Below are 55,184 nucleotides of genomic sequence, written 5' to 3'. Positions count from 1 at the left end.
CAACTGGGCACGGTTGATGGCGCAGGTGGTCTATTATTTCTACGCCGCGGTCCGGCTCGGCGCGCCTGAGCGCGCGGTCGCGTTCAGCGTGCCGACGGGCAATTTCGGTGACGTGTTCGCCGGCTATGTCGCGGCGAAGATGGGGCTGCCGGTCGCCCGGCTGATCGTCGCCACCAACGTCAACGACATCCTCGCGCGCGCGCTCACCACCGGCGACTATTCGAGCCGCGAGGTGGTGCAGACGCCGACGCCGTCGATGGACATCCAGGTGTCGAGCAATTTCGAGCGATTGCTGTTCGATCTCGGCAACCGCGACGGAGCGGCGATCGCGGCGCAGATGCGCGGGTTCGAAGGAAGCCGCGCGATGCGGCTGACCAACGCGCAATCGCAAGGCGCGGCGGGGCTGTTCACCGCCGAGCGCGTCGACCTTGACGAGATGGCATTGGCGATGCGCTGGGCGCACGAACATGCGTGCCAGACGCTCGATCCGCACACCGCGATCGCACTCGCCGCGGCGCAGCGCCACGCAAGCGACGTGCCGATGGTGACGCTCGCCACCGCGCACCCGGCGAAGTTCCGCGACGCGGTGGAGCGCGCGACCGGCACGCGTCCCGGCCTGCCCGCGCGTGTCGGCGACCTGTTCGAGCGCGAGGAGCGCTTCGACGTGCTCGACGCCAGCTACGCCGCAGTCAGCGCCTATATCGCCGAGCGGGCGGTAGCGCGATGAAGCTCGAGACGCTGATCGGCGAGCCCTGGAGCGATTACGGGCTGATCGACTCGGGCCACGGCCGCAAGCTGGAACGCTACGGGCGCTACCGCTTCATCCGGCCCGAACCGCAGGCATTGTGGGCACCCGCCAGCACCGACTGGGACGCACACGGCGAGTTCGTTCCCGGCAGCGACGAGGACGGCGGCGGGCAGTGGCGCTTTACCAAGCGCGTGCCCGCGGACGGATGGACGCTGGAGTGGCACGAGGCGCGCTTCAACGCGCAGAACACGCCGTTTCGCCACCTGGGATTTTTCCCCGACATGGCACCGGTATGGGTGTGGATGCGCCAGCAGCTCGAAGGCGCGGATAACCCCGAATGCCTCAATCTGTTCGGCTACACCGGAGTCGGCACGCTCGCCCTGTCGTCGATCGGCGCCAAGATGGTCCACGTCGATGCGTCCAAGAAGTCGGTCGAGGCGGCGCGCCACAATGCGGCGCTCTCGGGGCTGTCCGACGCGCCGACGCGCTGGATCATCGACGATGCGTCGAAGTTCATCGCGCGCGAGGTCCGGCGCGGGCGCCGTTACGACGGTATCCTGCTCGATCCACCCAAATACGGGCGCGGGCCGACGGGCGAGGTGTGGCGGCTGGAAGAGGATCTGCCGCGGCTGATCGCCGACTGCCGGCAACTGCTCGACGCGAACTCGCGCTACCTGTTCCTGACCGTCTACGCGGTGCGGATGTCGGCGCTGGCGATCGGCGAGATGCTGCGCCAGGCGTTCGCGGACCTGCCGGGCACGGTCGAGGCGGGGGAACTGGCGGTACGCGAGGAAGCGCGCGGGCTGACGCTGCCGACCGCGATCTGGGCGCGCTGGAGCCGCTAAGGCGCCAGCTTATTCCATCGCCGCGCGGATCGCCGCACCCGCGACGAAGGGCGCGCCGGCGACGAGCAGCAGGCTGGTCGCGGCGAGCAGCTTCAGACCGCCTGCCCCGCCGGTGATTGAACCCGCGCCGAAGATCAGCAGCGGCACCGCGAGCGGTAGCATGACGAGCCCGGCGACCGCCCCCGCCCCGCGTGCGCCCGCCAGCAGCGCGGCGGTCGCGACCGCGAGCGCGGCGAGCCCCGGCGTGCCGAGCAGCAGCCCCGCCTCGACCAGCAGCAGCGTGTCGCTGGACAGGTCGAGCAATCCGCCCGCGATCACCGCGGCGAGCATCAGCGGCGGCGCGAAGGCGAGCCAGTGCGCGAGCATCTTTGCCGCGGCGACCGCCGCCAGCGATTGCTCGCGCACCGCCAGTTGATCGAGCACCCCCGCTTCGAGATCGGGCGCGACCAGCCGCTCGACCGGCATCAGCGCGGCGAGCAGGGCCGCCGCCCAGATCACCCCGCCGCCAATGCGCGACAGGAGCGCGGTGTCGGGGCCGATCGCGAAGGGGAACAGGATCGCGACGAGCAGGAAGAAGGCGACCACCAACGTCGCGCCACCGCCCGCATAGCCGTGCCGCAGGTCGCGCCAGACGAGCGCGATCACAGCCGCACCTGCTGAGCGCCCGGCCATGCGAGCGGCTGGTGCGTCGCGGCGACGACGATCCCGCCTCGCGCCCGGTGTCGCCCGATCAGCGTCGACAGCCGATCGAGCGCGGCGGCATCGAGTGCATTGCCCGGCTCGTCGAGCAGCCACAAGCTCGCGCCGCTCGCCACCACGCGCGCGAGCGCGGCGCGGCGGCGCTGCCCGGCAGAGAGCAGCCGCACCGGCACGTCGGCGAGATCGGCGAGCGCGGCGTCCGCCAGCGCGGCGGCGACGCGGGTCGCCGGCTCGGGCTGATCGTGCAGGAAGGGGGCATCGAGTCTCGCCCAGAAACGCAGCGCGGCGGCAAGCGGCAGTGCGCGGTCGAGTGCGTGCGCCTCGTCCATCAGCGCGACACCGCCCGCGGGTCGCACGACGTTCCCCTCGCCGACGCGCCCGAGACCGGCGAGCACGCGCAGCAGGCTCGACTTGCCGACGCCATTGGGTCCGGTGACGAGCACCGCGTCGCCTGCACGCGCGGTGAACGTGACGGGCGCGAACCGCCGCTCGCCGCGCGCGACGACGAGGCGGTCGACGACCAGCGCGTCGCTCAATCCGCCACCGCGTCTTCGAGCGCGTGCATGTCATCGTCGCTCAAGCCGAAATGATGTCCGATCTCGTGCACCGTGACGTGCGCGACGAGATCATCGAGCCGCACCCCCGACTCGCACCATTCGGCGAGGATCGCCTGACGATAGAGGTGGATGCGGTCGGGCAACGCGCCGCTGTCGAGCGACGACTTCTCCCCGACCGGCCGCCCGACATAGACGCCGGTCAGGTCGAGTGGATGATCGAGCCCGACGCTCGCCAGCATCTCGGCGTCGGCTTCCTCCTCGACCAGCAGCACCACGTCGCGCAGATGCTGCCGAAAGGCGGCGGGCAGTCGCGCGATCACGCCCAGCGCATAAGCCTCGATCACCTCGGCGGTGGGTGCCGCGCCCAAGACCTCTTGCCGCTCCATCGCGCTCGCCATAGGCGGGGGGAGGTTCGGCCGGCAAGCAGGGAGACGAGGGCATGATCGAGCAACTGAGCGAGGCCGAGCGCGCCGACGCGCTGGATGCGCTGCCCGAGTGGGATTTCGAGGAATCGCGCGACGCGATCACGCGCACGATCGTGTTCACCGACTTCGCCGAAGCATTCGGATTCATGACGCAGGTCGCGCTGCTTGCCGAACGCGCCGACCACCATCCCGAGTGGAAGAACGTCTACAACCGGGTCGAAATCCTGCTGACGACGCACGACGCGGGCGGGCTGTCGTCGCGCGACATCGAACTGGCGGGCGCGATCGACGACATCCTGGGCGGCTGAAACTCGGGTCAAGCGCGCCGCACGCGCCCGGTTGACGGGGGCGTACAGTTTCCCGACCATCGTTAACGAATCATCAACGCTCGCGCGCGGCACGGGGCAGCGCGCGAGGGGAGCGGGGGTGTACGATGATCGGCTCCACTTCGAGGCGCGCCACGCGGCGTGCCGCCGCGCACGTGATCGGCGGTTTCGCGCTGATATGCGCGACGTCGGCGGGTGAGGCGCGGGATCGTCCGGTCGCTCCTGCCCCGACCCCGCCGGTTGCGCTCGTACCGGTGGCGACGCTGCTGAACGAAGTGAAGTGCGATTACCTCGACTTCGCTTATTCCGATTATGCGCGACAGCAGCGGCTGGCGGTGGGCAAGGTGAGCGGTGAGCTGCGGCTGACACTGTCCCGGATCGGGACCGCGGCGACGCTCGGCGTGCCGGTCGCGCCGGGCGACCTGCGGCTGGACGACACCGCTTCGACCATCGCGCCGGGCGGCAACGGGCTGACGGTCCCGTTCGCGCTCGATCCCAGGCTCGCGCTCAATCCCGGCGCGTCGGGGCTCGACTGCGCGGCGTCCAAGCGGTTGTCGCGCACGATCCTCGATTTCACGCAATTGGCGGCCGAGTTCGGGCAGGCGCGACGGCTGGAGCCCGCGGTCAAGCTACGCTCGCCGATCCGCTATCGCGGGCAGTTCATGCTGCGGCGCAGTCCGGGCGGCGTCGACGTCGTGCTGCTGACGCTCGACCCGGCGCGGGTCGGCCGTGATGCGGGCTATCTGCAGACGTTCGATCTCGCGATCGAGACCGACGCACCGTCCTGGTTCGCCGATGTCGGCCCGGCCACCGCCGAGCCGCGCCCGGCCGTCGCGGCCGCACCCGCGCCTGCGCCGATGCCGTCACCGATTTCACCTTCGGCGCCGCGAATCGAGTTGCAGCGCATCGATCCGCCGCTGCCTGGCCCACGTCCGCGCGTGCGGGTACCGACTGCACCCCGCCCCGCCGGCGCGCCGCCGATACGCCGCTGCGTCGCGGATGCGAGCGGCGAGCTCGCCTGCTACTAGCCGAGCGCGCGCGCGGTCATCATGCGGCGGACGCGGCCCGGCATCCAGCGCGCGCCGAACGACAGCCGTCGCGCGGTCGGGCCGATCACCGCGTGCAGCTTGTCGCCGTGCACCGCGTCCCATGCCGCCTCGGCCACCGTCTCTACGGGTGTGAACTCCAGCTTGGCCGCGACCACCGCTTCGCGCACGCTGCGGTTGGTGCCGGGCAGTCCGGTGTTGAGAAGCGCGGTGTCGACGAAGCCGGGCATCAGGTCACGCACCTTGATGCCATCCGCCGCCCATTCGGCATCGAGCGCCTCGGTCAACCCGCGCACGGCGAACTTGGTCGCCGAATAGGCCGCGAGCCCGGCCGAGCCGTAGATCGCCGACGCCGAGGCGGTGTTGAGCAGGCACGAGCCCGGTGTCACCTTGAGATAGGGATAGGCCATGCGCGCGCCGTAAGCGACGCCGCGGAAATTGATGTCGATCACGCGGTCGAGCGCGTCGAGCGACAGCTCGCCGAACGGCCCGCCGAGCGCGATGCCGGCATTGTTGAACAAGACGTCGAGCCGACCGCCGCTCATGCTCGCGAACTCGTCGAGCACATGCTCCCACTCGCTGGGGTCGCGCACGTCCATCTGGTGCGTGCTGGTGCGCTCAGGCGGCAGCAGCGCGGCGGTGTCGCGCAGGCCGCCGCGGTCGACATCGGCCAATCCGACGCGCCAGCCCTTGTTCGCGAACAACTGCGCCACCGCCCGCCCAATCCCTGAACCGCCGCCGGTGATCAGGATCGCCTTCATGCCCTCTCCACTCTTGTTCCGCGCGCATCCTTCCCGCATCGTCGCGGGCGATGCCAGAGAAATCCGGGCAACCGCCATCCGGACCTGCGGTGACGTTCGAGCGCGTGAGCAAGCGCTACGCCGACGGCACGGTCGCGGTCGACGCGGTGTCGTGCGAGATCGCGGCGGGCAGCTTCGTCGCGCTGGTGGGCGCGTCGGGATCGGGCAAGTCGACGCTGCTGAAAACGGTCAATCGGCTGATCGAGCCGAGCGACGGCCGCGTGCTGATCGACGGCGCGGACGTGAGCGAGGGGCCAGCGTGGCAGGTCAGGCGTCGGATCGGCTACGTGTTCCAGAACGTCGGGTTGTTCCCACATCTGTCGGTGGCGGAGAATATCGCGCTCCCGCTGAAGCTCGAGCGTCGGCGCGATCCCGCGCGCGTCGACGCCTTGCTCGACACGGTCGAGCTGCCGCGTGCGCTCGGTCGGCGGATGCCGGCGGAACTGTCGGGTGGGCAGCGCCAGCGCGTCGGCGTCGCGCGCGCACTGGCGACCGATCCCGGGTTGCTGCTGATGGACGAACCGTTCGGTGCGCTCGATCCGGTCACGCGTGATACGCTGGGGCAGACGATCGCGCGGTTACAGCGCGCGCGCGGGCTCACCGTGCTGATGGTGACGCACGACATGGCCGAGGCGCTGCTCGACGCGGAGCGCGTGCTGGTGATGGAGCACGGGCGCATCGCCGCCGACACCACGCCCGCGGCGCTGATGCGCGGTGAAGGCGGCGACACGGCGCAGGCGCTGGTCGCGGTGCCGCGCGCACAGGCGGAGCGGATCGCGGCGCTCGCGCAAGGGGGGCCGCGCTGATGGGCGACGCCTTCGCCCGCGTGCCCGCGCTCGCCGCGCAGCACCTGCTGCTTGGCGTCAGCGCGCTGGTGCTGGCACTCGGGCTCGCACTGCCGCTCGGCTGGTGGTCGGCCAGGCGCCCGCGCGTGGCGCGGGTGACGCTGGGGTTCGCGAGCCTGGTGCAGACGATCCCCAGCCTCGCGCTGCTGGCGCTGTTCTACCCCGTCTTGCTGTGGGTGTCGGGCGTGGTCGGCGGCGGCGTGCCCGCGCTCGGCTTCCTGCCCGCGCTGCTCGCGCTGACGCTCTACGCGCTGCTGCCGATCATCCGCAATCTGGTGACCGGGCTGACGGGGATCGACCCGGCGGTGCTGGAGGCGGCGGACGGCGTAGGAATGACGCCGGCGCAGAAGCTCAGGCTGGTCGAGATACCGCTCGTCCTGCCGGTTGCGATGGCGGGCATCCGCACCGCGGCCGTGTGGACGATCGGCGCGGCGACGCTGTCGACCACGGTCGGCCAGCCAAGTCTCGGCGACCTGATCTTCGCGGGGTTGCAGACGCAGGCGTGGACGCTGGTGATTGCGGGGTGCGTGTCGGCGGCGGCACTCGCGCTCGGCGTCGATGCGTTGCTGGGACTGGCCGAACATGGTGCGCGGACGCGGCGCGGCTGGCTGACCTGGGGTGCGGTGGCAGCGCTGGCGGCGGCGACCGTCGCGGCGAGTACACCGCTGTGGGCGCGCGGCGGCGACCGCGTGGTGGTGATCGGCGCCAAGAATTTTTCCGAGCAGTACATCCTCGCGCGGTTGATCGGCGATCGGCTCAGCAAAGCAGGCTACACCGTCCAGTACCGCGACGGGCTCGGCTCCGCGGTCGCGTTCGGCGCGGTGGCGGGGGGTGAGATCGACGCCTACGTCGATTATGCCGGCACGATCTGGGCGGGCGAGATGAAGCGTACCGACGTGCCGCCACGGGCTGAGCAGGTGCGCGCGATCGCCGCATGGGCGGGCCGCACGCGCGGCGTCGGGCTGGTCGGATCGCTCGGGTTCGAGAACGCCTATGCCTTTGCGATGCGCGGCGACGACGCGCGCCAGCGCGGCATCGCGTCGCTCACCGACCTTGCCACCGCCTCGCCGCAGTTGAAGCTCGGCGCCGACCTCGAATTTCTCGACCGTGCCGAATGGGCCGCGATCCAGCGCGCCTATCCGATGCGGTTCGCCGCTGCCACGCCGTACAGCCCGACCTTCATGTACCGCGCGCTGGAGAGCGGGCGCGCCGACGTGATCAGCGCCTTCTCCTCCGACGGTCGGATCGCCGCCGACCGACTGGTGACGCTCACCGACCCTCGCCGCGCGATCCCCGGCTACGACGCGATCCTGCTCGTCGCGCCCAAGCGTACGAGGGATCAGCGCTTCCTCGCCGCGCTGCGCCCACTCATCGGCCGTATCAACGTCGCCGCGATGCGTGAGGCGAACTACATGGTCGATCGTGACGCGAACAAGGCGACGCCCGAGGCGGCGGCGCGCTGGCTCGCCGCCAAGGTCGGACTTTAGAAGAACAGCTTTCTGATCGACAGCCGCACCGTCCGGCCCAATGGGTCGAGGTAGCCCGGCTGGAAGCCAATCGGCACGGTGCCGGTCTGGTCGGTGACGCGCTGGCGCTGGTTGAACGCGTTGTTGAGCGACAAGGTGACGCGCGTGCCGCGCAGCCACGGATGCGCGCGGATCAGGTCGATCCGCTGCCCGAAGTCGGCGAACAGCCGCAGGTTGACCGTTGTCAGGCTGCCGAAATCGAGTGTTTGTGGGCTGGTGGGCGTCCCGCCGTTGATCCGCGTCGCGCTCTGGAAGTTGAGCGACGCGCGCGCGCCCAGGCCGTTGTTCGAGTAACCCGCTTGGCCCTCGAGCTCGTGCCGCGATTGTCCGCCCGATCCGCCGATCGCGTCGCCGTTCAACAGGTCGAGGACCGGGCCGCCGTCGGCGATCGTCACGCGGTCGGTGAAGTGCCAGGTGTGATAGAGCGCGAACTGCACGCGGCCCCCGGCGGCCGCCCCGCCGCCGCCGCCGAAGCGCCCGCCGCCGAAACCACCGCGACCACCACCGAAGCCGCCGCCGGGCCCGCGTCCGCCACCCGGCGCGTCGCCGCTGCGGGGTTGCTCGCCGCCGTTCGCCGCCGCGCGCGCGCCGCTGCCGTCGGGGCGGGTCGCATCGGGCGGCGCACCCTCACCGTCGCGACGGCGCCCGCCGGGCGGGCGCAGCCCTGCGAACGGGTTGGGCCCGGTTCCGGCGCGAAACGCCTCCAGCTCCTTTTGTATCTTGGACTTCAACTTGAACGAGACGTTGAAGCCGTAGCGAAGCTCCGACCGCTCGCTGCGGGCGAAATTGACCGGCCGGGTGTCGAGCCGCACCAATTCGCCGTTCACGCGCGTGAAGCGATCGCGAAACGCCGCCTCGATCGCGGCGCTGGCGGCAGGAAAGCTCGCGATCGGATCGTCGACGCGTTCGGTGACGTAATTGGCGATGAAATTGATGTCGCGATCTGACCAGGGCTGGAGCGTCGCGCCCAGCTTGGTCACGTGGCGCTCGTCGGCGCGCAGGAACGGGTTGCCGCCGGTCACCGTGGTGACGGTCGCGGTCGTCCCGCGGACGTAATCGAACACGCGCACACCCGCGGTCGGCACCTGCGGATTGCCGAGCTGCTGCGCGGAGGGTGCCTCGTCCTCGTTGGTGACCGAGTAGATCAGCCGCACACCCCGTAGCGGCGACCAGTTGGCGCCGTAGCCGAGCGTCCAGAGCGTGCCGAAGTCCGACAGATGATCCGCCGCCACATTGGCGTTCAACGAGAAATCGCCGATAGCGCTCAGCACCCCGCGCGTGCGGCTGGCGATCGGCAGGTCGAGATTGACCTGCGCGTTGCCGATGTCGCGCGAGATGTCGGCGGGCTGCGTCACGCCCGCGCGCGTCGAGCGGCTGGTGAAATCGGCGCTCGACGCGCCGATACGGATGCTGGTGTTGGCATCACCCGCGGGCAGCGAGAACACCGGCCCGGTCACCAGCGTGTCGAACGCGAGGTTGGTCGACCGCGAGCGGCCGAGATTGTCGGGCGCCCGCACCAGATCAAACGCGCCGAACGGATTGGCGCCGGGGTCGCTCGCGGTCAGCAGCGCCTGGAACGCGGTGGTGTCGAGCCCGGTCTGGCTGCGCGTATTGCTGGCGCTGTAATCGGCGTTGGCGTTGACGGTCCAGCGCCAGCGCCCCTGATCGCCGTTGGCACTCGCTCCCAGATGCGCGTCGGTGCTCTCGACATGCTGGCCGAGCACGCCGAGATCGGGAAACGCGCGGCTGACCCGCGCTTCGCTGTCGAAAGGCGAGAAAGGATTGCCGACGGGCAGCAGGAAGTTTCCCGTCACCAGTCCGCGGTCCGCATCGCTCACGTCATGCTGGACGCGCGCGTTGAAGGTCGCGCCGATCCGCTCGCTCAGGCTGGTCGCATAGACGCCGTTCGCCTGAAAGCTCCTGGTTTCGGGCAGCAAGGTGCGGAAGCGCGACTGATCGACCGGGCTGACGGTTGTGAGGAAATCACCCGCGGCCACCGCGCCGTTCGCCGCCGAGGCGGGTGCGCCGAGCGTGGTGCCATCGGCCAAGGTGACGGTGCCCGCGCTCGACGCCCCGCTCTGCGCCTGGACGATGCTGCGCTCCGCCTCGGTCAGTGCGCTCGCTTGATCATATTCCAGGTGGACGCTGGTGCGCCCGGTGCGCTGGATGCGCAGCCAGTCGGCCTTGGCACCGGGCTGGTTGCGCCCGCCGTCGGTCGCAAGCGTGTCGATCAACTCGCCGGTATAGGCGCGGAAACGCGGGCGCAGCACGAAGTTCACGACGCGCTGGTCGGCGCGGTAGCCGTATTTGAGCGCGACCTCCTCGGGCAGGATCTCGACCCGCAGGATCGCCTCGGTCGGCAGGTCGCGGATTTCGGAGAAGCCGCCGATCCGCCGGCCGTTGAGCAGCACCACCGGCGCGCCGCCCGATCCACGGCCCGAGCGCGTCTGCGGGCTGAGCTCGGTCAGCAGGTCGGCAACCGAGCTGACGCCGTAGCTGCGGATATCGGCGGGGGACAATGTCTGTTCGGGGGGAATGTCGCCGACGACGCTGCCGACCGGCTTGCGCCCGGTGACGACGATGTCCTCGCCCTCGCCCGCCTCACCCTGCGCGTCGGGTGAAGCGGCGCCGGCTTCGCTGGGGGAGCCGGCGGGCGGTGTCGCGGCGGGGACGGCAGGCGCCTGTTCCGCCGTTGTCGCGGGCGTCGGCGCATCCGCGGGTGCCGGCTGCGCCGGTGCGGGAGCAGGAGAAAGCTGCGGCGCCGTTTGCGCAAATGCGGGAACAGCGGCGGTACTCGCCAGCAACAGGAACAATCGCAACGCCACACTCCCTTGCCCGATCGGCGGGTGCGTCGGCGCTAGCGGTGAAATGTCGCGTAATTATGCCCGCATGGGCGTCAGCGCCCGGCGGGCAGATCGCGGAACGCGGCCTCCTTGTCGGTGCGGATTTCGCCCGGCAGGCCGAGCACGCGTTCGGCGATGATGTTTTTCAATATCTCGTCGGTGCCCCCCGCGATGCGTAGGCCCGGCGCGTTCATCACCGCCGACTGGAACAAAGCGCGCATCGGCGACACCGCGGCGTCGTTGATGATCCCGAACTGATCCTCCGCTTCGACCGCGCTGTTGCCGATGTCCTGCAACTGGTTGGCGGCGATGATCTTGCCGATCGAGCTTTCGGGACCGGGCGTCTGCCCGCGGCTGAGCGCGGTGATCGTGCGCATCCGCGTGTTGCGCAGCCCCTCGGCCTGGACGTACCAGTCGGCGAGCTTCTGCCGGAACGCCTTGTCCTGCAGCAGCGTCCCCTCGCCCGCGTCGAGGTCGCGCGCGAGCTTCAGAATTTCCTTCGGGCCCGCGCCGCCGCCACCGCCGACCGCGAGCCGTTCGTTCATCAGCGTGACGAGCGCGACGCGCCAGCCGTCGTCGACCTTCCCCAGCCGCTGCGCGTCGGGGATGCGCACGTCGGTGAAATAGACCTCGTTGAAGTTCGACCCGCCCGACATCTGGTGAATCGGCCTGATCTCGACGCCGGCGCTGCGCAGGTCGAGCCAGAACATCGTCAGTCCCTTGTGCTTGGGCACGTCGGGATTGGTGCGCACCAGCACGATGCCGAAGTCGGAATAATGCGCGCCCGAGGTCCACACCTTCTGCCCGCTGACGACCCAGTCGTCGCCGTCGCGCACCGCGCGCGTGCGGATCGCCGCCACGTCCGATCCGCCGGCGGGTTCGGAGAAAAGCTGCGACCAAATCTCCTCGCCGCGCAGCGCCGGGCCGACGAAGCGCTGCTTGGTGGCATCGTCGGCGAACGCCATCACGGTCGGCACGCACATGCCGAGCCCGATAGTGAAGTAACCGTATTGCACCGGGTAGCGCGCCTCCTCCTGCCCGAAGATCACGCTCTGGATCGGGGTGCCGCCACCGCCGCCCCATTCCTTGGGCCAGGTGATCTGCGCGTAGCCTGCCGCGGCCTTGCGCGCCTGCCACGCGCGCGCCGCCGCTAGGTCATCGTCGTGCGGCATCGCCTTGTGTTCGGGCACGTTGGTGTCGAGCCAGGCGCGCGCGGCGGCGCGATACTCGGCTTCCTCGGGCGTGTCGTTGAAGTCCATCGTCGCTTTTCCCTTCAGGCCGCGTTCTTCATCTCGAGCTGCGCCACCAACCGCTCGCGCCACTGCGCCGGCGCGCCCGCGACCAGGCTCAACTGGCGTGAGCGGCGGTAATAGAGCTGCGGGTCGGCCTCCCACGTAAAGCCGATGCCGCCGTGCGTTTGGATGTTCTCTTTCGATGCGAACCAGAACGCCTCGCTCGCCGCGACACGCGCGGTGGCGGCGGCGAGCGGGAGTTCGGCGGCGCGCGCGTTCAATGCCCAGGCGCCGTAATAAGCGTTCGAGCGCGCGATCTCGTTCTTCACGTACACGTCGGCCAGCTTGTGCTTGATTGCCTGATAGCCGCCGATCGGCCGCCCGAAGGCATAGCGATCGAGCGCATAGCCCTTCGCCATCTCCAGCGCCTTGTCCGCGCCGCCGATCTGCTCGAACGCGAGCAGCACCGCGGCGCGGTCGAGCACCCGCTCGGTCGCGGTGAAGCCGTCCTCGTCGCCCAGCCGCTCGGCCGGGGCATCGGTGAAGGTCAGCCGCGCCGCGGAGCGCGTCGGGTCGAGCGTCGTCAGCACCTCGGCGGCAACGCCCTCGCCGCGCTCGACCAGGTAGAGCCCGTCCCCCGCCAGCACGACGATCAGGTCGGCGACGTCGCCGTCGGTGACCGGGATCTTCACCCCCGACAAACGCCCGCCCGACACGCTGGTGCGGACCGATCGCGGTGTCGTCGGCCCCGGTCCCTCGCTCGTTGCGAACGCGCCGATCACCGCGCCCGCGGCGATGCGCGGCAGCCATTTCGTCTGTTGCGCCTCGGAGCCGAACAGCATCAGCGCCTCGGCGACGAAATAGACGGTCGAGGCGAACGGGATCGGCGCGCAGGCGCGTCCCAGTTCCTCCGCTAGCGCGCACAGTTCGACATGGCCGAGCCCGAGCCCGCCATGCGCCTCGGGGATCGCCGCGCCGAGCCAGCCCTGTTCGGCGACTCCGCGCCACAAGGCCTCGTCATAGGCGCGATCGGCGTGGTTGAGCACGCCGCGTACGACCGCGGGCGGGCATTTGGCGTCGAGGAACTTTCGTGCCTCGTCCTTCAGCATCTTCTGCTCGTCGGAATAATCGAAGTTCATGTCATCCCCCGTCGATCAGCGCGGCTGCATGCGGATCGCGCCGTCAAGCCGGACGTCCTCGCCGTTGAAATAGCCGTTGCGGATCATCTCGAGTGCGAGGCGCGCATATTCCTCCGCCTGCCCCAGCCGTTTGGGAAAGGGGACCATCGCCGACAGCGCCGCCTTCACCTGCGGTTTGGCACGACCGAGCAGCGGCGTGTCGAAGATACCGGGCAGGATCGTGTTGCAGCGAATGTGCTCGGCCGCGAGATCGCGCGCGACGACCAGCGTCATGCCGATCACCCCCGCCTTCGCGCTGGCATAGGCGACTTGGCCGACCTGCCCCTCCTCGCCCGCGACGCTGGCGGTGTTGACGATCGCGCCGCGATCACCATCGGGCAAAGGATCGAGCGTCATCATCCCCGCAGCGGCACCGACGATGCAGCGGAACGAGCCGACGAGGTTGAGCTCGATCGTCTTTTGATAATTCTCGATCGGATAGGGCGTGATCGCGCCGTCGTCGCGCGCACGCGCCACCGTCTTGTTCGGGCCGCCGAAGCCGCCGCCGGCGCAATTGACGAGGATACGCTCCTGCCCGTTCGCGGCGCGTGCGGCGGCGAAGCCCGCGTCGACCGACGCCTGATCCATCACGTCGACCGCGCAAAAGGTCGCGCCGATCTCGTCCGCGATCGCGGGACCGATCTCGGCATTCTTGTCGAACAAGGCGACGCGAACGCCGTGATCGCGCAGCGCGCGTGCGGTGGCGAGCCCCAGCCCCGAGGTACCGCCGGTGATGATCGCCGCGATTTCCGGCCCTAGCTCCATATCGCTCTCCCGCATGCGGACGCTGCGCGCCCGTCATGCAGGATAACATCTGTTATGCTAGTGCAGGCGTCAAGCGCCGATCGGTTCCACCTCGATGCGTACCGGCACCGACTTGGCGGCGGGGACGTGGCTTTCCTCGGCATGGTGTTCGAGCGCGATCAGCGGATTGCACTCGGGATAATAGGTCGCGATGCAACCCTTGGGCACGTCGCGCGCGACGACCATCAGCCCCTCGACGCGGCGCGATACATTGTCCTCGGCGTCGCCCACCAGCGTGACCTTCTGCCCTTCGGACAGACCACGCTCGGCGATGTCGGCGGGGCTCATCATCACCACCTGCCGCGTGCCGTTGATGCCGCGGAAGCGATCCGAATAGCCGTAGATCGTGGTGTTGAACTGGTCGTTCGAGCGTACCGTCAACATGCGATAGCGGCCGTCGGTATCGGTGAAGCCGGTGGCGTTGAGCACGTCGGGCACGATGAACTCGGCCTTTTTCGACGGCGTGTCCCATTCGCGCCCAGCCGCCTTGTTGCCTTTCCAGAACCCGCCGGGCTCCTTCAACCGCTCGTTGAAGCGTTCGAAGAAATTGGGAAAAGCCTCGGCGATCTCGTCGCGCACCAGCGCATAATCGCCGACCCACTTGTCCCACGGCACGCGCGGATTGGGTTCGAGCGTTTCCTTGGCGATCCCGGCGACGATCGCGGGTTCGGACAGCAGATGCGGGCTGGCGGGGTCGACCTTGCCGAACGACGGGTGGATGACGCTGGTCGAATCCTCCATCGTCACGTGCTGCGCGCCCGTTTCCTGCAGATCGCGCTCGATCCGGCCCAGGCACGGCAGCAGCCAGGTGTCGCCCTTCGCGGGGATCAGGTGGCTGCGGTTGAGCTTGGTCGCGATCTGCACGGACAGGTCGAGCTGGCGCCAGCCTTCCTCCATCAATCGCGTCTCGGGTGTCGCACGGACGAAATTGCCGCCGAGCGAGACGAAGCCGCGCACGCTGCCGTCGATCACCCCGCGGCACGCCTCGACCGTGTCCAACCCCTTCTCGCGCGGCGGCTCGAAGCCGTACATTTCCTTCAACTTGTCGAGCGGGGCGAGCTCGGGCTTCTCGGTGATGCCGACGGTGCGCTGCCCCTGCACGTTGGAATGGCCGCGCACCGGAGTCGGGCCCGCGCCAGGCTTCCCGATATTGCCGCGCATCAGCAGCAGGTTGACGAGCATGCGGACGTTGTCGACGCCCTTGACGTGCTGCGTCAGCCCCATGCCGTAGATCGCGATCGTTGCATTAGCGCGGCCGTATACCTCGGCCGCCATCGACAGCGCGTCGCGCGTCAGCCCCGATTCGCGCTCGATCTCGTCCCAAGTCGTCGCGCGCGCCTTCGCGGCGAAGGCGTCGAAATCGTGCGTATTCTCGGCGATGAAGTCGTGATCGAGCCGGTCATGCTCGATCAGCCACTTCGCCATCCCCATCATGGCCGCGAGGTCGCCGCCCGCGCGCACCTGGTGATATTGCGTCGCGATCCGCGTCTTGCCGCCGGTCGCCATCTCGATCGGGTTCTGCGGATCGGTGAAGCGCTCGAGCCCGCGTTCGCGAAGCGGATTGAACACGATGATCGGCACGCCGCGCTTGCGCGCCGAGCGGAGCTGGTGGAGCATCCGCGGGCTGTTGGTGGCGACATTCTGCCCGAAATGCAGGATGCAGTCGGTGGTGTCGAAATCCTCCAGCCGCGTCGTCCCGACCGGCACGCCGATCGCCGCCTTCAATCCGACAGAGGTCGATTCGTGGCACATGTTGGACGAATCGGGCAGGTTCTGGTTGCCGTACATCCGCGCGAGCAACTGATACATGTACGAGGTTTCGAGGCTGGCGCGGCCCGAGGCGTAGAAGACGACCGACTTGGGCGCGAGGCTCTTGAGCTTCGCGCCGATCTCCTTGAACGCCATCTCCCACGGCACGACGATATATTTGTCGCTGGCCGCGTCATACTTCATCGGATGCGTCAGCCGCCCGGCTTCCTCCAGCCGGTAATCGCTCCATTCACGCAGGCTCGTCAGCGTGTTGGCACGAAAGAACTCTGGCGTGACGCGCTGGCTGGTGATCTCCCACGCGGTCGCCTTGGCACCGTTCTCGCAGAATTCGGCCGGGTTGGGCGGGTAGGGCTTCGACCAGGCGCAACTAACGCACATGAAGCCGTCATGCTTGTTCTGCCGCAGCAGCTCGGCCGAGGTCTCGACCGGGTTCTTCTCGCGCGGGACGATGTCGGCGAGCGATCGCATCGATCCCCATCCGCCCGAAGGCCCGGTGTAGGGCGTGAAATCGGGGCGGTCTTCGTGTTGCTTGGCCATGTGATCCTAACTCACGACGCGGAGAAAAGTACCGGCTGGCACGGGCGACGGGAACAAAACCGCGTCCGATCGCGCGAGGCTGACGAGTGTCAGCCCCGCCTGCGCCGCGCGTGCCAGCGCCAGATCGGTCGCCGCCGACACGGTGACCAGCGCCGGGCATCGCGACAGCGCCGCTTTCTCGACCAGCTCGTACGAGCAGCGCGACGACAGCAAGGCAAAGCCGCCGTCCCATTCCAGCCCGCCGCGCGCCATCGCGCCGATCAGCTTGTCGAACGCATTGTGGCGCCCGACATCCTCGCGGGCGAGGCGGACCTGACCATCCGGCGAACACAGCATCGCCGCGTGCGCCGCGCCGGTGGCCGCATTGAGCGGCTGGTGCGCGCGCATCGCACCCAGTGCGCGAAAGATCGCGGGCGGATCGATCTTGGTCGCGGGCACGTGCGGCAGGTCACGGTGGACCGCCTCGAGATTGTCCATCCCGCACAATCCGCACGAACTGTCGCTCGCGCGCGCACGGACGCGCGCGGCGACCGCGGCGGCACGCGCGGGCGGGACCGACAGCCGCGCGATCCAGCCGAGCGGCGTCTCGAACAGGTCGAGCTCGGCGATCTCATCGTGATCGGGGACGATCCGCTCCGACAGCGCGAAACCGGTGACGAAATCATCCAGGTCGGCGGGGGTCGCCATCATCACCGCATAGCCGACCCCGTTGACCTCGATCGCGATCGGGCATTCGGGCACCGCCGGGCGCGTGATCGCCTGGCACGTGCCATCCGCTGCGACTCGCGTGAAGCCATAGGGGTGGGTCAACGCCATTCACCCGATTGTCGGAACCACCACGAGCCGCAGGAACTCACAAGCTGCGGAGAAACGGTGAGAAATTTTACCCGCTGCTGATACATGTCAATGCGGACCCAAATCGCGGCGTGCACAATGTTCCACAGTCGCCGCGTGACCAGGCGCTCTTCCGAAGGAGCCGGAACATGGGTACCAAAGACGAAATCAGTTTCTGGCGCAATCGTGCCGAACAGGCGCGCGCCATGGCCGACCGGGCGATCACGCCCGCGATCCGGCAGATCCATCTCGCGCGCGCCGATCTCTACGCCGCGCACGTGCGTGACAGCGAGCGGCTGGTCAATCGACCCTATATTCGATCGGCTTGAAGCTGCCACCGTTCGACGCGCCCGCCGAGCAGGCGGTCAGTCCGATGACGAGGTCCATGGCGGCGCGGAACACGATGCGGTCGCCCGCCTTGCTGACGGGCGGCAACACCTGCAACCGACCTGTCGCGCCGTCCACGGGCACGTTCATGAAGCAGTTGAACGCGATCGGGATCATGTCCTCGGTTACGCCATAGGGGGCGAGCGCGGCGGCAAGGTTCCCGAAACAGCCGCGATGCGGCGGCTCGTCGGGGTAGAAATGGTGAAACGTGTCGTAGGAACACGGCGTCAGCAGGAAATCGTGCACGCCAACGTCGTCCGCGACGATCTCCAGCATCGGTCTTGAACGGTTCGAATAGAGCAGGTGCCCGGTCGTCAGCCTGATCGTCTCGGCATAATCGAGCGTCCGCCCCGACGAGATCACCTCGCGCAGGTCGTCGCGGTTATAGGCGAGCAGATCGGCCACCTGCACCCCGCGCGGATCGATCACGGTCAGCATCTGCCCGGCGTCGAGCGTGAAGGCGGTGCCCGAGCGCGGCGGAATCTCGGTCGTGGTGTGGCTAACGTTGACCGCGCTCACTGATCGGTGTCGCCCGAATAATGGAACGGGCAGCGCCATCCGGCCTCGACCACCCGCCCGCTATACTGGCGCGCCTCGCTCGACGCGCCGTGACGCGCGAGCATCGGATTGCGCGACCCCGCGATCGCCTCGTCGCGCACCATGATCTTCTCGCGCATCGTCTCGTATCGTCCCTGCGCGCGCAGCGTCTCGAACTGGTCGTGGAGGTTGAACACCATGGTCGGGCGACCGAAGCGGCGCGCCGGCCGCGAAGCCTGCGGGTGGAGCCCGACGACGAAGAACGCCTCACCACCGAAGCTCAGCGAAAAGTGCGGGTCATCCGGATCGGCGCTGACGCGTGTGTCGTAATCCTGCCCGCGCCACACGTCCTTGTCCGACAGCGACTGGATACGTGTCCACAAGGCCTGCTCGAACGTCGCCTCGTCGAGATCATCGGGCCCTTCGAACACCACCGCGAAGCTGCGGAACAGGCCTGGTTCGTCACGGTACGCCTGCGCGAACCGCATCAGCCCGTCGTGGATGCGCAGATCGTCCCACGAACTGTCGATGCGATTGCACGCCAGCACCTGCAACGTCCCCTTGGCAAGCGCCGCCTTCGCGCCGACGCACGGAAAGGCACGATCGTCGACATGGGCGTGCATCATGGCTTCGAGTTCCGCCTGCGCCGAGTGGCGCCAAGGGAACATCGGGGTATCTGGCATAGGCATGGGAAGGCCATACGGGCGACTCGCGCGCGCAGTTCCAACGTATCGTGCTGATCTCAATCAACATAGCAGATTGAAAAAACAGGCAGTTGCGCGCCGGCGCTTCGAACGGGAGGCCGATGTAGCCCGCTTTGCGACCGATGCGGTTTGGCGTAGAGCGTGCAACAGGAAGCCGCGCCGTTTGCGTCTTCCGCTCGATCCGGTTTTCACAAGAGTGCCCGCGCGCATGGCCACCACGCTAGATCATGGTCTGGACGACGTTGAAGCGATCCACGAGGCGCCGGTCAGCCACGGGCTGCAGGTCGTCTCGATCGCCAAGTCCTACGACAAGCGTACGGTGCTGACCGACGTGTCGGTGTCGGTCGGGCGCGGCGAAGTGATCGGGCTGCTCGGTCCCAACGGCGCGGGCAAGACGACGTGCTTCTACTCGGTGATGGGGCTGGTGAAGCCCGATGCCGGGCGCATCATGCTCGACGGCGACGACATCACCGGGCTGCCGATGTACCGCCGCGCGATCCTGGGGCTCGGATACCTGCCGCAGGAAACTTCGATCTTTCGCGGGCTGTCGGTCGAGAAGAACATCATGACCGTGCTCGAACTGTCCGAGCCCGACGCGGCGGCGCGCGGCGCGAAGCTGGAAAAGCTGCTCGACGAATTCGGGCTGACGCGATTGCGCGACGCGCCCGCGATGGCACTGTCGGGCGGCGAGCGGCGGCGCGCCGAGATCGCGCGGGCACTCGCGGCCGATCCGTCGATCATGCTGCTCGACGAACCGTTCGCGGGCATCGACCCGATCTCGATCGCCGACATCCGCGACCTGGTGAAGGATCTGAAGCGCCGCGACATCGGCGTGCTGATCACCGACCACAACGTGCGCGAAACGCTCGACATCGTCGACCGAGCCTACATCATCTACGACGGGCGCGTGCTGTTCACCGGCAGCCCGGAGGAACTGGTCGCCGACGCCAACGTGCGGCGGCTCTACCTCGGCGAAGGCTTCACGCTGTAGCCATGGGCTGGTCAAGGTTCGTGCGGTACCGGCCCGCTCCCTCGCCCGAGCGTTCCGTCGGTATGCTGTCCGGGCGGTCGGGTGGGGGAGTGGGCCGGTGCCGCGCTCGCGTGAGCGAGCCTGACCAACGATGAGCCTCGCGCCGCGGCTCGACCTGCGCCAGTCGCAGTCTTTGGTGATGACGCCGCAGTTGCAGCAGGCGATCAAGCTGCTGGCGCTGTCGAACCTGGAGATCGAAGGCGTGATCGCGGAGGAGGTCGAGAAGAACCCCCTGCTCGAAACCGCATCCGCCGCCGACGACGCGCCCGTGGTCGCACCCGACACATCAGCACCGACGCGCGAGGAACCCGCGGGTGCCGACGAACTGGTAATGGCGGGCGAGGCCGCGGGCGAGGCGCTCGACGTCGACATCGCGGCGGAGCGGTTCGACGATAGCCCGTCGGACGGTGGCACCTCGCTGGTTCCTAGCGGCGGCAGCGTGTCGGGCGGCGAGATGCCCGACCTCGACGCCTTCGCCGATACGCGCGCGGAGAGTCTCGCCGACCATCTGCTCGCCCAGGCGGGCACCGCCTTTTCGGCAGGCGACCTGTTCATCGCGCAGCACCTGATCGATCACATCGACGAGGCGGGATATCTCCAGGTCCGCTTGCTCGAGGTCGCGCAGCGGTTGGGTGTGCCGCTGTCGCAGGTCGAGGCGGTGCTTTCCACCATCCAGACGTTCGATCCGACCGGCGTTGGCGCGCGCGATCTGGCGGAATGCCTCGCGCTTCAGGCCAGGGAGGCCGACCGCTACGATCCGTGCATGGCGCGGTTGATCGACAACCTGGACCTGCTCGCGCGCGGCGAGTTGTCGCGCCTAAAACGGCTGTGCCACGTCGACGACGAGGACATGGCCGACATGATCCGCGAGCTGCGCGGCTATGATCCCAAACCCGGCTGCCGCTTCGGCGGCGAGGTCGCGCCCGCGGTCGTCCCCGATGTCTACGTGACGCGCGCGGCAAAGGGCTGGAACGTCGAGATCAACGGCGCGACGCTGCCGCGCGTGCTGATCAACCGGCGCTATCATGCCCAGCTTGCCGCGGGCGCACAGGACAAGGCGTCCAAGGCGTGGCTCGGCGATCAGCTCGCCAGCGCCAACTGGCTGGTCAAGGCGCTCGACCAGCGGCAGCGCACGATCATCCGCGTCGCGACCGAGCTGGTGCGTCAGCAGGAGGCGTTCTTCCTGCACGGCGTATCGCACCTGCGCCCGCTCACCCTGTCGCGCATCGCCGAGGCGATCGACATGCACGAGTCGACCGTCAGCCGCGTGACCTCGAACAAATATCTCTCGTGCGCGCGCGGGCTGTTCGAGCTCAAATACTTCTTCACCTCCGCGATCCAGTCGGCCGACGGCGGCGACGCGGTGTCGGCGGAGGCGGTGAAAAGCGCGATCCGCGCGCTGATCGCGAACGAAGGCGCCAAGATCCTGTCGGACGACACGTTGGTCGAACTGCTCAATGCCAAGGGCTTCGACATCGCGCGCCGCACGGTCGCGAAATATCGCGAGGCGATGGGAATCGGCAGCTCGGTCCAGCGCCGCCGCGCCCGCGCGCTGGCGGGTTAAGCCACCTAGGTCACCCCGGACTTGATCCGGGGTCCCCGCTTGTACGCGACGAAGGCAGCGGCATTTCGGGTCGAGCCCGGGATGACGAGTTTTCAGAGGTTGCGGTCCTCGTCGATCCGATACGCCGCCGCAGCTACCAACATCTTATCCACAGCTTATGAACAGCCGACCGACACGCCGCGATCGGCTGTCACACCCTCACCCCTTCTTCGCCGCGATGTAGCGGTCGACCTGCTCCTCCAGCACGTCGAGCGGCAGCGCGCCCTGCGCCAGCACCGCCTCGTGGAAGTCGCGGATGTCGAACTTCGGCCCCAGCGCGCGCTCGGCCTTGGCGCGCAGCTCGGTGATCCTGAGTTGGCCAATCTTGTACGCGGTCGCCTGCCCCGGCCAGTTGATGTAGCGATCGACCTCGCGCGCGATGTCGGTGTCGCTGACCGAGCTGTTGGCCTTGAAGTATGCGATCGCCTGCGCGCGGGTCCAGCGCTTGGAATGAATGCCGGTGTCGAGCACCAGCCGGATCGCGCGCCACATCTGGAGCGAGAGCATCCCGAACTCGGAATACGGGTCCTTGTACGCCCCCATCTCCTTCGCCAGCCGCTCGGTGTAGAGCCCCCACCCCTCGGCATAAGCGCCGTAGCCGCCGAAGCGGCGGAACTTGGGCAGCCCTTCAAGCTCCATCGCGCGCGCGATCTGGAAATGGTGGCCGGGCGCGCCCTCGTGGACCGAGATGCCCGCCATCTGCACCTTCTGCGTCTGGTTCATGTCGACCAGATTGACGTAATAGACGCCGGGGCGCGAACCGTCGGGCGCGGGCTGGTTGTAGAAAGCGGTCGGCGCGGTCGCCTCGCGCCATTTCTCGACCGCGCGCACTTCCAGCTTCGCCTTGGGCAAATGGCTGAACCAGCGCGGCGCCTTTGCCATCATGTCCGCGATCACCGCGCGCGCGTCGGACAGATACTGTTCGCGGCCCGCCTCGGTGTTGGGATATTTGAACTTCGGATCGGTGCGGATGTAGTTGAAGAACTCGGGCAACGTGCCGGTAAAGCCGACCTGCCGCTTGATCGCCTCCATCTCGCGCCCGATCGAGGCGACTTGGTCAAGCCCGATCTGATGGATCTGGTCCGCGGTCAGGTCGGTCGTCGTCGTCGCACGCAGCCGCTGCTGATAATAAGCCGCACCGTCGGGCAGGCTCCACGCGCCATTGTCGCCTTTCGCCATCGGCTCGACCGCGTCGAGGGCTGCGAACATCACGTCGTAACCGCGCTTGAACGGACCCGTCATCGCCGCGACCGCATCGGCGACGAGCTTGTCCTTCTCGGCCTGCGGGATCTGCAGCGCGGCGACCTTCTTCTTAAAGTCGGCAAGAACCGCCGTGTCCGGTCCGGTCGTGAACGGCGCACCCGTCACCACCTTGGTCGCGTCGGCGCGGACGGGGGCGAAGTTGAGCTTGGGCGGGACGATCCCTTTGGCCGCGCGCGCGCGCAGCTCGGCCGCGCTCTCGCGCATCACGCGCTCGGTATCGCGCAGCCGCGCGATGTACGCGCGCGCGTCATCGGCCGAGTCGATGCGATGGTTGTTGATCAGGAACACCGGCACCTCGCCCATCGGGCTGCCGTTGGTCGAGATGATGTAGCCGTGATCGCGGAAGCGGAACGCCTCGCGCGCCTGCTCGGCCTGTTGCTCGAACAGGCGGTAGCTCAGCCGCGCACTTGTCCCCAACCGCGCGGGGCTGAACTGCGCGCGCATCTGCTTGAGCTGGCGCTCACCCAGCTCGCGGCTCTTGACCGCCGCGGCATCGGTGTAATCGTCGAGGCGATCGTAGTTGGTCTTCAACCCCAGGCTGGTCTGCGCCTCTGGGCTGAGCGCGACCTGCTCGTCGAACGCGCGGTCGAGGAACGCGACCAGGCGCGCGTCCTCCGCGGCGGTGCTGCTGGCGGCGACCGGTGCTGCGGCGGGACGGGTCTGCGCGGAGGTGGACGCGGCCGCGCTGGCGAGCAGCACCAGCGTCAGGTGACGGATCGACATATCTTCTCCCCTTTGTCTCGTTATCAGTTCGGCGGCGTCGCTTGCGCCGCCGACAGGCTGGCGGGCTGCGCGGGCGTGCCGTTGCGGGCATCGCTCACCGCCTCGTCGTACCATGCCGACAGGTCGCGCTTCATCGCGTGCAGCGCCTCGGGGTTGAGGTACGTCATGTGCCCGGCCGGGTAGTAAGTGAACTTGAGGTTCTGCTGCTGCGCGGGTTCGAGCATCATGTGGCCGAGGTCGTTCTCGGTCCCGAAGAACGGCGTCGCCATGTCGTACCAGCCGTTCATCGACAGGACGTGAAGGTACGGATTGGCGCGCATCGCCGCGGCGAGATCGACCGCGGTGTTGGGATTGTTCTGCATCGCGCCATACCCGCCGCCGGGCGCACGGTGCTTCCAGTTCCAGTCCCATCCGGCCGCGTCGCGCGCGGACAGGCGGTAGGGCATGTCGGTCTTGTAGCCGAGCGTGTGCGTCGCATAATCGTTGAACGTCGCGATGAACGCGCCCGAGATCGCGTCGGACGAGGCGTCCGTTTCCGGCCGCTCGCCCGCCGCATCCGCGTCGAGCCCGGTGTAGCGCGAATCGAACCGTCCGATCGTCTGCCGGGTGCCGCGCAGCAGCTCCTTTTGGAACCGCGGCAGATCGACGCGTAGGTTCGATCGGATGATGAACTCCGGGCTGAGCCCGGTCAGCTCGCTCATCCGCCGCGCGACCGCGTCGCGCTCCTGCACCGAGATGTTCTGCCCCTTGGCAAGCGCGGACATATAGGGGCCGGTCGCGAAGTCGCGCGCCTGTTGCACGATCGTCGCGACGTCGGCCGGGCGGTTGGGGACGCGATTATGGTACCACGCCGTTGCGGCGTAGCTCGGCAGGTAATTGAGATAGACCTGATCGAGCCCAGGCTGGCGATAGCCGTAGTTCATGATCGAGGACAGCAGCACGACGCCGTTCAGCGCCATGCCGCGATCCTGCAACTGATATGCCAGCGCGCCCGAGCGCAGCGTGCCGTAGCTTTCGCCGAAGATGAATTTGGGCGAATTCCAGCGGCCGTACTTGGTCGAGTAGCGGATGATCGCCTTGGCAAAGGCGTCGGCATCCTCGTCGGTACCGTAGAAGGCGCTGGGCTTCATGTCGCCCAAGGGCCGCGAATAGCCCGCGCCGATCGCGTCGAGGAACACCATGTCGGTCTTGTCGAGCAACGTGTCGGGATTGGGGCCGAAATCGTACGGCGCGGGGCGGATCGATTCGGGGTTGCCGGTCCGCAACCGCACCGGCGCGAACGACCCCATGTGGAGCCAGAAGGTCGGGCTGCCCGGTCCGCCGTTGTAGAAATAGGTGATCGGGCGTTTTGTGCCCGGCTTCGTTCCGTCGAGCGTGTAGGCGGTGTAGAACATCGACGCGGTGGGTTTTCCTTCCGTGTCGCGCAGCGTCAGCGTCCCCGCGGTCGCGGTATAGCCCAGCCGCTTGCCCGCGACCGTCACGTTGCCGCGCGACACCTCGGCGCGCTCGGCAACGGGGGCGCTGGCGTAATCGGCCTCGACCGCGTCGCGCTGCACCTCGGCATTGGTACGGCCGGGCTTTTCCTTCACCGGCGTCTTGTCGGCGGCGGCGCGGTCTTGCGCCATCCCGGCAGTGCTGACGGTCACACCCGCGCTCAGCAGCAACAGCGACGCCAATCGGAACATGCGCGAACCCCCTTCAACCATCTTGTTTGCACGCAGCCTAGGCCAGCATCCTTCACCCATTCAAGCGAAAGCACTTGTGCGGCGCCCCGCGCGCGGCAAGGCTGCGCGCAACAGGGGAAGGGTTTCACATGCATCGTCTGTCCGCGCTGCTCGGCGCCACCATGCTCGCGCTCTCGCCGCTCGCCGCGGAGGCGCGCACCGTTGTCGTCACCGCCGCGCACATGATTGACGTGCTGTCGGGCCGCCGCGTCGACGACGCGCAGGTGGTGGTGACCGACGGCCGGATCACCGCAGTCGGGCGCCGCGGCGATGCGGTGCCCACGGGGGCGGAGCGGATCGACCTCGGTGCACGCACGCTGCTGCCCGGGCTGATCGACATGCACGTCCACCTGACCAGCGACCCGCGGCTGTCGGGATACCGCGGGCTGGAGTTCACCGACAATTTCGCCACCGTGGTCGGCGTCGCCAATGCAAGGAAGACGCTCGACGCCGGCTTCACCACCGTGCGCAACGTTGGGTCGGGCAATTACGACGACGTGGCCTTGAAGCAGGGGATCGAGGGCGGATATGTGCCCGGCCCGCGCATCGTCCCCGCAGGCTATGCGCTGGGCGCGACCGGCGGTCACTGCGACGCGACCGAGGCGCTGCCGCCGTCCTTCGCGGCTGTCCCCAACCCCAGCGTCGCCGACACGCCCGACGGTTATCGCAAGCTGGTGCGCATGATGCGCAAATACGGCGCGGAGGTGATCAAGATCTGCGCCACCGGCGGCGTGCTGTCGAAGCGCGACTCGCCCGGCGCGCAGCAGATGAGCTACCCTGAGATGAAGGCGGTGACCGACGAGGCGCACATGCTCGGCATGCGCGTCGCCGCACACGCGCACGGCACCGCGGGCATCAACGACGCGCTGCGCGCGGGCGTCGACACGATCGAGCACGCCAGCCTCGCCGACCAGGAATCGTTCAAGCTCGCGCGCGAGCATGGCGCGTGGTTCAGCATGGACATCTACAACGACGACTACATCCTGGCCGAAGGTGCGAAGAACGGCGCCTTTCCCGAAAGTCTGGAGAAGGAAAAGGTGATCGGCCGCAAGCAGCGCGAGACGTTCCGCGCCGCGCACGCCGCCGGCGTGAAGATGGTGTTCGGCACCGACGGCGGCGTTTATCCCAACGGCGACAATGCGCGGCAGTTCGCCAAGATGGTCGAATGGGGCATGACGCCGATGCAGGCGATCCAGGCGGCGACGAAGAACGCCGCCGAGGCACTCAATCGCAGCGACGTCGGCGCGATCGCGCCCGGCCGCTACGGCGACCTCATCGCGGTCGACGGCGATCCGCTGTCGGACGTGCGCACGCTCGAGCATGTCGCGTTCGTGATGAAGGGTGGCGAGGTCGAGCGCGCGCCGGCACGCTGAGGCAGACGGGCGCGGCAACGTGGATCAGCCATTCGCCGCCGCGCCACCCTCGCCTTTGCGACCGCGAGCGCCCATCTGACTGACATGAACGAGCCCGAGACACCGCCCGCCGAGCGCCCGTCGCCGCTCAAGTGGATCCTGCACTGCGGATTGAAGGGGCTTTGCCCGCGCTGCGGCGAGGGGCGGCTGTTCTCCTCCTGGCTCAAGATCGCGCCCAAGTGCGACCGCTGCGGGCTCGATTACCGCTTTGCTGCGGCGGACGATGGGCCTGCGTTCTTCTCGTTATGCATCATCGCGCTGCCGCTGACCTTTATCGTGGTGTGGATACAGGTGGCGTATGATCCGCCGGCGTGGGTGCATCTCGTCACCTCGGTGCCGATCATGGTGCTCGGCTGCCTGTTGCCGCTGCGCCCGATCAAGGGCTGCCTCGTCGCGTCGCAATACGTCAACCGCGCGCAGGAGGCGGGGACCGGGGGATTGTGGGCGAAACTGGAGGGACGTGACGCGGATGCGGGCGGCAGTTCGTTCGACTAGCCTCGCGCTCGCGGCATCGCTCGCCGCCTGTGCGCCCGCCGCGCGCGACCGCGGCGTCTCACCCGATGCGCCGCTGCCCGCGCGGATGAAGGTGGCGGACGCGGGTGCCGGGCGCGCGGTGTTTCGCCAGTGCGCCGCCTGCCACACGATCAACGAGGGTACGGGCGATCGCGACGGCCCCAATCTGTACGGCGTCACGCGCGCGCAGGTTGGGCATAACAGCCAGCGCTTCGGCTACACGGCCGCGCTGCAATCGGTCGGCGGCAGGTGGACGTGCGCGCGGTTGGATCGCTGGCTGACCAACCCTGCCGCATTCGTGCCAGGTACGTCGATGCGCTTTCCGGGCCTGCGCAACGGGCTCGACCGCGCCGACGTGATCGCGTTCCTCTACGCCAACGGCGGCGGCACACCGGACTGCCGCTGACCGTGACGCTGACGGTGGCGGCTAGTCGTCCTCGTCCTCGAACCCGGCGAGCGCCAGCGCGCGCGCGCGGATCTGACGCGTCATGCACCAGTGGACCAGCGCGTCCTCGCGGCCGTGCGTCACCCATACCTCCTTGGGGCTGATCTCGAGCAGCGTCGTCGTCAGCTCATCCCAATCGGCATGGTCGGACAGGATCAGTGGCAGTTCGACGTTCTTCTGCCGTGCACGTTGCCGCACGCGCATCCACCCGCTTGCCATCGCGGTGATCGGATCGGGCAGTCGCCTGGACCAACGGTCGTTGAGCGCGCCAGGCGGGCACATCACGACGTGCCCCGCCATCTCCGCCTTGCTCGCGTCCGCGACCGCGCGCAGCTCGCCCAGCCGCACGCCCTGCTCGACATAAAGGTCGCACAAGCGTTGCAGCGCGCCGTGCAGGTAGATCGGCGCCTCGTGGCCGCGTTCGCGCAATTCCGCGATCACGCGCTGTGCCTTGCCGAGCGCATAGGCGCCGACGAGCACGCAGCGCGTCGGATTGGCGTGCAGCGCCGCGATCAGCTTGTCGATCTCGTCGCCCGTATCGGGATGACGGAAGACAGGAAGTCCGAAGGTCGCCTCGGTCACGAACACGTCGCATTTGACCGGCTCGAAGGGCGTGCAGGTCGGATCGCTGCGGCGCTTGTAGTCGCCCGACACGACGACGCGCTCGCCGCGGTAATCGAGCACGATCTGCGCCGAGCCGAGTACGTGACCGGCGGGAACGTAGCCGACCTCGACCTCGCCCATGCGAATCGTTTCGCCGTACTGCACCGGGTGCGCGGATTGCTGGCCGTAGCGCACGTCCATGATCGCCAGCGTCTCGGGCGTCGCCCACACCGCGCCGTGTCCGCCGCGCGCGTGATCGGCGTGTCCGTGCGTCACCAGCGCGCGCGGTTGCGGGGTCGAGGGGTCGATCCACGCGTCGGCCGGGCGCACGTAGATGCCGTGCGGGTGCGGCTCGATCCAGTCGCCCAAGGTCTGCGCGCGCGTCGTCATGCCTTTCTCAACCGGCGGGCATGGGTACGCGTTCCGGGATCGAATCGATCGACGCACACGTTGGATGCGCACATGATCGGGAGAAACGCGGATGTTCGGTGACAGTCTGATGGCGATCGTCGTTATCCTGGGCTTCGTGATACTGGGCGGCGCGATGCTGTTCGCCAAATTGCGCAACAAGCAGACCCCGGCCGAGATACGCCGGACAGAGGAAGCAACGCGGCGCAATTATCATGAGCAATCGGCCGAGGACCGCGCGCGTACGCCGTGATCGCGCTTGCCTGACACGTTCGAGGCGCGATCTGCGGAAGCGATGATCGCGCATGATGACCAACTGCCCGCCGCGCTGACGCGCTGGTTCGATGCGCGCGGATGGCAGCCGCGTCGGCACCAGCTCGATATGCTGGTTCAGGCACGCCGCGGACGCTCCGCGTTGCTGGTCGCGACCACTGGCGCGGGCAAGACCCTGGCCGGATTTCTGCCGACACTCGCCGACCTGATCGAGCAGCCGACCGAAGGGCTCCACACGCTCTACGTCTCGCCGCTGAAGGCGCTGGCGGTCGACATCCAGCGCAACCTCGTCACCCCGATCGACGAAATGGGGCTCGACATTCGGGTCGAGACGCGGACCGGCGACACGCCGTCCGACCGCAAGGCACGCCAGCGTGTCAAGCCGCCGCAGATCCTGCTGACGACGCCTGAGTCGCTCTCGCTGCTGCTGAGCTATCCCGACAGTTTCACGATGTTCGCGCAGTTGCGCACGATCGTCGTCGACGAGGTCCACGCCTTTGCCACCGGCAAGCGCGGCGACCTGTTGTCGCTGTGCATGGCGCGGTTGCAGCGGATCGCGCCCGACATGCGCCGCGTCGCGCTGTCCGCGACCGTCGCCGACCCCGACGGCTATCGCGCCTGGCTCGCCCCCGACGGCGACATCGATCGCGTGAGCCTGGTGCAGGGCGACGGCGGTGCCGACCCGAATATCGCCATCCTGCTGCCCGAGGACCGCGTACCCTGGGCGGGTCATTCGGGCCGCTACGCTGCAGCGCAGGTGATGGCGGAGATCGCGCGCAATCGCACCAGCATCATCTTCTGCAACACACGCAGCCTCGCCGAACTGATCTTCCAGGATCTGTGGAAATCGAACACCGACCAGTTGCCGATCGGCATCCATCACGGCAGTCTGGAGAAAGAGGCACGCCGCAAGGTCGAGGCGGCGATGGCGTCGGGGCGGTTGCGCGCCTTGGTTGCGACCTCCAGCCTCGACCTCGGCGTCGACTGGGGCGACGTCGATTGCGTAATCCAGATGGGCGCGCCCAAGGGGTCGTCGCGGTTGCTCCAGCGGATCGGGCGGTCGAACCACCGATTGGATGAATCGTCGCGCGCGCTGGTCGTGCCCGGCAACCGCTTCGAATATCTCGAAGCACGCGCTGCACTGGATGCGGTCGAGGCGGGTGAGCTCGATCCCGACATCTTCCGCATGGGCGCGCTCGACGTGCTGGCGCAGCATCTGATGGCGTGCGCCTGCGCCGCGCCGTTCGATCAGGCCGCGATGCTGGATGAGGTGCGTTCCGCCCTTCCCTATTCGGCGCTCTCTGATGAGCTATTCGACCGCGTGCTCGGCTTCATCCGCGACGGCGGATATTCCCTGCGCGCGTACGACCGGTTCAAGCGCCTGACGCAGGATGCGGACGGCCTTTGGCGCGTCAGCCACCCGCGTTTCGTCGCGCAGCATCGCCTGAACGCCGGGATTATCGTCGAGGCGACGATGCTCAAGGTGCGGTTCCGCAACGGCCGCGCGCTCGGCAAGGTCGAGGAAGGCTTCGCCTCCACCCTCTCCAACGGCGACACCTTCTTCTTCGCTGGATTGAGCCTCGAGGTCGAGAAGATCGATACCGAGGATCTGATCGTCCGCGCGACCAGTCGCCCCGCGCGCATCCCGACCTACGGTGGTAGCCGGATGCCCTTGTCGACCAGCCTCGCCGATCGCGTCCGCGGTTTCCTCGCGAGCCCGTCCGAATGGCACCGCTTCCCGCCCGATGTGCGCGAATGGCTTGAGATACAGGACCGCCGCTCGGTGTTGCCGCGCCCCGACCAGTTGCTGGTCGAGACATTCGTGCGCGAAGGGCGACATTACATGGTCGCGTACAGTTTCGAAGGGTGGAACGCGCACCAGTCGCTCGGCATGCTCGTCACCAAGCGGATGGAGACAATGGGGCTGAAACCGCTCGGCTTCGTCGCCAACGATTACGCGCTGGCGTGCTTCGGCCTCGAAAAGATCACCGATCCCGCCGCCTTGTTCTCCGCCGACATCTTGGAGGACGAATTCGTCGAGTGGGTCGAACGCTCGCACCTGCTCAAGCGCGCCTTCCGCGAGGTCGCGGTGATCGGAGGCCTCGTTGAACGCCAGCATCCAGGCAAGCGCAAAACCGGCAAGCAGGTCACCTTCTCGACCGACCTGATCTACGATGTGCTGCGCCAGTACGAACCGAGCCACGTGTTGCTGCAGGCGGCGTGGAACGACGCGCGCGCACGAATGACCGATGTCGGGCGGCTCGCCAGCCTGCTCGAGCGCGCCGCCGATACGATGGTTCACGTCGACCTGCCGCGCGTCTCGCCGCTCGCGGTGCCGGTGCTGGTGCTGATCGGGCGCGAGCGTGTCTCGACCAACAGCGCCGACGACGCGTTGCTGATCGAGGCCGAGGCGCTGGCGCAGGAAGCGATGGCGATCGAGTAAGGCAACCCCGCGTTGACGTGGCGGCGGACAGGCGTAGCATCGCGACAATGGAGAGGTTTCCGGCCGCGCTGCTGCTCGGCGCGATCGCGTGCGCCGCGCCCGCGCAGGTTCCCGCGCCCGGCCCGCCCGCCGTCGTCTCCGCTCCGCCGGCGACCAGACCCGCGGCGGACGCTCCCGCCCCCGACGACCTGTCCTTCGCCGAAGTCGATCAACGCATGACCGTGCCGGTGCAGATCGCGGGCGCGGGGCCGTACAGATTCATTATCGATACGGGCGCGCAGCGCAGCGTGATCTCGCGGCAACTGGCGCGGCGGCTGAACCTGCCCGCGGGCCGCCGCGTCCGGCTGACCGCGATGACCGGCTCTAGCGTCGTCGACACGGTGATCATCCCGTCGCTGTCGGTCAGCACGATGGGCGGCGAACGGATCGAGGCACCCGCGCTCGAAGGCACTGATCTCGGCGCGCTCGGTCTGCTCGGCATCGACACGTTGCAGGGGCACCGGCTGGTGATCGACTTCGACGCGGCACGGATGAGTGTCGCACCGTCGACCCGGCGTGATCGCGCGCTGCGCGCGGCGCCTGGCGAGATCGTCATCCAGGCGCGCAGCCTGTTCGGCCAGCTCGTCGTCACCAGCGCGACGTTGAACGGACGGCGCGTGCGCGTTGTGCTCGATACCGGTACTTCGATCAGCCTCGGCAATCGCGCGTTGCAGCGGATGCTCGCGCGCGGTGGGAAACAGGCGCAGGCGGAGATGGTCAGCGTGCTGGGCGACACGCTGATCGCCGATTACGCGGCGTCGCGAGAACTGAAGCTGGGCAGCGCGACGATCTCGGGCCTGCCGATCGCCTTCGCCGATGCGGCACCGTTCCGCGCCTTCGCGCTCGATGACAAGCCCGCCTTGTTTCTGGGTATGGACGCACTCCGGCTGTTTCGCCGCGTCGAGGTCGATTTCGCCAACCGCGAGCTGCGCCTGCTGCTGCCGCGTGACGCGCGTCCGCGCTGAAGACCGTTGCGCGCGCGCGCATTCGCTGCAACGCTGCGACGCAAACAGATCAAACAGGGGAAGAGAATGCGCGGACTGCTCAACACATTGCTGGCAAGTGCGGGCATGGTGCTCACGGTCACCACCGCCGCCGCGCAGACGCGCGCCGACGAGAAGCCGTTCTTCGATCTGTACAAGGAACTGGTGGAAACCAATACGGTGGTCGGCACCGGTAGCTGCACCAAGGCGTCCGCGCAGCTCGCCACGCGGTTGAAGGCGGCGGGCTATACCGACCAGGACATCACGCTGTTCTCGACTCCCGATCACCCCAACGACGGCGGGCTGGTTGCGGTGCTGAAAGGCAGCGATCCGAACGCCAAGCCGATGCTGCTGATGGGTCACCTGGACGTCGTCGAGGCAAAGCGCGCCGATTGGCAGCGCGACCCGTTCACGCTGGTGGAGGAGAACGGCTTCTACTACGGGCGCGGCACCGTCGATGACAAGGCACAGGCCGCGATCTGGGCCGACGCGATGATCCGCTTTCGCCAGCAGGGATATAAGCCCAAACGTACGATCAAGCTCGCGCTGACCTGCGGCGAGGAGACGACCTATGCCTTTAACGGTGCCGAATGGTTGACCAAGAACCGCCCCGAGCTGATCGCGGCCGAGTTCGCGCTCAACGAAGGCGGCGGTGGGCGGCTTGACGCGCAGGGCAAGCGGCAGTTGCTCGCGGTGCAGGTGGGCGAGAAGGCGGCGCAGAATTACACCTTTCTCGTCACCAACCCGGGCGGCCACAGCTCCGCACCACCGCCCGACAATGCGATCTACGAACTGGCCGACGCGTTGAAGGCGGTGCAAGGCTACGAGTTCCCGGTGACGTTCACTGACACGACGCGCGCGTTCTTCGCCGCAACCGCCAAGCGGATGGGCGGGGAAACGGGCGATGCGATCAATCGCCTGCTCGCCAATCCGAACGACAAGGCGGCCGACGCGATCGTCAGCCGTGACAAGACACTCCACTCGACGCTGCGCACCACCTGTGTCGCAACGCTGCTGAATGCGGGCCATGCCGAGAATGCACTGCCGCAACGCGCCACCGCCAACATCAATTGCCGTATCTTTCCGGGTGAGAGCGTCGATGCGACGCTTGCGACATTGAAGCGGCTCGCCGGCCCCAAGGTGACGGTCAGCGCCAACCAGCCGATCCGCCCGACCGCGATCCCGCCGACGCTCGATCCCAAGATCGTCGAGCCGATGCGCCGGGTCGCGGCCAAGCACTTCCCCGGCGTGCCGCTGCTGCCGCTGATGTCGACCGGCGCGACGGACGGCATCTTCTACGAAGCGATCGGCATCCCGGTATACGGCGCGCCCGGCATGTTCCTGGAGCCCGACAATAATGGTACGCACGGCCTGAACGAGCGCGTGCGCATCTCCTCGCTCTATGCCTCACGCGATTACCTGTTCGATCTGGTAAAGGCTTATGCCGGCTGAACTTTCCGGCATTGCTGCTTGATCGAGCGGCCGGTCGGCGCGTAAGGGGCGCGAATGGTTCCCCTTTCGTTCGGCGGACATGAATGGCGCGCGCTCGCGCAAGGGGCCTTGTTCTGGCCGACGCGGCGCGCGCTGCTCGTCGCCGACCTGCACCTCGAAAAGGCAAGCTGGTTCGCGCGCGGCGGGCAGATGCTCCCGCCGTACGACTCGATCCGCACGCTTGCCGATCTGACCGCGCTCGTCACCGCGACCGCGGCGGAGGAGGTTTGGTGCCTGGGCGACAGCTTCCACGACATCGAAGGCTGCGACCGCCTGCCCCCGCAGGCGCGCGAGCTGCTGACCGCGCTGACGGGCAGAACGCGCTGGACCTGGATCACCGGCAATCACGACCGCGTGCTGATCGATCGCTGCGGCGGTGAGGTGTGCGACGAGGCGGAAGTGGACGGCGTCGTGCTGCGCCACGAAGCGCTTGCCGGCGAGACAAGCCCGGAGCTGTCGGGGCATTTTCATCCCAAGCTGCGCGTCCGCGTGCGTGGTAAGCTGGTCGCGCGGCGCTGTTTCGTTGCGAGCGCGCGCAAGCTCATCTTTCCGGCGTTCGGGTCGCTGACCGGCGGGCTCGACGTCACGCATCCCGAGATCGTGCGCGTTACCGGCGCGCGGGCCGAGGCACTGGTCGCGCTCGACGACCGGCTGCTGCGCTTCCCCGTCGCGGCCTAGGCAGGCATCCCCATCAGCAACCGCGGCATCTGACCGCTCTCGCCGCGCGCTTCCGCCATGAAGCGATCCTTCAATGGCGTGATCGCGTCGACCGCGCTGATGCCGAAACGCCGCACTGCGCTGGCGGTCTTGCCGGGAATGCCGAACAGCCGCGTCAGCGTGTCGGTCGCGAAGGCGACGGCGAAGGTGTCGACGCTGCGCCATTGTTCGTAGCGTGCGAGCAGTTGCGCGTCGCCCGCCTCCAGCCCGAGGCGGCGCCCCTCGACCAGCACCTCGACCAATGCGGCGACATCGCGGAAACCGAGGTTGAGCCCCTGCCCGGCGATCGGATGGATACCGTGCCCGGCGTCGCCGACCAGCGCGAGCCGCGTGTCAGTAACGCGCGTGGTGTGGTGGAAGCCGAGCGGGTAGGACGCGCGCGGGCTCGGCGCGGACAACGTGCCCAGGAAACCGCCCATCCGCTTCTCCGCCTCGGCGAGGAACCCGCGATCCCCCAGCTTGAGCATCCCCGCCGCCTGGGCGGACGCGACCGTCCATACGATTGCCGAACGGTGCCCGAGCTCATCGTCGGGCAGCGGCAGCAGTGCGAACGGGCCGGTCGGGTAGAAGATTTCGAACGCGATGTTCTCGTGGCTGCGTTCGTGGTGAAATGCGCCGATGATCGCGGTGTGATCGTAGCGCCAGCGCGCAACCGTGATCCCGCTCGCCTCGCGCGTCGGCGAGTTGCGCCCTTCGGCGGCGACGAGCAGGTCGGCGGTGACGACGCTACCGTCCGACAGCGTCGCGGTGACGCCGTCCAGATCGCGCACCACCTCGGTCGCGCGCGTCTGCATCCGAAGATCGACGCCGTCGGTCGTCGACGCGGCCTCGAACAAGGTCGTGCGCAGCAGCCGGTTCTCGTACATCGTGCCGAGCGGCTCATCCTGTTCGCGGGGGACGAAGTCGAGCTTGCCCGGCGCGAGCCCGTCGCTGACGCGGATGTGGCGGATCGCGCAACCTTGGCCGCGCAGACGCTCGCCAACGCCGATCACGTCGAGCAAGCGGTGGCTGGCACTCGCCACCGCCGAGGCGCGGCCGTCGAACCCGGCCGACAGGATCACCGCAGGATCGGCGGGATCGACGACAATCGTGCTCATCCCAGCCTGTGCCAGCGCGATCGCCAGCGTGCTGCCGACCAGACCACCGCCCAGGATCAGGACGTCTGCGTGCGCGGAAGCGTTGTTCATGCGCCACGTTCTACCGCTGATCGGCGCGCCTGCCAACGTCGCGTGCTTGACGAAATCCGGCGGCGGGCAGATGGTTTACGCTTTCCCATACATCGCTGAGGATCAGTTATGGCGACCCGTGCAACCGCACCCTTGTGGCGCGAGACGGTGAAGGCGGGCGCGCTGCGCAGTTGGTCGCTCGCGGTCGCGATCGCGCTGTTCGTGGCAACGGCCGCGATGGCGCTGGCGCTCGCCAGCTACCATCCCGGCGACAGCGCGCTCAATACGGCAGGCGGCGGGGTCGACAATCTGCTCGGCCCCATCGGCGCATGGTTCGCTGATATTGCACTGATGGTGTTCGGACCCGCGGGCGCGCTGCTGCTGCCGGTGGGACCGATCGTCGCAATGCGGTTGTGGCGCGACGAGCCCGCGGGTGCGTGGGGGCGGATGCTGCGCACCGCGATGCTCGGCGTCGCATTGATGGCGATCGCGCTCGCCTGCGTCGCCCCGGATGCCGTGCCTGCGCTGCCGTTCGGCTGGGGCGGCGCCGTCGGGTTGGCGATCGTCGCGGCTGCTCGCTGGGGCTTGGCGTTCGCGAACAACGCGGCGGTCAGCTGGTGGGCGCTGGTCGCGCTTGGCTTCGTAACCGGGTTCACGGGCGTGATCGTGTGGGGACGCAGCCTTGAAATAGATTTCGGCCGCTTCGCGCGTCGTCGCGTCCGCGCGCGCAGCGACGACGACTATCTCTACGACGACGAAGACGAGGAGCAGTTGGAGGAGAGTCAGGCACTCTCCGCGCCGCCTGCGCGCCGCGAGATGCGCGCCGAACCGCTGGTCGAGGCGGAGGATCGCCCTGCCCCCGTCATCGGTGAGCGCAAGCTCGCGCCGACCGCGGCCAAGCCCAAGGCCGCGTCGGCCCCGACCGGGGAGGCGCGCGGCGACTATGTCCTGCCGACGCTCGACATGCTCAACCCCGCGCCGGTCTCTACCTCCGGGCCGGTCGACAAGGCCGCGCTGGAACGCAATGCGCGGCTACTCGAGACGGTGCTCGACGACTTCAACGTCAAGGGCGACATCGTCGAGGTCCGTCCCGGCCCCGTCGTCACGATGTACGAGCTCGAGCCGGCGCCCGGTATCAAGGCGAGCCGCGTGATCCAGCTTGCCGACGACATTGCGCGCAATATGTCGGCGATCTCGGCACGCGTCGCGGTGATCCCGGGGCGCAACGTGATCGGCATCGAACTGCCCAATCAGAAGCGAGAATCGGTGTCGCTGCACGAACTCGTCGGATCGCAGACCTTCGACGATCTGACCGCGCAACTGCCCGTTATCCTGGGCAAGAATATCGCGGGCGATCCCGTCATCGCCGATCTCGCGCCGATGCCGCACCTGCTCGTCGCGGGCACCACCGGATCGGGCAAGTCGGTGGGGCTGAACTGCATGATCCTATCGCTGCTCTATCGCCTGACGCCCGAGCAGTGCCGGATGATCATGATCGATCCTAAAATGCTCGAACTCAGCATGTACGACGACATCCCGCACCTGCTCTCGCCCGTTGTCACCGATCCGGCGAAGGCGGTGCGCGCGCTCAAATGGGCGGTCGAGACGATGGAGGATCGCTATCGTCAGATGTCGTCGGTCGGCGTGCGGAGCCTTGCGAGCTTCAACGAGAAGGTGCGCGCGGCCAAGGCCAAGGGGTCGCCGCTCGGTCGCCGCGTCCAGACCGGATGGGACGAGCACGGCCGCCCGGTGCATGAGGAGGAGCAGCTCGACTACGACGTGCTGCCGCAGATCGTGGTGGTGGTCGACGAGCTCGCCGACCTGATGATGACCGCGGGCAAGGAGGTCGAGTTCCTGATCCAGCGGCTGGCGCAAAAGGCGCGCGCGGCGGGAATCCACCTGATCATGGCGACGCAGCGTCCGTCGGTCGACGTCATCACCGGCGTCATCAAGGCCAACCTGCCGACGCGCATCTCCTTCCACGTCACCAGCAAGATCGACTCGCGCACGATCCTGGGCGAACAGGGCGCGGAGCAGCTGCTCGGCAAGGGTGACATGCTTTACATGCCCGGCGGCAAGGGGATCGTCCGCGTCCACGGTCCCTTCGTCAGCGACGACGAGGTGCAGGCGGTAACCGATCACTGGCGCGCGCAGGGTGCACCCGATTATATCAACTCGGTCACCGAAGAGCCCGAGCAGAGCTTCGCGCTTGATGGCGCGCCGACTGGGGAAGATTCAGCCGAGGACCAGCAGTACCGCGCGGCGGTTGCGCTGGTGTGTTCGAGCCAGAAGGCGTCAACCTCGTGGATTCAGCGCCAGCTTCGGATCGGCTACAATTCCGCCGCGCGTCTCATCGAGCGGATGGAGAAGGACGGTGTCGTCAGCCGGCCCGATCACGTCGGGCGGCGCGAGGTACTGCGCGATACCGACGGGCAGCCGGTCTGAAGATGTGGGCGGGGCGTGATACCCCGCCCGCACAGCTTCAGCCGAGATGTTCGGCAAAGAACGCCATCGTCCGCTCGTCCGCCTGACGCGCCGACTCGTCCGACCGCCGTTCACCAAATTCGGTTGCGAAGCCGTGGTCCTCACCCGGGTAATGGTGCAACGTCACCTTGGGGTGGTCGTCCAGCCCCTCATGCATCTTGGCTTGCGTTTCCTTGTCGACGAAGCCGTCCTCACCCGCGATGTGGAGCATGAGCGGATGCGCGATCGCGTGCTTCTCGCCCAGCAGCCCGTCGACACCGACCGCGTAATAGCCGACGCTCGCGTCGACATCGGTCCGAGCCGCGGTCATGTACGCCAGTCGCCCACCCAGGCAGTAACCGACCGCGCCCACTTTGCGCCCGCCGCTCGCGTCGCGGGCGTAGCGGATCGCGGCCTCGATATCGCGCACGCCCGCGTCTTGGTTGAACTGGCCCATCAGCGACAGGGCGCGGTCCATCTGCGGCTTGATGTCGGGATCGAGTTCGATACCCGGCTCGATTCGCCAGAACAGGTCGGGTGCGATCGCGAGATACCCTGCCTCCGCCAGCGTATCGCACTTGCGGCGGATGCCCGCATTCACGCCGAAAATCTCCTGGATGACGATGATCGCGGCCTTCGGCGTTCCTTCGGGTTCGGCGCGATAGGCGGGCATGGTCTGTCTATCGAGCGTATCCACCGTCACGTTGCAGGTCATCATCATCTCCCTCGATTGTCGCGGGCCATCGCCGCCACCACGTAGCGCCTAGCCACGTGCCCGAACGGTTTGCAACGCGTGAACGTTGCCGCCCGGCGGATGCGTGATGCAAGAAGCAGCGGTGCCCGAGGGCATGCCACGGGAGGTGTGAGTGAAAGTTACGATAGAGGTCGAATGCACGCCCGAGGAAGCGCGCCGCGCCATGGGACTCCCCGATCTGTCACCGCTCCACGAGCGCTATCTCGCCCGGCTGCAGGAGGCGATGGAGAGCGGCGGCGTCTCGCCGGAGACGGTCAACATGATGATGAAGAGTTGGTCTCCGGTAGGGGACGCCGGCATGGATTTCTGGCGCACGATGTTCAACGCGACGACGAAACCGACGAGCTGATGGACACGATCTACGCCGTGTCGAGTGGTCGTCCTCCCGCGGCGATCGCCGTGCTGCGCGTGAGTGGACCCAGCGCGTTCGACGCGGCGGAGCGCTTGGCCGGCAAATTGCCCCCCGCGCGCCGCGCAGGATTGCGGACATTGCGTGATGCAGCCGGCGCGCCGCTCGACCGTGCACTCGTTCTTACCTTTCCCGGTCCGGCGACCGCGACCGGTGAGGATTTGGTCGAGTTCCACCTGCATGGTGGACGCGCAGTCGTGGCGGCGGTGGAGGCGGCGCTCGGCTTTCTGCCCGGCCTGCGTCCTGCCGTCGCGGGTGAGTTCACCCGCCGCGGGCTGGAGAACGGGCGCCTTGATCTCGCCCAAGCGCAGGGGCTGGCAGATCTGCTCGCCGCCGAAACCGAAACGGAACGACGCGCTGCCTTCGCTGCCTCGGAAGGCGAGATCAGCCGCTCGGTTGCCGGTTGGCTACGCCGGATCGCCGAGGTGTCGGCCGAGGTTGAGGCATCGCTCGACTATAGCGACGAGGACGATGTCGCGTCCGCAGACCAGCGTTCGCTCGCGATCGACATCGGTCGGCTCGCAGCTGAGATCGGGGCCGTGCTCGATCGTCCGACGGTTGAGCGGCTTCGCGACGGGGTGCGCGTGGTGCTTGCCGGGCCGCCGAACGCGGGCAAGTCGTCGCTGTTCAATGCGCTGCTCGCGCGCGAGGCGGCGATCGTGACCGCGCAGGCGGGCACGACGCGCGATACATTGGAAGCGGTGGTGCAGCGTGGAGGCATCGCATTCGTCTTGGTCGACACCGCCGGGCTGCGCGACCGGACCGACGACGAGATCGAGCGGATCGGGATCGTGCGCGCTGGACAGGCGGTCGGTGACGCCGATCTCGTGCTGTGGCTCGGCGCGCCCGACGCGCCCCCCCCGGGCGCGATGGTGGTGCACGCCCGCACCGACGCGCCTGGGCGTGCCTCCAGACCAGCTGGTGCGATCGGCACCTCGATCAGGAATCCCGATACGATCCAGGCGCTTTGGTCACAAATCCAGAGCCGCGCCGAGCAGATCATGCCGCCGACCACGACGGCGCTGCTGCATCAAGAGCAGCGCGAGCGCGTCGTTGCCGCCCACCAGCTTCTGGAACACGCAGCGGTTGAAACAGACCTGTTGTTGATGGCAGAGCAACTACGCACCGCGCGCACCCACCTGGCTGCTTTGCTGGGCATCGACGCCACCGAGGCGATGCTCGATGCATTGTTCGCGCGCTTCTGCGTTGGGAAGTGAATGTTCCACGTGAAACACGACTATGATGTGGTGGTGGTCGGCGGTGGCCACGCTGGCACTGAGGCTGCTGCCGCTGCGGCGCGGCGCGGCGCGCGCGTCGCGCTGCTGACGCAGCGACCGGATCGGGTTGGCGCGATGTCATGTAATCCGTCGATCGGCGGCCTGGGCAAGGGCCATCTCGTCCGTGAGGTCGACGCATTTGATGGGTTGATGGCGCGAGCGAGTGACGCCGCCGCGATCCACCATCGCATGCTGAACCGGAGCAAGGGGCTGGCTGTTCAGGGCCCGCGCATTCAGGCCGACCGCGGGCGTTACCTCGCGGCGGTCCAGCACCTGCTCGCCCGCCAGCCGAACCTCGATGTGCTCGCCGGCGAAGCGTCGGCATTGCTGCTCGAGGGTGATCGTCTCACCGGGCTTGTCACCGCAGCGGAACAGACCATCCACGCGACGGCGGTGGTACTGGCAACGGGCACATTCCTTGGCGGACGGCTGTTTCGTGGCGCCGAACGGCTGCAGGGTGGCCGCGTTGACGAAGCACCGGCCAACCGCTTGGGCGAGCAATTGCGCGCGGCCGGTCTGCCGATCGCACGGCTGAAGACCGGCACTCCACCGCGTCTGGATGGTCGCACCATCGATTGGGCACAGTTGGAGCCGCAACCTTCGGATGCTGACAGCTGGACGATGTCGCCGATGAGCGCCAACCGCCTGCTCCCGCAGGTCGCGTGTGCCATCACCCGTACGACGGCGGAGACGCACGACATCATCCGCGCAGGTCTCGACGACTCACCGCTGTTCGGCGGCGCGATCGAGGGTCAGGGGCCACGGTACTGCCCGTCGATCGAGGACAAGGTGTATCGCTTCGGGGATCGTGACGGGCATCAGATTTTCCTTGAGCCCGAAGCGCTCGATGATGCGACGGTCTACCCAAACGGCATTTCAACCTCGCTCGCGAGCGACGTTCAGGAAGCACTTGTCCGCTCAATTCCGGGGCTCGAACGCGCGCGGATCACGACTCCGGGTTACGCGGTCGAATACGATTACGTCGATCCGCGCGCGCTCGATCATCATCTTCAACTGAGCGCCATGTCCGGCCTGTTCTGTGCCGGGCAAATCAACGGGACAACGGGTTATGAGGAAGCCGCCGCGCAGGGGCTAGTCGCCGGCCTCAACGCCGCGGCGCACGCGCTGGACCTTCCCGTCGCCAAGCTCGATCGCGCCACCAGCTACATCGGGGTGATGATAGACGACCTCGTGTTGCAGGGTGTCAGCGAACCATACCGGATGCTGACCGCGCGCGCCGAGTTCCGGCTCTCGCTGCGCGCCGACAATGCTGAGACGCGGCTCTCGCCGCTGGCCCTGGCGCTCGATTGTGTCACACCTGAGCGCCGCGCCCATATCGAACAACGTGATGCATTGCGCGCGCGCGTCCGCGCCGGGGAAGCTCAGAACGCGCCGGCGGACTTAATCCGTGAAGTGGAGGAAGATCGGCGTTACGCTCCCTATCTCGTTCGCCAGGCAGAGGAGATTGCACGCATGCGCAAGGATGAGGGCGTCGCCCTGCCCCCGCTCGGCACGTTGCGCGACATCCCGGGCCTCTCAAACGAGATGATCGAACGGCTGACGCTCGCGGCACCGAGGACGCTCGCGGAAGCCTCGCGGGTGCGCGGCGTGACCCCTGCGGCGCTGTCCACCTTATGGCTGCATGCGCGCAAGCTTCAGAAGCACGCATCATGACCGAGGATCAAGCACGCGGCTGGTTGGCCGAGCGGTTCTCAGCGGGGGCGATCGCCTGTCTCGCGCGGTTCGTGGCGATCGTACGCGACGAAACCGAGCGGCAGAACCTGATCTCGCCCTCGACGATCCCGCTGATCTGGTCTCGCCACATCGTGGACTCGGCGCAATTGCTGTGCGTCGCCCCTGCCGCGGCGCGCACGTGGCTCGACGTCGGCACCGGAGCGGGCTTTCCCGGCGTGGTGGCCGCAATCCTGTTCGACGGTCATGTGACGATGGTCGAGCCCCGCGCCAAGCGCGCGGCCTTCCTGCGTGACACCGTTGAAACGCTGGGCATCACGGCGACGGTGCACCAAACGCGCGCCGAAACCGCGCCAGTCGCGACGTACGATGTCATCTCCGCCCGGGCGGTTGCGACGGTTGATGCCTTGTTCGACATGACCGCTGCTTTCCGTGTTCCATTAACCACTTACCTGCTGCCGCGCGGCCGAACGGGGCAGGATGAGATTGTCAAAGCACGTTCGGGATGGCACGGAACGTTTCACGTGGAACAGAGCATCACTGATCCCGCATCCACAATTCTGATCGCGACAGGAGTACGCGCCCGATGTTCTGCATCGCGATAGCCAATCAGAAGGGCGGTGTCGGCAAGACCACCAGCGCGATCAATCTCGGCACTGCGCTCGCCGCATCGGGTCACCGCGTCCTGCTGATCGACGTCGACCCGCAGGGGAATGCGTCAACCGGCCTGGGCATCGGCCACGCGATGCGAACCCGGTCGAGTTACGACGTGCTGATCGACGCGGGAGGGCTCGACGCCGGCGTCGTCCATACCGCAGTGCCCAAACTCGACATCATCCCCGCGACCGTCGACCTGTCTGGCGCAGAAATCGAGCTTGTCGAGCTCGATCAGCGAACGCACCGGCTCCACATGGCGTTGGAGCAGAGCCGTGGCGATTGGGACATCGTGCTGATCGATTGTCCCCCTTCACTCGGGTTGCTGACGATCAATGCGATGGTTGCGGCCGATGCATTGCTGGTGCCGCTGCAATGCGAATTCTTCGCGCTGGAGGGGTTGAGTCAGTTGCTCAGCACGGTGGAGCGTATCCGTTCGCGCTTCAATCCGGCGCTGTCGATCCTGGGTGTCGCGCTCACCATGTACGATCGCCGCAATCGCCTGACCGAGCAGGTGTCGAGCGACGTGCGTGCGGTGCTCGGCAAGGTTGTGTTCGAGACAGTAATCCCCCGCAACGTGCGCCTGTCGGAGGCGCCGAGCCACGGCCTGCCCGCGCTGATCTACGATCACCGCTGCAGCGGGTCGGAGGCCTATATGGCACTCGCGCGCGAGTTGATCGTGCGGCTGCCCAAGGTCGAGGCGGAGGCTGCGGCATGAGCGAGGCAGCGACGCGGCGTAATCGATCCGGTCTGGGGCGCGGCCTCGGCGCGCTCTTGGGCGATGTCGCGCGTGACGAGCGGGAAGCGAGCGCGGGCGGCGAGGCGCGTGCCTCCGTTCGGATGATTCCGGTCGGCGCGATCTCGCCGCATCCCGAGCAGCCACGACGCCATTTCGACGAGACGAAGCTGGAGGAACTCGCCGCTTCGATTGCCGAGCGCGGCATCATCCAGCCGATCGTCGTGCGCCCGCACGGCCACGGCTATCAGATTGTCGCCGGCGAGCGTCGCTGGCGCGCGGCGCAACGGGCGCGGCTGCACGAAGTGCCCGTCGTCGTGCGCGATTATACTGACAGCGACACGCTCCAGATCGCGCTGGTGGAGAACATCCAGCGCCAGGAACTCAACGCGATCGAAGAGGCGGAAGCCTACAAGCGGCTGCTGGGCGAATTCGGTCACACGCAGGAAGCGCTCGCCAAGGTCGTCCATAAATCTCGCAGCCACGTCGCCAACCTGCTGCGGCTGCTCGACCTGCCGGCGACGATCCAGTCGCAGGTGGTCGATGGCTCGCTGTCGATGGGTCACGCACGCGCGATCATCACCGCACCCGACCCGGCAGCACTCGCCAGCCAGGTGGTTACCAAGGGCCTGTCGGTTCGTCAGACCGAGAAGCTCGCCAGCGCCGGCAAGAAACGCCCACGCACAGCCAAGGCAGCGGCGCCCGACGCGCCAGGTGATAACACCAATGGCGCCGACATTGCAGCACTCGAGACCCAGCTCGCCGATCTGCTCGGGTTGAAGGTGCGGATCACCTTTTCACCCGCGGGTAGCGGGACGATCGCGCTCGACTACAGTTCGCTCGAGCAGCTAGACATGGTGTGCCAGCGGCTGAGCGGGGAAGACATCTAGGCCGCGGGGTCAGCGCCGCCGAGCAAGCGTGAGCAGTTGCTGGTCGGCGATCGTCCGCCCGGCTGCGCCTCGTGTCATCACCTCGCGCTCGGTCGCGCGCACGATTTCCAGCACGCGCGTCAGGCGTGGAACATTCCAGCGCTGCAACGCCGCGATCGTTGCACCTTCTTCGCGCCAGAACACGCGGAAACGCTTGACCACCTGCCCCGCACCCTCGCCCGCATCGACCGCAGCGCGCATCTCGCTCAGGCTCGCCAACCGCCGCGCCAGCGCACGCAGCCACGGGATCGGTGAGGCATCGCTACCCTGCATCGGTCGCAGCGCATCGATCAGCGCCGCCGCATCGCCCGCGATCACTGCCTCGACGATCGGCGCGATGTCGCCCTCGTCCAGCTCGGCACCGATTTCTTCCAGGTCGCTCACGCTGGCGTCGAGCGGGTGATCCACACCCGCGTCAAGGTAGAGCGCCAGCTTCTCCACCTCGGACGCCATGATGGCGCGATCGCCGTCACTAGCGCGCACGATCCTCGCAGCGACTCCCGCACCAAGTCGCAGCCCCTGCTCGCGCGCCATTCCAGCCACCAAAGCCTCGGCATTGTTGCCGTCGGGCGGATAGCAGGCGAAACTCATCGCGCGATCGGCGGCGAGCGCCAGCTTGACCAGCCGTCCCGTTGCCTTCGCACTCGGCGCCATGACGACCACGGGATTGCCCGCGCTCGGCGCCTGTAACAACGCCTCAACCGCATCGGCACTTTCCTCACCCACGCCCGTGACGCGAACGAAGCGTCGTTCGCCGAACAGCGACAGCGACGCGGCCTCGTCCGCCAGCCGGGCCGGATCGTTGCGCAGCGTCGCCGCGTCGAGATCGATGCGCTCCACACCTTCGCCCATGCTGCGGGCGAGTCGCGCCGCGAATGCCTGCGCACCCGACTCATCGGGACCGTGAAGCAGGAACAACCGGATGTCGCCGCCGCCGCGGTCGAGCGCGGCGGTAAGCTGCGCCTGCGACGCCTTCACAGCTGCGGCTGCGCGCGGCGCCTCGCGTAGAGTGCCAGCCGGGCGACGATCTGATCCGCGATCACGACCGACAATCGTTCAAGCGCGGTATTCTCCGCCGCGATGACGGCATAGTCGCTCTGCACCACGTCGACGCCAACGTCCGAGCCGGCGGTTTGATCAAGCACGACCGTGCCCTGCGCAGCGTCGATCAACTGGTACCGTGCACGCAGCGTGCGGCGCTCGCGCGTGACGCTGTTGTCACGGCGTACGCCGAGGCCATTGATCTGATCATCCAACCGCACGACGAGGCGGTAGCGTGCCGCCCCGCTCGACCCAGCCCCGCTCGAAACGGCGCCGAGTCGATCGTTAAGCGCGTTGGTGACCAGCCAGCCAGCCTTGCCCTCGATCGGCGCGATCTCGACCTGTCCGATTGCGCTCGCGACCGGACCCGCGCTCCCGCCCGAATAGAGCGGCTGGAGTCCGCATCCGGCCAGCAACAGGGCAGCGAGCGGGAATGCACGCGAGCGCAGGCGCGTCATGCGACGATGTTCACGAGGCGATCAGGCACGACGATGACCTTGCGGGGCGCTTTGCCCTCCAACACGCGGGTGACCTTGTCGCTTGCCAGTGCCATCGCCTCGGCAACGTCCTTTGCTGCGCCCTTCGGCATCACCAACGTATCACGCAGCTTGCCGTTAACCTGAACCGCGATCGTGACCTCGTCCTCAACCAGCAGCGCCTGATCGACCTCTGGCCAAGGGGCGTCCGCGATCAGGCCGGCATGGCCGCGCGCGGCCCATGCTTCTTCCGCCAGGTGCGGCACCATCGGTGCGACGAGCCGCAGCAGCGTGTCGACTGCCGCGGCACGGCTCGCAGACGGCGCAGCCTTCTCGATCGCACTGGTGAGTTCGTACAGCTTCGCCACCGCCTTGTTGAACGACAGCGCCTCGATATCGGCGGCAATGCCGGCGATCGCCTGATGCAGCTTGCGATCGAGCGCGGCATCGTCTGATCCGCCGGCCTCCGGCTCCGCGTCGACCAGCCGCCATAGGCGCTGGACGAAGCGCCACGCACCCTCGATACCGTTCTCGCTCCATTCCAGGTCGCGCTCGGGCGGTGAGTCGGACAGCATGAACCACCGCACCGCATCCGCACCGTACTGATCCACGATCGGTTCGGGATCGACCGTGTTCTTCTTCGACTTGGACATCTTCTCGACGCGGCCGCGGATGACCGGGATCGAGGCGCCCGCCTCGGTCACGAACGAGAGCGCACCACCCTCGCCCACCGTCAGATCGGCGGGGTTGACCCACAAGGCCGCCGGCGGACCGTCGTGATCGGGTATGTCGAGCCGGTACGTCTCGTGCGTCACCATGCCTTGCGTGAACAGCCCGGTGAACGGCTCCGCCACGTCGAGCAGCCCGACATGACGCAGCGCGCGCGTCCAGAAGCGTGCGTAGAGCAGGTGCAGGATCGCGTGCTCGACCCCGCCGATATACTGCCCGACCGGCAACCAGCTCTCCGCCACTGCCTTGTCGAACGGCTTATCGCCCGGCGCGCTGGCGAAGCGGATGAAGTACCACGATGAATCGGCGAACGTGTCGAGCGTATCGGTATCGCGCAGCGCCTCGCCGCCGCACCGTGGACACGCCACATGCTTCCACATCGAATGACGATCGAGCGGGTTGCCCGGCACGTCGAAGCTGACGTCCTCGGGCAGGACCACCGGCAGTTGTTCGCGCGGCACCGGCACCTCGCCGCATGCCGCGCAGTGGATGATCGGAATTGGCGTGCCCCAGTAACGCTGCCGGCTCACCCCCCAGTCGCGCAGGCGATAGACCGTCGTCCCCTCGCCCCAGCCCGCTTCCTCGGCGCGCGCGATCACCGCGCGCTTGGCATCCTCGACGCTCATCCCGTCGAGCTCGCGCGAGTTCACCAGGACGCCGGGGCCGATATAGGCCGCGTCGTCGTCGAATGTGGGGTCGGTCCGCTCGCCATCAGCGACGACGCGGCGGATCGGCAGGCGGTACTTGGTCGCGAACTCGAAATCGCGCTGGTCGTGCGCGGGCACACCAAACACCGCGCCGGTGCCGTACTCCATCAGCACGAAGTTCGCGATGTACACCGGCAGCTCGCCCGCACCCAGCGGATGCGCCGCGGTCAGCCCGGTATCGAACCCCAGCTTCTCCTGCGTTTCCAGCTCCGCCGCAGTGGTGCCGCCCTGCTTGCACCGCTCGATGAACGCCGCGGCGTCTGCGTTCTCCGCTGCGAGCGCCTGCGCGATCGGGTGATCCGCCGCCACTGCGACGAAGCTCGCGCCGTAGATCGTGTCGGGCCGCGTCGTGAACACCTCCACGCTGCCGCCATCAGAGAGCAAGAAGCGGAACCGCAACCCCTGGCTGCGCCCGATCCAATTCTCCTGCATCAGCCGGACCTTGTCGGGCCAATGCTCGAGTGCGCCCAGCCCGTCGATCAACTCGTCGGCGAACTGCGTAATTTTCAGGAACCACTGCGAGAGCTTGCGCTTCTCGACCAACGCGCCCGAGCGCCAGCCGCGCCCATCGATCACCTGCTCGTTGGCGAGCACGGTCATGTCGACCGGGTCCCAGTTGACCGCTGATTCCTTGCGGTAGACGAGCCCCGCCTCGTAGAAGGCGAGAAACAGCGCCTGCTCGTGCCCATAATAATCGGGCTCGCACGTTGCCAGCTCGCGCGTCCAATCGAGCGCGAAGCCGAGGCGCTTCAACTGCGCCTTCATTGTCGCGATGTTCGCCCGCGTCCAGGTGCCCGGATGGACGCCCTTCTCCATCGCGGCATTCTCGGCCGGCATGCCGAACGCGTCCCACCCCATTGGGTGAAGCACCTCGTGCCCCGTCATGCGGCGGTAACGCGCCAGCACGTCGCCCATCGTGTAATTGCGCACGTGCCCCATGTGGATCTTCCCCGACGGGTAGGGGAACATCTCGAGCACGTAGCTCTTGGGCTTGGCGCTATTGTCGTCGGCGGCGAAGGTGCGGCGTTCGTCCCACACCCCCTGCCAGTGCGCGTCCGCCTTCAGGGCATTGAACCGGTTGGCCATGCGTGGTGCGTCGCTCAGCCGGTCACCGACCCACGACGCAGGTCACGCGCCTTGGTCAGGATGATGTCCTCCAGCTTCTGCGTCGTCGCGGCTGCCACGGGCGCGGACACCCACTGCCCGCCACGGTTCACCTCGCGCAGTGCGGCGACACGCACCGCGTCGGCGCGCAGATCCTGATCGAGGATCGACACCGTGACCTTCATCCGCTCGGTTGGCAGCTGCGGGTTGACGTACCAGTCGGTCACCACGACGCCGCCGTTCGAATCGGTCTGAAGCAGCGGCATGAAGCTCAGCGCATCGAGCGTCGCGCGCCACAGGTAGCTGTTGACGCCGATCGTGGTAACCTTCGATGCGGCGAGGTCAGCCGACGGGCGCTTGTTGCCGCCGGTGCTGCATCCCGCAAGCACGGTTGAGGCGGCGAGGGCGGCGCAGAGGCCCAAAGCGACACGCGAACGGCGAAACATGGCAGTATCCTTGGCAAAAACACGCGCCGCGAGGCGGGCGCACCGCTATGCTCCGTCTCTATCCGTACGCGCGAAGCGCGGCAAGCGCGTGCAAGCTGTGGTGTATCCGCAACACTCGGGCTGATTCGCCGCCACCCCCGATGGACTTGGAACCCGAAGCTGCTAGGTCGCTTCTCGGAGCGGCGTAGATCGCCGTTGAGGGGTGTTTGAGTCGTGAGCGCACGTCGGGTCATTGGTGGCAGCTTGGGGGTCGCCTGCGCCGCGATCGCCTTCGCCGTCGCGCCCGCGTTCGGTGCGGCAGAAACGGCACCGCGTACGGTCAAGCGTTTCGTGGCGCCGCGGGTGGCAGGCACCTTCACCCCGGCCGCGGCCGATCCGAAGCTCGCCGCCTTGTTCGCGCGCAGCGGGCTGGACGCCAGCGGGTTCAGCTTTACCCCGACCGAGTCGCGCAGCGGCAATCGTTCGGTGACGGTCGCGGTGCGTGCGCGTTCGACGCTGACATCGCCACGCGACAGTCGCCTCGCCGCGGTCGCACCCAGCCCGACGGTCGGCCTCGCACCAATCGCCTACAACCTCGGCGTATCGGTCGGGTGGAAGCGGTTTGCAGTCGCGGGTGACATGGCCAAGGTCGATCTGGTGGCGGCACCGGGTGGTCGCGAGTCGTCTGACCTGTCACTCAGCTACGCCGGCAATCACGTGTCGGGCCAGCTTCGGGCCACCGCCGATCGCGCACTCGCGGGTACGCCGAGCCTGGTGGCCGAGCGGCCGAGCTACTCGCTCGACCTTGGCGGCTCCTACTCGCTCACGCGCAACATCGATCTGACCGCGGGCATGCGCTACAAGAGTGAGCGCGAGCGGCTGACGCGCCGCGAGGATGATCGCCGCGACAGCCAGGCGGTCTACGTGGGCACCGCCTTCCGCTTCTGATTATTAATGGATCACGCCAGCCAGGCGTCGATCGCGGCGTAACCGTGAAAGCCGTGTAAACGACGGAATCGCGCCTCGCTCATTCCACCCAGTGCGATGATCGGCACACCCGCCGCGCGCCCGATCACGCGTGCGCGGCGCTCGCCCAGCCCCCCTGCGCTGGGGTGCGACCGGGTCGCGAACACCGGCGAGACGAACACCGCGTCCGCACGTGCGCGCCGCGCTGCGCGTGCTTCGCCGACGTCGTGCACCGGCCACGTCACCACGCCTGATCCCCGCCGCGCATGCGTTCCCATCTCGCCGGGCATCCGCGTTGTGCCCGCGCGCACCAGCACCAACCCGCGTCGCAGCGCCACCGCTCGTACGCGCACGAACAACCGTCGGCGCTCAGCCTGCGCGAGCGAGTAGTGCCGGAACACCACGCCTCCGCCGCGCGGCAGCCGCGCTAGCGCGCGCCATAAGTCCTCACCCATTCGCTCGTCGGTCATCAACCAGCGCGTCGGCAGCCGGCGCGTCTGGCGGGTGCGGGGCTGGCAGCAGTCCATCTCTGAACCTATAGCCCGCGCGATGCCCTTCGACGAACCCTTGCTGATCCCACGTGCTCCCAAGTCCGCCGCGGTCGATCACCGATCCGTGACCGAGCGCCTCGTCGCGGTCCGCGCCGCGATCGACAAGGCGGCGACTACCGCCCGCCGGCAGCCAGCTGAGGTCACGCTGATCGCGGTCTCAAAGACGCACCCAGCCGAGGCGATCGAGCCCCTGCTCGTCGCCGGGCAGCGCGATTTCGGCGAGAATCGGGTGCAGGAGGCGCAGGCGAAATGGCCTGGCTTGCGCGAGCGCTTTCCTGACGCGCGCCTCCACCTGATCGGCCAATTGCAGTCAAACAAGGCGCGCGAGGCGGTCGCCATCGCCGACACGATCCACGCGGTCGACCGTTCTTCGCTCATCACCGCTCTCGCACGCGCGATGGACCAGGAAGGAAGGCGCCCGGCGTGCTTCCTCCAGGTCAATATCGGCGACGAACCGCAAAAGGGCGGCTGCGCGATCGCTGGTCTGCCCGCCTTGCTGGCGGAGGCACGCAGCGCCGATCTGCCGATCGCCGGGCTGATGTGCCTGCCTCCTGCCGGGCTGGAGGCGGCGCCGTATTTCGCGCTCATGGCGAAGATCGCGCGCGATCATGACCTGGCCGGGCTCAGCATGGGCATGTCGGATGATTACGAAACCGCGGTGACGCTGGGTGCGACGCACGTCCGCGTCGGCTCGGCTCTGTTCGGAGCACGCGGATGAAGCCTGCCGGACTGCCGACCGAGGATCGTTCCCGCGAAGCGATCCCGTGCCGTTTCGCAGCACTCCTGTTCGATTTCGACGGCGTGCTGATCGAGAGCGAGGCGGCCGGCAATCGTCAGATTGCCAGCTTCCTGACCAGCATCGGCCACCCGACCACGCCCGAGCAATCGATGGCGAACTTCATGGGGTTGTCCGGTGCCGATTTTCGCGGCGCGGTGGAGCGCTGGATCGGCGGTCCGCTGCCCGCCAGCTTTCACGAAGCGCGCGCAGCCGAGGACGCGCGCTGCGTGGCAGAGGGGATCGAGGAAGTCGCGGGCGCCGTCGCCTTCGTCCGGAGCCTGCCCGCCGATCTGCCCAAGGCGGTCGTGTCGTCGAGCAACACGCGCTGGCTCCACGCTCATCTGGCGCACCTGGGCCTCAGCGACATTTTCGGTGAGCACGTCTATTCAGGCGCCGAGCACGTGACCCGCGGCAAACCCGCACCCGACCTTTATCTCTACGGTGCCGAGCGGCTGGGCGTGCCGATCGAGCGCTGCGCGATTCTGGAGGACTCACCCGTCGGTGCGACCGGCGCGGTTGCGAGCGGGGGCTACGTCATCGGTCTGGTCGCAGGCACGCATTGCGCACCCGATCACGCCGGACGACTGCGCGCGATCGGCGTCGATGTGATCGCCCGCGATTACGACGAGGTCAGCGCGCTCCTCGCCTGACGCGCGCCCACATACCCGCCACCGCATCATAGGGTAGCGCCAGCAACTCGCGCGCATAGGCACGCGCGCGCCGCCGGATCGGGCGCTGGCCGTGATCGAGCCATGCACCCTCGGCAGTGAGCCCGAACAACGCGAGCAGCATGCGTGCGCGTGGTTGATGCCAATTGTCGATACAGGCGATGCAGCGCGTGATCCCGTTCGCGGTCGCGTAGGCGGCGGCGGCACGCGCGGTCTGCAACGTGTCGCGGCTCGCCTCGTCCAGGATCAGGCGATGAGGCGCGACCACATCAGAAAGGTCACGCGCAATCACCGATGCTTCCGATGGCCCCGTGCGCCCGACCGCACCCGAACAGAATACGGTCGCACCCAGTCGTGCCAAGGCGAGCCGTCGCGCCAGCGCGATCCGACCTGCGAGTGCGCCGCTAGGCCGGCCGTCGGCGCGCACCGCGGCACCGAACACGACGATCAGCGCGTCAGAGCTGATGGCCGGTCCGGTCGCGCTTGGTGGCAAGATAGCGTTCGTTGTGCGGGTTCGCCGGCAGGAAATGCGCTACACGCTCGATCACGCGCACGCCTGCGGCCTCCAGCCCAGCGACTTTGGCGGGATTGTTGGTCAACAACCGCACCTCGCGCTGCCCGAGCAGTGTCAACATCCGCGCGGCCACCCCGAAGTCGCGCGCGTCGATCGCGAAACCGAGCCGCGTATTCGCGTCGACGGTGTCAAATCCCTGATCCTGCAAGGCGTAAGCGCGTAGCTTGTTGATCAACCCGATCCCGCGCCCTTCCTGACGCAGATACAGCAGGATACCCCAGCCGCTCTCCTCGATCGCGTGGATCGCGGCGTGGAGCTGCGGACCGCAATCGCACTTGAGGCTGCCGAGCACATCGCCGGTCAGGCATTCGCTATGCAGCCGCACCACCGGCGAGCGCCCGTTGGGTGTGCCGATCACCAGCGCGACATGCTCGTCCGCGCTCTCGGGCGATCGGAACGCGACGATCTCCGCGTCTTCCGCGCCATCGACCGGCAGCTTGGCGCGCACCGCGATCGACAGCCGGGTCGCATCCTCGTGCGCGGTGATGTCGTCGGGGGTGATGACCACCTCTGGATCGATACCGTCGGTGAAGAAGGCGGGCAGCAGCCCCGCGATCCGTGCGAGTTGCAGCGCCGCCGCGGTTGCGATCGGTCGCGCGTTGTCGAGCGTGCGAAACGGCCCCTTCATCGGCGTCGCTAAATCACGCTGTGGATCGGCGATCGCGGTCGCCAGCGCCATGTCGAACCATGGTGCACGCTCGATTAAAACCGGCTGGTCGGGGTTGCCCGACGCGCGTTGGTTGAGCAGCGTCAGCGTTTCCGCCCGTCCGCTCGATATCAGCACCTCGTAGCCTTCCGGCGCGAACGCACGCAGCCGCGCCTCGTCCGCAGTCTCGATCGCCAGCAGCGTCAGCGGCGCCTCGCCTTCTGCGCGCAGCTCGATCGGCCAGCCGCGGCGCAGCGCATCGATCGCCTTGGCCGCAGCGCGCGCGCTCACCAGTCGAACTCGGTCATGATCGGCACATGGTCGCTCGGCTTCAACCAGCTGCGGCAAGCCTCGAACACCGTGTGCGAACGCGCCTGCGCCGCCACGTCGGCGGTTGCCCACATGTGATCGAGCCGCCGCCCGCGATCGTTCTTGGTCCAGTCGGGTGAGCGATAGCTCCACCACGTGTGCAGCCGCGCTGGCGCCGGGTAGAAGTGCCGCCCGAGATCGACCCACGTGTTCGACGCCTTGAGCGTGTCGAGCGCCTCGACCTCTATCGGCGTGTGGCTGACGACCTTCAACAGCGCCTTGTGGCTCCACACGTCGGCGGGCAGGGGGGCGATGTTGAAGTCGCCGGTCAGGATCGTCGGACAGTCGAGCGCTTGCGACCACCGTGTCATCCGCTCGACGAAGTCCAGCTTCTGCCCAAACTTCGGGTTCACGTCGCGATCGGGCACGTCGCCGCCTGCGGGAACGTAGACATTCTCAATTCGAACACCGTTCGGCAGCCGCACACCCAGATGGCGGGCCTCCTTGTTCGCCTGCCAATCGAGCCGGTCATCCTCGACCACCGGCACGCGCGCGACGATCGCGACGCCGTGATGCATCCGCTGTCCATGGAGAATGACATGGTCATAGCCGAGCGCGCGGAACGCCTCGGCCGGGAAGTCGGCATCCACCACCTTGGTTTCCTGCAAGCACAGCACGTCGGGTACGGCCTCACGCAGGAACTGCTCGACAATGTCGATGCGGAACCGCACCGAGTTGATGTTCCAGGACACGATCTTCACGCGCGCCGTGTAGCGCCGCGGAGGAGGGGCTGCCAAGGGGAGGGAATGCGGTCGTACCGGGCTCTCGCTTACCCGCGGCCGTGCTGCTTCAAAGGGGCTGCCGTGGGCAGAGCCCACATCGTCGGACGGGCCTAGCGGCCCGCCGGCCGTGCTCATGCGCCAGTTTCTTGGCCCAGTCGCAGAATGGCCCTCGCTCCGGGGGCAAGGAGCGAGGGCCGACCTGTCGTTCGTCACGCAGGCGGGACCGTGGAGGTCCGGGGCAACAGGGGGAAAAATCCCCGATACGCCCCACGTCCGCGGACCCTTACTTAGTCCCGCCAGCCTGTCGCGCAGATGAACGAACGGGTGGGGTTCCGTTCAGCCCGCGCGGTTCTGCCTCCGCGGATCGTTCCAGCGGAACGTTCCGTCGCTCACCGGCTGGTTGAACTTCTGGTTCGACAATCGGATCGTGGTGCGATTGCCCTGCGCATCGAGCTGGACCCAGCCCTGCAACATCAACCCCGCCGGCGCACTCGCGTCACGAGCAAACACCAGATTGATGCGGCCATATTCAGGATGCCTGGCGTCGTAGCCGTCGACCGAGACGACGCGTGGATCGCCGCTCGATACCACCTTGGCGAAGCGAGACAGGTCCTTGGTCGGGTCGAGCAGCACGCCCAGCGGCGAATTGCCGATCGGCCAGCGCTGCACCTGCCGCACCGAATAATCGATAAAGGTCAGCGCCTTTCCGTCGCCGACGATCAGGATCGGCACGCCCTTCTGATACTGGAACCGGATCTTGCCCGGCTTCTTGAGCGTCAGCGTGCCGGTCAGCACCTGCCCATTGCGATCGGTCTGGCTGAATGCCGCGGTCATGGTGTTGACCGCCGACAGATGGCGCTGGACCGCCGCCAGGTCGCCGGTCTGCGCCGCGGCGGGCACCGAGGCGGCGACGAGCATGGCGAGCGGCAGAAAGGCTTTCACGTTGGATCGCTCCAATGGTTGCTGGATGCTAGGAAATGGCACGGTCGCATTGAACGCCTCGTGAACCCCGGGCGATCCACTCGACGCCTTAGA

Annotated in this window: 54 protein-coding genes (2 of these 54 only partly in view); 27 read left to right on the top strand and 27 right to left on the bottom strand. The window is 67.8% G+C overall.

The genetic code is table 11. The annotated features are described in order from the left end of the window. Nucleotides 1-727, top strand: the 3' portion of a protein-coding gene (gene thrC, locus Q0579_RS09815; RefSeq protein ID WP_298811758.1) for a threonine synthase. 665 nt of this gene lie to the left of the window's left edge; 727 of the gene's 1,392 nt are visible here — the last part of the coding sequence; its start codon lies off the left edge, out of view; its stop codon occupies nt 725-727. Beyond that, nucleotides 724-1,593 (top strand): class I SAM-dependent methyltransferase, encoded by an 870-nt coding sequence (locus tag Q0579_RS09810; protein WP_298811756.1) that lies wholly within the window; start codon nt 724-726, stop codon nt 1,591-1,593. Before thrC ends, Q0579_RS09810 begins: the two co-directional genes overlap by 4 nt. A gap of 9 nt (nt 1,594-1,602) precedes the next feature. On the opposite strand, the gene Q0579_RS09805 is transcribed toward Q0579_RS09810, so the two are convergent. From Q0579_RS09805 to Q0579_RS09795, 3 genes are read right to left on the bottom strand one after another with little or no spacing between them, the layout of a single operon-like run. Next, a complete protein-coding gene (locus Q0579_RS09805; protein ID WP_298811754.1) occupies nt 1,603-2,265 on the bottom strand; it encodes a heme exporter protein CcmB in 663 nt (220 codons plus the stop codon). Beyond that, complete coding sequence (ccmA, locus tag Q0579_RS09800; protein ID WP_298811752.1) at nt 2,235-2,828, bottom strand: heme ABC exporter ATP-binding protein CcmA; 594 nt, start codon at nt 2,826-2,828, stop codon at nt 2,235-2,237. The genes Q0579_RS09805 and ccmA overlap by 31 nt, the downstream gene beginning before the upstream one ends. Beyond that, nucleotides 2,825-3,235 (bottom strand): metallopeptidase family protein, encoded by a 411-nt coding sequence (locus Q0579_RS09795; RefSeq protein ID WP_298811751.1) that lies wholly within the window; start codon nt 3,233-3,235, stop codon nt 2,825-2,827. Before Q0579_RS09795 ends, ccmA begins: the two co-directional genes overlap by 4 nt. 53 nt (nt 3,236-3,288) lie before the next feature. Between Q0579_RS09795 and Q0579_RS09790 the strand changes: the two genes are divergently transcribed. Further along, on the top strand, nt 3,289-3,582 hold the full coding sequence (locus Q0579_RS09790; RefSeq protein WP_298811750.1) for a 4a-hydroxytetrahydrobiopterin dehydratase: 294 nt from the start codon (nt 3,289-3,291) through the stop codon (nt 3,580-3,582). Nucleotides 3,583-3,707: 125 nt separating this feature from the next. Further along, the gene (locus Q0579_RS09785) at nt 3,708-4,628 is read left to right on the top strand and encodes a hypothetical protein (RefSeq protein ID WP_298811748.1); all 921 of its coding nucleotides are present in this window, start codon (nt 3,708-3,710) and stop codon (nt 4,626-4,628) included. Here the strand turns inward: Q0579_RS09785 and Q0579_RS09780 are convergent. Next, the gene (locus tag Q0579_RS09780; RefSeq protein WP_298811746.1) at nt 4,625-5,407 is read right to left on the bottom strand and encodes an SDR family oxidoreductase; all 783 of its coding nucleotides are present in this window, start codon (nt 5,405-5,407) and stop codon (nt 4,625-4,627) included. The two genes, Q0579_RS09785 and Q0579_RS09780, sit on opposite strands and share 4 nt — an antisense overlap. A gap of 50 nt (nt 5,408-5,457) precedes the next feature. Between Q0579_RS09780 and Q0579_RS09775 the strand changes: the two genes are divergently transcribed. Together Q0579_RS09775 and Q0579_RS09770 are read left to right on the top strand one after the other, a co-directional pair. Next, nucleotides 5,458-6,252, top strand: coding sequence for an ATP-binding cassette domain-containing protein (locus Q0579_RS09775; RefSeq protein ID WP_298811744.1), 795 nt, complete (start codon nt 5,458-5,460; stop codon nt 6,250-6,252). Further along, the gene (locus Q0579_RS09770; protein ID WP_298811742.1) at nt 6,252-7,778 is read left to right on the top strand and encodes an ABC transporter permease/substrate-binding protein; all 1,527 of its coding nucleotides are present in this window, start codon (nt 6,252-6,254) and stop codon (nt 7,776-7,778) included. Before Q0579_RS09775 ends, Q0579_RS09770 begins: the two co-directional genes overlap by 1 nt. Here the strand turns inward: Q0579_RS09770 and Q0579_RS09765 are convergent. The 6 genes from Q0579_RS09765 to fdhD all read right to left on the bottom strand — a co-directional run bounded on the left by Q0579_RS09765 (nt 7,775) and on the right by fdhD (nt 16,997). Then, on the bottom strand, nt 7,775-10,636 hold the full coding sequence (locus Q0579_RS09765; RefSeq protein WP_298811741.1) for a TonB-dependent receptor: 2,862 nt from the start codon (nt 10,634-10,636) through the stop codon (nt 7,775-7,777). The genes Q0579_RS09770 and Q0579_RS09765 overlap by 4 nt on opposite strands. 77 nt (nt 10,637-10,713) lie before the next feature. Then, nucleotides 10,714-11,919, bottom strand: coding sequence for an acyl-CoA dehydrogenase family protein (locus Q0579_RS09760; RefSeq protein ID WP_298811740.1), 1,206 nt, complete (start codon nt 11,917-11,919; stop codon nt 10,714-10,716). 14 nt (nt 11,920-11,933) lie between these two features. Next, entirely contained in the window at nt 11,934-13,031 is a 1,098-nt protein-coding gene (locus Q0579_RS09755; protein WP_298811739.1) for an acyl-CoA dehydrogenase family protein, read from the bottom strand. A gap of 15 nt (nt 13,032-13,046) precedes the next feature. Then, nucleotides 13,047-13,835, bottom strand: a complete 789-nt coding sequence (locus Q0579_RS09750; protein WP_298811738.1) for an SDR family NAD(P)-dependent oxidoreductase — start codon at nt 13,833-13,835, stop codon at nt 13,047-13,049. Between the two features lie 69 nt (nt 13,836-13,904). Beyond that, a complete protein-coding gene (locus Q0579_RS09745) occupies nt 13,905-16,181 on the bottom strand; it encodes an FdhF/YdeP family oxidoreductase (RefSeq protein WP_298811736.1) in 2,277 nt (758 codons plus the stop codon). Between the two features lie 6 nt (nt 16,182-16,187). Continuing rightward, the gene (gene fdhD, locus Q0579_RS09740) at nt 16,188-16,997 is read right to left on the bottom strand and encodes a formate dehydrogenase accessory sulfurtransferase FdhD (protein WP_298811734.1); all 810 of its coding nucleotides are present in this window, start codon (nt 16,995-16,997) and stop codon (nt 16,188-16,190) included. 167 nt (nt 16,998-17,164) lie between these two features. Here fdhD and Q0579_RS09735 point away from each other — a divergent pair, with 167 nt between their 5' ends. Continuing rightward, on the top strand, nt 17,165-17,344 hold the full coding sequence (locus Q0579_RS09735; protein WP_298811732.1) for a hypothetical protein: 180 nt from the start codon (nt 17,165-17,167) through the stop codon (nt 17,342-17,344). Here the strand turns inward: Q0579_RS09735 and Q0579_RS09730 are convergent. Together Q0579_RS09730 and gntA are read right to left on the bottom strand one after the other, a co-directional pair. Beyond that, nucleotides 17,316-17,921: an urea carboxylase-associated family protein gene (locus Q0579_RS09730; RefSeq protein WP_298811731.1), complete on the bottom strand. Its 606-nt coding sequence runs from the start codon at nt 17,919-17,921 to the stop codon at nt 17,316-17,318. The genes Q0579_RS09735 and Q0579_RS09730 overlap by 29 nt on opposite strands. Next, nucleotides 17,918-18,628, bottom strand: coding sequence for a guanitoxin biosynthesis heme-dependent pre-guanitoxin N-hydroxylase GntA (gene gntA / locus Q0579_RS09725; protein ID WP_298811729.1), 711 nt, complete (start codon nt 18,626-18,628; stop codon nt 17,918-17,920). The genes Q0579_RS09730 and gntA overlap by 4 nt, the downstream gene beginning before the upstream one ends. Before the next feature lie 223 nt (nt 18,629-18,851). On the opposite strand from gntA, the gene lptB reads away from it, so the two are divergent. Together lptB and rpoN are read left to right on the top strand one after the other, a co-directional pair. Continuing rightward, nucleotides 18,852-19,634 (top strand): LPS export ABC transporter ATP-binding protein, encoded by a 783-nt coding sequence (lptB, locus tag Q0579_RS09720; protein ID WP_298811727.1) that lies wholly within the window; start codon nt 18,852-18,854, stop codon nt 19,632-19,634. A gap of 130 nt (nt 19,635-19,764) precedes the next feature. Continuing rightward, entirely contained in the window at nt 19,765-21,237 is a 1,473-nt protein-coding gene (rpoN, locus tag Q0579_RS09715) for an RNA polymerase factor sigma-54 (protein ID WP_298811726.1), read from the top strand. Between the two features lie 198 nt (nt 21,238-21,435). Here the strand turns inward: rpoN and Q0579_RS09710 are convergent, their stop codons facing one another. Continuing rightward, nucleotides 21,436-23,262, bottom strand: coding sequence for a DUF885 family protein (locus Q0579_RS09710; RefSeq protein WP_298811725.1), 1,827 nt, complete (start codon nt 23,260-23,262; stop codon nt 21,436-21,438). Between the two features lie 23 nt (nt 23,263-23,285). Further along, a complete protein-coding gene (locus Q0579_RS09705; protein WP_298811724.1) occupies nt 23,286-24,947 on the bottom strand; it encodes a peptidase S10 in 1,662 nt (553 codons plus the stop codon). Between the two features lie 128 nt (nt 24,948-25,075). On the opposite strand from Q0579_RS09705, the gene Q0579_RS09700 reads away from it, so the two are divergent. From Q0579_RS09700 to Q0579_RS09690, 3 genes are all read left to right on the top strand, one after another. Further along, nucleotides 25,076-26,359 carry an amidohydrolase family protein gene (locus Q0579_RS09700; protein ID WP_298811723.1) on the top strand — a complete coding sequence of 428 codons (1,284 nt, stop codon included), beginning with the start codon at nt 25,076-25,078 and terminating at the stop codon, nt 26,357-26,359. Nucleotides 26,360-26,443: 84 nt separating this feature from the next. Continuing rightward, a complete protein-coding gene (locus Q0579_RS09695; protein WP_298811722.1) occupies nt 26,444-26,893 on the top strand; it encodes a DUF983 domain-containing protein in 450 nt (149 codons plus the stop codon). Then, nucleotides 26,868-27,317, top strand: a complete 450-nt coding sequence (locus tag Q0579_RS09690; RefSeq protein WP_298811721.1) for a c-type cytochrome — start codon at nt 26,868-26,870, stop codon at nt 27,315-27,317. The genes Q0579_RS09695 and Q0579_RS09690 overlap by 26 nt, the downstream gene beginning before the upstream one ends. A 21-nt stretch (nt 27,318-27,338) precedes the next feature. Here Q0579_RS09690 and Q0579_RS09685 read toward each other — a convergent pair whose 3' ends face one another. Then, complete coding sequence (locus tag Q0579_RS09685; RefSeq protein ID WP_298811720.1) at nt 27,339-28,349, bottom strand: ligase-associated DNA damage response exonuclease; 1,011 nt, start codon at nt 28,347-28,349, stop codon at nt 27,339-27,341. Between the two features lie 91 nt (nt 28,350-28,440). Here Q0579_RS09685 and Q0579_RS09680 point away from each other — a divergent pair, with 91 nt between their 5' ends. The 5 genes from Q0579_RS09680 to pdeM all read left to right on the top strand — a co-directional run bounded on the left by Q0579_RS09680 (nt 28,441) and on the right by pdeM (nt 34,274). Further along, nucleotides 28,441-28,620: a hypothetical protein gene (locus Q0579_RS09680; RefSeq protein WP_298811719.1), complete on the top strand. Its 180-nt coding sequence runs from the start codon at nt 28,441-28,443 to the stop codon at nt 28,618-28,620. 42 nt (nt 28,621-28,662) lie between these two features. After that, a complete protein-coding gene (locus Q0579_RS09675; protein ID WP_298811898.1) occupies nt 28,663-31,083 on the top strand; it encodes a ligase-associated DNA damage response DEXH box helicase in 2,421 nt (806 codons plus the stop codon). A 47-nt stretch (nt 31,084-31,130) separates the two neighbouring features. After that, nucleotides 31,131-32,087: a retroviral-like aspartic protease family protein gene (locus Q0579_RS09670; RefSeq protein WP_298811718.1), complete on the top strand. Its 957-nt coding sequence runs from the start codon at nt 31,131-31,133 to the stop codon at nt 32,085-32,087. 66 nt (nt 32,088-32,153) lie between these two features. Further along, nucleotides 32,154-33,557, top strand: coding sequence for a M20/M25/M40 family metallo-hydrolase (locus Q0579_RS09665; protein WP_298811717.1), 1,404 nt, complete (start codon nt 32,154-32,156; stop codon nt 33,555-33,557). A 54-nt stretch (nt 33,558-33,611) separates the two neighbouring features. Next, entirely contained in the window at nt 33,612-34,274 is a 663-nt protein-coding gene (pdeM, locus tag Q0579_RS09660) for a ligase-associated DNA damage response endonuclease PdeM (RefSeq protein WP_298811716.1), read from the top strand. Here the strand turns inward: pdeM and Q0579_RS09655 are convergent. Beyond that, entirely contained in the window at nt 34,271-35,500 is a 1,230-nt protein-coding gene (locus Q0579_RS09655) for a UbiH/UbiF/VisC/COQ6 family ubiquinone biosynthesis hydroxylase (RefSeq protein ID WP_298811715.1), read from the bottom strand. The two genes, pdeM and Q0579_RS09655, sit on opposite strands and share 4 nt — an antisense overlap. A 108-nt stretch (nt 35,501-35,608) precedes the next feature. Here Q0579_RS09655 and Q0579_RS09650 point away from each other — a divergent pair, with 108 nt between their 5' ends. Continuing rightward, entirely contained in the window at nt 35,609-37,924 is a 2,316-nt protein-coding gene (locus Q0579_RS09650) for a DNA translocase FtsK 4TM domain-containing protein (protein ID WP_298811714.1), read from the top strand. A gap of 37 nt (nt 37,925-37,961) precedes the next feature. On the opposite strand, the gene Q0579_RS09645 is transcribed toward Q0579_RS09650, so the two are convergent. Next, complete coding sequence (locus Q0579_RS09645; protein WP_298811713.1) at nt 37,962-38,657, bottom strand: dienelactone hydrolase family protein; 696 nt, start codon at nt 38,655-38,657, stop codon at nt 37,962-37,964. 151 nt (nt 38,658-38,808) lie between these two features. On the opposite strand from Q0579_RS09645, the gene Q0579_RS09640 reads away from it, so the two are divergent. The 6 genes from Q0579_RS09640 to Q0579_RS09615 are packed head-to-tail and all read left to right on the top strand — an operon-like array spanning nt 38,809 to nt 44,354. After that, nucleotides 38,809-39,045, top strand: coding sequence for a DUF6489 family protein (locus Q0579_RS09640; RefSeq protein WP_298811711.1), 237 nt, complete (start codon nt 38,809-38,811; stop codon nt 39,043-39,045). After that, nucleotides 39,045-40,322, top strand: coding sequence for a tRNA uridine-5-carboxymethylaminomethyl(34) synthesis GTPase MnmE (mnmE, locus tag Q0579_RS09635; RefSeq protein ID WP_298811710.1), 1,278 nt, complete (start codon nt 39,045-39,047; stop codon nt 40,320-40,322). Before Q0579_RS09640 ends, mnmE begins: the two co-directional genes overlap by 1 nt. Next, on the top strand, nt 40,323-42,056 hold the full coding sequence (gene mnmG, locus Q0579_RS09630) for a tRNA uridine-5-carboxymethylaminomethyl(34) synthesis enzyme MnmG (RefSeq protein ID WP_298811709.1): 1,734 nt from the start codon (nt 40,323-40,325) through the stop codon (nt 42,054-42,056). It begins immediately after the preceding gene. Nucleotides 42,057-42,079: 23 nt separating this feature from the next. After that, a complete protein-coding gene (gene rsmG, locus Q0579_RS09625) occupies nt 42,080-42,679 on the top strand; it encodes a 16S rRNA (guanine(527)-N(7))-methyltransferase RsmG (protein WP_298811707.1) in 600 nt (199 codons plus the stop codon). After that, the gene (locus Q0579_RS09620) at nt 42,661-43,446 is read left to right on the top strand and encodes a ParA family protein (RefSeq protein ID WP_298811706.1); all 786 of its coding nucleotides are present in this window, start codon (nt 42,661-42,663) and stop codon (nt 43,444-43,446) included. Before rsmG ends, Q0579_RS09620 begins: the two co-directional genes overlap by 19 nt. Beyond that, nucleotides 43,443-44,354 (top strand): ParB/RepB/Spo0J family partition protein, encoded by a 912-nt coding sequence (locus Q0579_RS09615; RefSeq protein ID WP_298811704.1) that lies wholly within the window; start codon nt 43,443-43,445, stop codon nt 44,352-44,354. Before Q0579_RS09620 ends, Q0579_RS09615 begins: the two co-directional genes overlap by 4 nt. A 9-nt stretch (nt 44,355-44,363) precedes the next feature. Here the strand turns inward: Q0579_RS09615 and holA are convergent, their stop codons facing one another. Genes holA through Q0579_RS09595 form a run of 4 tightly spaced genes read right to left on the bottom strand, consistent with a single transcriptional unit; the run spans nt 44,364 to nt 48,896 of the window. Further along, nucleotides 44,364-45,371, bottom strand: coding sequence for a DNA polymerase III subunit delta (holA, locus tag Q0579_RS09610; protein ID WP_298811703.1), 1,008 nt, complete (start codon nt 45,369-45,371; stop codon nt 44,364-44,366). Further along, complete coding sequence (gene lptE, locus Q0579_RS09605; protein ID WP_298811701.1) at nt 45,368-45,892, bottom strand: LPS assembly lipoprotein LptE; 525 nt, start codon at nt 45,890-45,892, stop codon at nt 45,368-45,370. Before lptE ends, holA begins: the two co-directional genes overlap by 4 nt. After that, the gene (gene leuS / locus Q0579_RS09600; protein ID WP_298811700.1) at nt 45,889-48,432 is read right to left on the bottom strand and encodes a leucine--tRNA ligase; all 2,544 of its coding nucleotides are present in this window, start codon (nt 48,430-48,432) and stop codon (nt 45,889-45,891) included. The genes lptE and leuS overlap by 4 nt, the downstream gene beginning before the upstream one ends. A 14-nt stretch (nt 48,433-48,446) precedes the next feature. Beyond that, nucleotides 48,447-48,896, bottom strand: a complete 450-nt coding sequence (locus tag Q0579_RS09595) for a DUF3576 domain-containing protein (protein WP_298811698.1) — start codon at nt 48,894-48,896, stop codon at nt 48,447-48,449. A gap of 213 nt (nt 48,897-49,109) precedes the next feature. Between Q0579_RS09595 and Q0579_RS09590 the strand changes: the two genes are divergently transcribed. Further along, nucleotides 49,110-49,823, top strand: coding sequence for a hypothetical protein (locus tag Q0579_RS09590; protein ID WP_298811696.1), 714 nt, complete (start codon nt 49,110-49,112; stop codon nt 49,821-49,823). A gap of 11 nt (nt 49,824-49,834) precedes the next feature. Here Q0579_RS09590 and Q0579_RS09585 read toward each other — a convergent pair whose 3' ends face one another. Continuing rightward, nucleotides 49,835-50,311, bottom strand: a complete 477-nt coding sequence (locus Q0579_RS09585; protein WP_298811694.1) for a thiamine phosphate synthase — start codon at nt 50,309-50,311, stop codon at nt 49,835-49,837. Nucleotides 50,312-50,456: 145 nt separating this feature from the next. On the opposite strand from Q0579_RS09585, the gene Q0579_RS09580 reads away from it, so the two are divergent. Both Q0579_RS09580 and Q0579_RS09575 read left to right on the top strand, forming a co-directional pair. Then, on the top strand, nt 50,457-51,110 hold the full coding sequence (locus tag Q0579_RS09580) for a YggS family pyridoxal phosphate-dependent enzyme (RefSeq protein WP_298811692.1): 654 nt from the start codon (nt 50,457-50,459) through the stop codon (nt 51,108-51,110). After that, nucleotides 51,107-51,820, top strand: a complete 714-nt coding sequence (locus tag Q0579_RS09575; RefSeq protein ID WP_298811690.1) for an HAD family phosphatase — start codon at nt 51,107-51,109, stop codon at nt 51,818-51,820. Before Q0579_RS09580 ends, Q0579_RS09575 begins: the two co-directional genes overlap by 4 nt. Here Q0579_RS09575 and Q0579_RS09570 read toward each other — a convergent pair. The 5 genes from Q0579_RS09570 to Q0579_RS09550 form a co-directional block, all read right to left on the bottom strand. After that, complete coding sequence (locus Q0579_RS09570) at nt 51,801-52,331, bottom strand: ElyC/SanA/YdcF family protein (protein WP_298811689.1); 531 nt, start codon at nt 52,329-52,331, stop codon at nt 51,801-51,803. The genes Q0579_RS09575 and Q0579_RS09570 overlap by 20 nt on opposite strands. After that, nucleotides 52,294-53,352, bottom strand: coding sequence for a GTP cyclohydrolase II (gene ribA, locus Q0579_RS09565; RefSeq protein ID WP_298811897.1), 1,059 nt, complete (start codon nt 53,350-53,352; stop codon nt 52,294-52,296). The genes Q0579_RS09570 and ribA overlap by 38 nt, the downstream gene beginning before the upstream one ends. Next, nucleotides 53,346-54,128, bottom strand: coding sequence for an exodeoxyribonuclease III (locus Q0579_RS09560; RefSeq protein WP_298811687.1), 783 nt, complete (start codon nt 54,126-54,128; stop codon nt 53,346-53,348). Before Q0579_RS09560 ends, ribA begins: the two co-directional genes overlap by 7 nt. A 357-nt stretch (nt 54,129-54,485) precedes the next feature. Next, on the bottom strand, nt 54,486-55,067 hold the full coding sequence (locus tag Q0579_RS09555; protein ID WP_298811896.1) for an outer membrane lipoprotein carrier protein LolA: 582 nt from the start codon (nt 55,065-55,067) through the stop codon (nt 54,486-54,488). Nucleotides 55,068-55,179: 112 nt separating this feature from the next. Continuing rightward, nucleotides 55,180-55,184: the end of a YjbE family putative metal transport protein gene (locus tag Q0579_RS09550; protein WP_298811685.1), read on the bottom strand. Its footprint extends 703 nt past the window's final position; the window shows 5 of its 708 coding nt (coding positions 704-708); the start codon falls outside the window, past its right edge; the stop codon is at nt 55,180-55,182.

This window comes from uncultured Sphingomonas sp. (assembly GCF_936927845.1).
Lineage (GTDB): Bacteria > Pseudomonadota > Alphaproteobacteria > Sphingomonadales > Sphingomonadaceae > Sphingomonas.
The sequence above is the reverse complement of the archived record's forward strand: the minus strand, read 5'-3'. Positions and strand labels throughout refer to the sequence as shown.

What these genes read in the sequence shown, in the direction of transcription:
- Q0579_RS09655 (WP_298811715.1), bottom strand. Translation starts at nt 35,500, where the DNA reads ATGAACAACGCTTCCGCGCACGCAGACGTCCTGATCCTGGGCGGTGGT.
- leuS (WP_298811700.1), bottom strand. Translation starts at nt 48,432, where the DNA reads ATGGCCAACCGGTTCAATGCCCTGAAGGCGGACGCGCACTGGCAGGGG.
- Q0579_RS09750 (WP_298811738.1), bottom strand. Translation starts at nt 13,835, where the DNA reads ATGGAGCTAGGGCCGGAAATCGCGGCGATCATCACCGGCGGTACCTCG.
- lptE (WP_298811701.1), bottom strand. Translation starts at nt 45,892, where the DNA reads ATGACGCGCCTGCGCTCGCGTGCATTCCCGCTCGCTGCCCTGTTGCTG.
- Q0579_RS09685 (WP_298811720.1), bottom strand. Translation starts at nt 28,349, where the DNA reads ATGACGACGCGCGCGCAGACCTTGGGCGACTGGATCGAGCCGCACCCG.
- Q0579_RS09670 (WP_298811718.1), top strand. Translation starts at nt 31,131, where the DNA reads ATGGAGAGGTTTCCGGCCGCGCTGCTGCTCGGCGCGATCGCGTGCGCC.
- Q0579_RS09790 (WP_298811750.1), top strand. Translation starts at nt 3,289, where the DNA reads ATGATCGAGCAACTGAGCGAGGCCGAGCGCGCCGACGCGCTGGATGCG.
- rpoN (WP_298811726.1), top strand. Translation starts at nt 19,765, where the DNA reads ATGAGCCTCGCGCCGCGGCTCGACCTGCGCCAGTCGCAGTCTTTGGTG.
- Q0579_RS09650 (WP_298811714.1), top strand. Translation starts at nt 35,609, where the DNA reads ATGGCGACCCGTGCAACCGCACCCTTGTGGCGCGAGACGGTGAAGGCG.
- Q0579_RS09620 (WP_298811706.1), top strand. Translation starts at nt 42,661, where the DNA reads ATGTTCTGCATCGCGATAGCCAATCAGAAGGGCGGTGTCGGCAAGACC.
- Q0579_RS09665 (WP_298811717.1), top strand. Translation starts at nt 32,154, where the DNA reads ATGCGCGGACTGCTCAACACATTGCTGGCAAGTGCGGGCATGGTGCTC.
- Q0579_RS09745 (WP_298811736.1), bottom strand. Translation starts at nt 16,181, where the DNA reads ATGGCCAAGCAACACGAAGACCGCCCCGATTTCACGCCCTACACCGGG.
- Q0579_RS09700 (WP_298811723.1), top strand. Translation starts at nt 25,076, where the DNA reads ATGCATCGTCTGTCCGCGCTGCTCGGCGCCACCATGCTCGCGCTCTCG.
- Q0579_RS09595 (WP_298811698.1), bottom strand. Translation starts at nt 48,896, where the DNA reads ATGTTTCGCCGTTCGCGTGTCGCTTTGGGCCTCTGCGCCGCCCTCGCC.
- Q0579_RS09705 (WP_298811724.1), bottom strand. Translation starts at nt 24,947, where the DNA reads ATGTTCCGATTGGCGTCGCTGTTGCTGCTGAGCGCGGGTGTGACCGTC.
- Q0579_RS09760 (WP_298811740.1), bottom strand. Translation starts at nt 11,919, where the DNA reads ATGGACTTCAACGACACGCCCGAGGAAGCCGAGTATCGCGCCGCCGCG.
- Q0579_RS09585 (WP_298811694.1), bottom strand. Translation starts at nt 50,311, where the DNA reads ATGACCGACGAGCGAATGGGTGAGGACTTATGGCGCGCGCTAGCGCGG.
- Q0579_RS09775 (WP_298811744.1), top strand. Translation starts at nt 5,458, where the DNA reads ATGCCAGAGAAATCCGGGCAACCGCCATCCGGACCTGCGGTGACGTTC.
- Q0579_RS09735 (WP_298811732.1), top strand. Translation starts at nt 17,165, where the DNA reads ATGGGTACCAAAGACGAAATCAGTTTCTGGCGCAATCGTGCCGAACAG.
- Q0579_RS09615 (WP_298811704.1), top strand. Translation starts at nt 43,443, where the DNA reads ATGAGCGAGGCAGCGACGCGGCGTAATCGATCCGGTCTGGGGCGCGGC.
- Q0579_RS09555 (WP_298811896.1), bottom strand. Translation starts at nt 55,067, where the DNA reads ATGCTCGTCGCCGCCTCGGTGCCCGCCGCGGCGCAGACCGGCGACCTG.
- Q0579_RS09785 (WP_298811748.1), top strand. Translation starts at nt 3,708, where the DNA reads ATGATCGGCTCCACTTCGAGGCGCGCCACGCGGCGTGCCGCCGCGCAC.
- Q0579_RS09770 (WP_298811742.1), top strand. Translation starts at nt 6,252, where the DNA reads ATGGGCGACGCCTTCGCCCGCGTGCCCGCGCTCGCCGCGCAGCACCTG.
- Q0579_RS09680 (WP_298811719.1), top strand. Translation starts at nt 28,441, where the DNA reads ATGTTCGGTGACAGTCTGATGGCGATCGTCGTTATCCTGGGCTTCGTG.
- lptB (WP_298811727.1), top strand. Translation starts at nt 18,852, where the DNA reads ATGGCCACCACGCTAGATCATGGTCTGGACGACGTTGAAGCGATCCAC.
- pdeM (WP_298811716.1), top strand. Translation starts at nt 33,612, where the DNA reads ATGGTTCCCCTTTCGTTCGGCGGACATGAATGGCGCGCGCTCGCGCAA.
- Q0579_RS09695 (WP_298811722.1), top strand. Translation starts at nt 26,444, where the DNA reads ATGAACGAGCCCGAGACACCGCCCGCCGAGCGCCCGTCGCCGCTCAAG.
- mnmG (WP_298811709.1), top strand. Translation starts at nt 40,323, where the DNA reads ATGTTCCACGTGAAACACGACTATGATGTGGTGGTGGTCGGCGGTGGC.
- Q0579_RS09690 (WP_298811721.1), top strand. Translation starts at nt 26,868, where the DNA reads ATGCGGGCGGCAGTTCGTTCGACTAGCCTCGCGCTCGCGGCATCGCTC.
- gntA (WP_298811729.1), bottom strand. Translation starts at nt 18,628, where the DNA reads ATGCCTATGCCAGATACCCCGATGTTCCCTTGGCGCCACTCGGCGCAG.
- Q0579_RS09795 (WP_298811751.1), bottom strand. Translation starts at nt 3,235, where the DNA reads ATGGAGCGGCAAGAGGTCTTGGGCGCGGCACCCACCGCCGAGGTGATC.
- Q0579_RS09810 (WP_298811756.1), top strand. Translation starts at nt 724, where the DNA reads ATGAAGCTCGAGACGCTGATCGGCGAGCCCTGGAGCGATTACGGGCTG.
- Q0579_RS09805 (WP_298811754.1), bottom strand. Translation starts at nt 2,265, where the DNA reads ATGGCCGGGCGCTCAGCAGGTGCGGCTGTGATCGCGCTCGTCTGGCGC.
- Q0579_RS09575 (WP_298811690.1), top strand. Translation starts at nt 51,107, where the DNA reads ATGAAGCCTGCCGGACTGCCGACCGAGGATCGTTCCCGCGAAGCGATC.
- fdhD (WP_298811734.1), bottom strand. Translation starts at nt 16,997, where the DNA reads ATGGCGTTGACCCACCCCTATGGCTTCACGCGAGTCGCAGCGGATGGC.
- Q0579_RS09755 (WP_298811739.1), bottom strand. Translation starts at nt 13,031, where the DNA reads ATGAACTTCGATTATTCCGACGAGCAGAAGATGCTGAAGGACGAGGCA.
- Q0579_RS09780 (WP_298811746.1), bottom strand. Translation starts at nt 5,407, where the DNA reads ATGAAGGCGATCCTGATCACCGGCGGCGGTTCAGGGATTGGGCGGGCG.
- Q0579_RS09645 (WP_298811713.1), bottom strand. Translation starts at nt 38,657, where the DNA reads ATGACCTGCAACGTGACGGTGGATACGCTCGATAGACAGACCATGCCC.
- Q0579_RS09710 (WP_298811725.1), bottom strand. Translation starts at nt 23,262, where the DNA reads ATGTCGATCCGTCACCTGACGCTGGTGCTGCTCGCCAGCGCGGCCGCG.
- mnmE (WP_298811710.1), top strand. Translation starts at nt 39,045, where the DNA reads ATGGACACGATCTACGCCGTGTCGAGTGGTCGTCCTCCCGCGGCGATC.
- Q0579_RS09675 (WP_298811898.1), top strand. Translation starts at nt 28,663, where the DNA reads ATGATCGCGCATGATGACCAACTGCCCGCCGCGCTGACGCGCTGGTTC.